Origin of the sequence: Chromohalobacter sarecensis, assembly GCF_023061135.1 — a bacterium.
Classification (GTDB): Bacteria; Pseudomonadota; Gammaproteobacteria; order Pseudomonadales; family Halomonadaceae; genus Chromohalobacter; species Chromohalobacter sarecensis.
The window spans coordinates 171,451-228,018 of the sequence record NZ_JAKGAN010000004.1 but is presented as its reverse complement, the minus strand read 5'-3'; the positions used below and the strand labels follow the sequence as shown (position 1 = coordinate 228,018).

The 56,568-nt window shown below is 61.3% G+C and carries 54 protein-coding genes and 1 tRNA gene (1 of these 55 only partly in view); 25 read left to right on the top strand and 30 right to left on the bottom strand.

The window, feature by feature from the left end:
- From L1071_RS08550 to L1071_RS08530, 5 genes are all read right to left on the bottom strand, one after another.
- Positions 1 to 24, bottom strand: the 5' portion of a protein-coding gene (locus L1071_RS08550; RefSeq protein ID WP_246972460.1) for a copper resistance protein B. 741 nt of this gene lie to the left of the window's left edge; only the first 24 of its 765 coding nucleotides appear in the window; its start codon is at positions 22 to 24; the stop codon falls past the left edge of the window.
- 9 nt (positions 25 to 33) lie between these two features.
- On the bottom strand, positions 34 to 1,839 hold the full coding sequence (locus tag L1071_RS08545; protein WP_246972457.1) for a copper resistance system multicopper oxidase: 1,806 nt from the start codon (positions 1,837 to 1,839) through the stop codon (positions 34 to 36).
- A gap of 70 nt (positions 1,840 to 1,909) precedes the next feature.
- Positions 1,910 to 3,163 (bottom strand): ATP-binding protein, encoded by a 1,254-nt coding sequence (locus L1071_RS08540; RefSeq protein ID WP_246972451.1) that lies wholly within the window; start codon positions 3,161 to 3,163, stop codon positions 1,910 to 1,912.
- Between the two features lie 64 nt (positions 3,164 to 3,227).
- A complete protein-coding gene (locus L1071_RS08535; protein ID WP_246972435.1) occupies positions 3,228 to 3,893 on the bottom strand; it encodes a response regulator transcription factor in 666 nt (221 codons plus the stop codon).
- Positions 3,894 to 3,902: 9 nt separating this feature from the next.
- Entirely contained in the window at positions 3,903 to 4,379 is a 477-nt protein-coding gene (locus tag L1071_RS08530) for a cupredoxin domain-containing protein (protein WP_246972432.1), read from the bottom strand.
- A 322-nt stretch (positions 4,380 to 4,701) separates the two neighbouring features.
- On the opposite strand from L1071_RS08530, the gene L1071_RS08525 reads away from it, so the two are divergent.
- On the top strand, positions 4,702 to 5,139 hold the full coding sequence (locus L1071_RS08525; protein WP_246972429.1) for a DUF411 domain-containing protein: 438 nt from the start codon (positions 4,702 to 4,704) through the stop codon (positions 5,137 to 5,139).
- An 81-nt stretch (positions 5,140 to 5,220) separates the two neighbouring features.
- Here the strand turns inward: L1071_RS08525 and L1071_RS08520 are convergent, their stop codons facing one another.
- From L1071_RS08520 to L1071_RS08510, 3 genes are all read right to left on the bottom strand, one after another.
- Positions 5,221 to 5,733 (bottom strand): cytochrome b, encoded by a 513-nt coding sequence (locus L1071_RS08520; protein ID WP_246972426.1) that lies wholly within the window; start codon positions 5,731 to 5,733, stop codon positions 5,221 to 5,223.
- An 89-nt stretch (positions 5,734 to 5,822) separates the two neighbouring features.
- Positions 5,823 to 6,239 carry a hypothetical protein gene (locus tag L1071_RS08515; protein WP_246972423.1) on the bottom strand — a complete coding sequence of 139 codons (417 nt, stop codon included), beginning with the start codon at positions 6,237 to 6,239 and terminating at the stop codon, positions 5,823 to 5,825.
- Between the two features lie 266 nt (positions 6,240 to 6,505).
- Positions 6,506 to 8,707 (bottom strand): malate synthase G, encoded by a 2,202-nt coding sequence (locus tag L1071_RS08510; protein ID WP_246972420.1) that lies wholly within the window; start codon positions 8,705 to 8,707, stop codon positions 6,506 to 6,508.
- Between the two features lie 231 nt (positions 8,708 to 8,938).
- Between L1071_RS08510 and L1071_RS08505 the strand changes: the two genes are divergently transcribed.
- The 4 genes from L1071_RS08505 to L1071_RS08490 all read left to right on the top strand — a co-directional run bounded on the left by L1071_RS08505 (position 8,939) and on the right by L1071_RS08490 (position 12,662).
- A complete protein-coding gene (locus tag L1071_RS08505; protein WP_246972417.1) occupies positions 8,939 to 9,940 on the top strand; it encodes an alpha/beta hydrolase in 1,002 nt (333 codons plus the stop codon).
- Positions 9,937 to 10,428: a hypothetical protein gene (locus L1071_RS08500; RefSeq protein WP_246972414.1), complete on the top strand. Its 492-nt coding sequence runs from the start codon at positions 9,937 to 9,939 to the stop codon at positions 10,426 to 10,428. The genes L1071_RS08505 and L1071_RS08500 overlap by 4 nt, the downstream gene beginning before the upstream one ends.
- A gap of 72 nt (positions 10,429 to 10,500) precedes the next feature.
- Positions 10,501 to 11,610: an aminotransferase class I/II-fold pyridoxal phosphate-dependent enzyme gene (locus tag L1071_RS08495; protein WP_246972411.1), complete on the top strand. Its 1,110-nt coding sequence runs from the start codon at positions 10,501 to 10,503 to the stop codon at positions 11,608 to 11,610.
- A 2-nt stretch (positions 11,611 to 11,612) separates the two neighbouring features.
- On the top strand, positions 11,613 to 12,662 hold the full coding sequence (locus L1071_RS08490; RefSeq protein ID WP_246972393.1) for an Lnb N-terminal periplasmic domain-containing protein: 1,050 nt from the start codon (positions 11,613 to 11,615) through the stop codon (positions 12,660 to 12,662).
- 69 nt (positions 12,663 to 12,731) lie between these two features.
- Here L1071_RS08490 and L1071_RS08485 read toward each other — a convergent pair whose 3' ends face one another.
- From L1071_RS08485 to L1071_RS08470, 4 genes are all read right to left on the bottom strand, one after another.
- Complete coding sequence (locus tag L1071_RS08485) at positions 12,732 to 13,037, bottom strand: helix-turn-helix domain-containing protein (protein WP_246972391.1); 306 nt, start codon at positions 13,035 to 13,037, stop codon at positions 12,732 to 12,734.
- Positions 13,018 to 13,179: a type II toxin-antitoxin system RelE/ParE family toxin gene (locus L1071_RS08480; RefSeq protein ID WP_246972388.1), complete on the bottom strand. Its 162-nt coding sequence runs from the start codon at positions 13,177 to 13,179 to the stop codon at positions 13,018 to 13,020. The genes L1071_RS08485 and L1071_RS08480 overlap by 20 nt, the downstream gene beginning before the upstream one ends.
- A gap of 60 nt (positions 13,180 to 13,239) precedes the next feature.
- A complete protein-coding gene (locus tag L1071_RS08475) occupies positions 13,240 to 14,754 on the bottom strand; it encodes a YifB family Mg chelatase-like AAA ATPase (protein WP_246972385.1) in 1,515 nt (504 codons plus the stop codon).
- Positions 14,755 to 14,913: 159 nt separating this feature from the next.
- Complete coding sequence (locus L1071_RS08470; protein WP_246897561.1) at positions 14,914 to 15,267, bottom strand: accessory factor UbiK family protein; 354 nt, start codon at positions 15,265 to 15,267, stop codon at positions 14,914 to 14,916.
- A gap of 256 nt (positions 15,268 to 15,523) precedes the next feature.
- Here L1071_RS08470 and L1071_RS08465 point away from each other — a divergent pair, with 256 nt between their 5' ends.
- The 3 genes from L1071_RS08465 (at position 15,524) to glnK (ending at position 17,638) form a co-directional block, all read left to right on the top strand.
- On the top strand, positions 15,524 to 15,862 hold the full coding sequence (locus L1071_RS08465; RefSeq protein ID WP_011508451.1) for a P-II family nitrogen regulator: 339 nt from the start codon (positions 15,524 to 15,526) through the stop codon (positions 15,860 to 15,862).
- A gap of 27 nt (positions 15,863 to 15,889) precedes the next feature.
- Entirely contained in the window at positions 15,890 to 17,140 is a 1,251-nt protein-coding gene (locus L1071_RS08460; RefSeq protein ID WP_246972371.1) for an ammonium transporter, read from the top strand.
- 159 nt (positions 17,141 to 17,299) lie between these two features.
- Complete coding sequence (glnK, locus tag L1071_RS08455; protein WP_011508453.1) at positions 17,300 to 17,638, top strand: P-II family nitrogen regulator; 339 nt, start codon at positions 17,300 to 17,302, stop codon at positions 17,636 to 17,638.
- 86 nt (positions 17,639 to 17,724) lie between these two features.
- Here the strand turns inward: glnK and L1071_RS08450 are convergent, their stop codons facing one another.
- The gene (locus L1071_RS08450; RefSeq protein WP_246972368.1) at positions 17,725 to 18,252 is read right to left on the bottom strand and encodes an ankyrin repeat domain-containing protein; all 528 of its coding nucleotides are present in this window, start codon (positions 18,250 to 18,252) and stop codon (positions 17,725 to 17,727) included.
- A 98-nt stretch (positions 18,253 to 18,350) separates the two neighbouring features.
- Here L1071_RS08450 and L1071_RS08445 point away from each other — a divergent pair, with 98 nt between their 5' ends.
- The 6 genes from L1071_RS08445 to L1071_RS08420 all read left to right on the top strand — a co-directional run bounded on the left by L1071_RS08445 (position 18,351) and on the right by L1071_RS08420 (position 25,062).
- Positions 18,351 to 19,235: a LysR family transcriptional regulator gene (locus tag L1071_RS08445; protein ID WP_246972366.1), complete on the top strand. Its 885-nt coding sequence runs from the start codon at positions 18,351 to 18,353 to the stop codon at positions 19,233 to 19,235.
- Between the two features lie 168 nt (positions 19,236 to 19,403).
- Positions 19,404 to 20,300, top strand: coding sequence for a HalD/BesD family halogenase (locus L1071_RS08440; RefSeq protein WP_246972364.1), 897 nt, complete (start codon positions 19,404 to 19,406; stop codon positions 20,298 to 20,300).
- Between the two features lie 61 nt (positions 20,301 to 20,361).
- Positions 20,362 to 21,630 (top strand): M24 family metallopeptidase, encoded by a 1,269-nt coding sequence (locus L1071_RS08435; RefSeq protein ID WP_246972362.1) that lies wholly within the window; start codon positions 20,362 to 20,364, stop codon positions 21,628 to 21,630.
- A 57-nt stretch (positions 21,631 to 21,687) separates the two neighbouring features.
- Positions 21,688 to 22,542 (top strand): glycine betaine ABC transporter substrate-binding protein, encoded by an 855-nt coding sequence (locus L1071_RS08430; protein ID WP_246972359.1) that lies wholly within the window; start codon positions 21,688 to 21,690, stop codon positions 22,540 to 22,542.
- Between the two features lie 175 nt (positions 22,543 to 22,717).
- Positions 22,718 to 23,698, top strand: coding sequence for a GlxA family transcriptional regulator (locus L1071_RS08425; RefSeq protein WP_246972357.1), 981 nt, complete (start codon positions 22,718 to 22,720; stop codon positions 23,696 to 23,698).
- A 92-nt stretch (positions 23,699 to 23,790) separates the two neighbouring features.
- Positions 23,791 to 25,062: a TauD/TfdA family dioxygenase gene (locus tag L1071_RS08420; protein ID WP_246972354.1), complete on the top strand. Its 1,272-nt coding sequence runs from the start codon at positions 23,791 to 23,793 to the stop codon at positions 25,060 to 25,062.
- 113 nt (positions 25,063 to 25,175) lie between these two features.
- Here the strand turns inward: L1071_RS08420 and L1071_RS08415 are convergent, their stop codons facing one another.
- The 6 genes from L1071_RS08415 to denD form a co-directional block, all read right to left on the bottom strand.
- On the bottom strand, positions 25,176 to 25,661 hold the full coding sequence (locus tag L1071_RS08415; protein WP_246972335.1) for a thioesterase family protein: 486 nt from the start codon (positions 25,659 to 25,661) through the stop codon (positions 25,176 to 25,178).
- Positions 25,661 to 26,662 carry a 3-hydroxyacyl-CoA dehydrogenase NAD-binding domain-containing protein gene (locus L1071_RS08410; protein ID WP_246972316.1) on the bottom strand — a complete coding sequence of 334 codons (1,002 nt, stop codon included), beginning with the start codon at positions 26,660 to 26,662 and terminating at the stop codon, positions 25,661 to 25,663. The genes L1071_RS08415 and L1071_RS08410 overlap by 1 nt, the downstream gene beginning before the upstream one ends.
- A 17-nt stretch (positions 26,663 to 26,679) precedes the next feature.
- Positions 26,680 to 27,561 (bottom strand): beta-keto acid cleavage family enzyme, encoded by an 882-nt coding sequence (locus L1071_RS08405; RefSeq protein WP_246972311.1) that lies wholly within the window; start codon positions 27,559 to 27,561, stop codon positions 26,680 to 26,682.
- 151 nt (positions 27,562 to 27,712) lie between these two features.
- Complete coding sequence (locus L1071_RS08400; RefSeq protein ID WP_246972300.1) at positions 27,713 to 28,885, bottom strand: L-rhamnonate dehydratase; 1,173 nt, start codon at positions 28,883 to 28,885, stop codon at positions 27,713 to 27,715.
- Between the two features lie 35 nt (positions 28,886 to 28,920).
- Positions 28,921 to 30,309, bottom strand: a complete 1,389-nt coding sequence (locus L1071_RS08395; protein ID WP_246972298.1) for a GntP family permease — start codon at positions 30,307 to 30,309, stop codon at positions 28,921 to 28,923.
- A 125-nt stretch (positions 30,310 to 30,434) separates the two neighbouring features.
- The gene (gene denD / locus L1071_RS08390) at positions 30,435 to 31,394 is read right to left on the bottom strand and encodes a D-erythronate dehydrogenase (RefSeq protein ID WP_246972296.1); all 960 of its coding nucleotides are present in this window, start codon (positions 31,392 to 31,394) and stop codon (positions 30,435 to 30,437) included.
- A gap of 218 nt (positions 31,395 to 31,612) precedes the next feature.
- Between denD and L1071_RS08385 the strand changes: the two genes are divergently transcribed.
- Genes L1071_RS08385 through otnI form a run of 5 tightly spaced genes read left to right on the top strand, consistent with a single transcriptional unit; the run spans position 31,613 to position 36,057 of the window.
- Positions 31,613 to 32,368, top strand: a complete 756-nt coding sequence (locus tag L1071_RS08385) for a FadR/GntR family transcriptional regulator (protein WP_246972293.1) — start codon at positions 31,613 to 31,615, stop codon at positions 32,366 to 32,368.
- Positions 32,289 to 33,323, top strand: coding sequence for an L-threonate dehydrogenase (ltnD, locus tag L1071_RS08380; protein WP_281504510.1), 1,035 nt, complete (start codon positions 32,289 to 32,291; stop codon positions 33,321 to 33,323). The genes L1071_RS08385 and ltnD overlap by 80 nt, the downstream gene beginning before the upstream one ends.
- Positions 33,320 to 34,591, top strand: a complete 1,272-nt coding sequence (gene otnK / locus L1071_RS08375) for a 3-oxo-tetronate kinase (RefSeq protein WP_246972287.1) — start codon at positions 33,320 to 33,322, stop codon at positions 34,589 to 34,591. Before ltnD ends, otnK begins: the two co-directional genes overlap by 4 nt.
- Complete coding sequence (gene otnC / locus L1071_RS08370) at positions 34,588 to 35,247, top strand: 3-oxo-tetronate 4-phosphate decarboxylase (RefSeq protein WP_246972282.1); 660 nt, start codon at positions 34,588 to 34,590, stop codon at positions 35,245 to 35,247. Before otnK ends, otnC begins: the two co-directional genes overlap by 4 nt.
- Before the next feature lie 24 nt (positions 35,248 to 35,271).
- Complete coding sequence (gene otnI, locus L1071_RS08365; RefSeq protein WP_246972279.1) at positions 35,272 to 36,057, top strand: 2-oxo-tetronate isomerase; 786 nt, start codon at positions 35,272 to 35,274, stop codon at positions 36,055 to 36,057.
- A 59-nt stretch (positions 36,058 to 36,116) separates the two neighbouring features.
- Here the strand turns inward: otnI and fhuE are convergent, their stop codons facing one another.
- The 3 genes from fhuE to dbpA form a co-directional block, all read right to left on the bottom strand.
- Positions 36,117 to 38,330, bottom strand: a complete 2,214-nt coding sequence (gene fhuE / locus L1071_RS08360) for a ferric-rhodotorulic acid/ferric-coprogen receptor FhuE (RefSeq protein WP_246972276.1) — start codon at positions 38,328 to 38,330, stop codon at positions 36,117 to 36,119.
- Positions 38,331 to 38,496: 166 nt separating this feature from the next.
- On the bottom strand, positions 38,497 to 39,357 hold the full coding sequence (locus L1071_RS08355; RefSeq protein WP_246972247.1) for a PA4780 family RIO1-like protein kinase: 861 nt from the start codon (positions 39,355 to 39,357) through the stop codon (positions 38,497 to 38,499).
- A 226-nt stretch (positions 39,358 to 39,583) separates the two neighbouring features.
- Positions 39,584 to 40,978, bottom strand: coding sequence for an ATP-dependent RNA helicase DbpA (gene dbpA / locus L1071_RS08350; protein ID WP_246972244.1), 1,395 nt, complete (start codon positions 40,976 to 40,978; stop codon positions 39,584 to 39,586).
- 326 nt (positions 40,979 to 41,304) lie between these two features.
- Here dbpA and L1071_RS08345 point away from each other — a divergent pair, with 326 nt between their 5' ends.
- Both L1071_RS08345 and arfA read left to right on the top strand, forming a co-directional pair.
- Complete coding sequence (locus tag L1071_RS08345; protein ID WP_246972233.1) at positions 41,305 to 42,711, top strand: MFS transporter; 1,407 nt, start codon at positions 41,305 to 41,307, stop codon at positions 42,709 to 42,711.
- Between the two features lie 37 nt (positions 42,712 to 42,748).
- A complete protein-coding gene (arfA, locus tag L1071_RS08340; protein WP_246972230.1) occupies positions 42,749 to 44,263 on the top strand; it encodes an arabinosylfuranosidase ArfA in 1,515 nt (504 codons plus the stop codon).
- Positions 44,264 to 44,342: 79 nt separating this feature from the next.
- Here the strand turns inward: arfA and L1071_RS08335 are convergent.
- The 3 genes from L1071_RS08335 to L1071_RS08325 form a co-directional block, all read right to left on the bottom strand.
- A tRNA-Arg gene (locus tag L1071_RS08335) sits at positions 44,343 to 44,419 on the bottom strand.
- Between the two features lie 21 nt (positions 44,420 to 44,440).
- Positions 44,441 to 45,286, bottom strand: coding sequence for an HpcH/HpaI aldolase/citrate lyase family protein (locus L1071_RS08330; protein ID WP_246972227.1), 846 nt, complete (start codon positions 45,284 to 45,286; stop codon positions 44,441 to 44,443).
- 11 nt (positions 45,287 to 45,297) lie between these two features.
- Positions 45,298 to 46,503, bottom strand: a complete 1,206-nt coding sequence (locus L1071_RS08325) for a CaiB/BaiF CoA transferase family protein (protein ID WP_246972224.1) — start codon at positions 46,501 to 46,503, stop codon at positions 45,298 to 45,300.
- Positions 46,504 to 46,659: 156 nt separating this feature from the next.
- On the opposite strand from L1071_RS08325, the gene L1071_RS08320 reads away from it, so the two are divergent.
- Positions 46,660 to 47,580, top strand: a complete 921-nt coding sequence (locus tag L1071_RS08320; protein ID WP_246972221.1) for a LysR substrate-binding domain-containing protein — start codon at positions 46,660 to 46,662, stop codon at positions 47,578 to 47,580.
- Positions 47,581 to 47,620: 40 nt separating this feature from the next.
- Here L1071_RS08320 and rep read toward each other — a convergent pair whose 3' ends face one another.
- The 4 genes from rep to pyrE form a co-directional block, all read right to left on the bottom strand.
- Positions 47,621 to 49,672 (bottom strand): DNA helicase Rep, encoded by a 2,052-nt coding sequence (gene rep / locus L1071_RS08315; RefSeq protein ID WP_378109803.1) that lies wholly within the window; start codon positions 49,670 to 49,672, stop codon positions 47,621 to 47,623.
- Positions 49,673 to 49,674: 2 nt separating this feature from the next.
- Positions 49,675 to 50,178 carry a tRNA (uridine(34)/cytosine(34)/5-carboxymethylaminomethyluridine(34)-2'-O)-methyltransferase TrmL gene (gene trmL, locus L1071_RS08310; RefSeq protein ID WP_246972205.1) on the bottom strand — a complete coding sequence of 168 codons (504 nt, stop codon included), beginning with the start codon at positions 50,176 to 50,178 and terminating at the stop codon, positions 49,675 to 49,677.
- A gap of 174 nt (positions 50,179 to 50,352) precedes the next feature.
- A complete protein-coding gene (locus L1071_RS08305) occupies positions 50,353 to 50,907 on the bottom strand; it encodes a YfaZ family outer membrane protein (RefSeq protein ID WP_246972193.1) in 555 nt (184 codons plus the stop codon).
- An 80-nt stretch (positions 50,908 to 50,987) separates the two neighbouring features.
- Positions 50,988 to 51,674, bottom strand: a complete 687-nt coding sequence (gene pyrE / locus L1071_RS08300; RefSeq protein ID WP_246972191.1) for an orotate phosphoribosyltransferase — start codon at positions 51,672 to 51,674, stop codon at positions 50,988 to 50,990.
- Between the two features lie 93 nt (positions 51,675 to 51,767).
- On the opposite strand from pyrE, the gene L1071_RS08295 reads away from it, so the two are divergent.
- Positions 51,768 to 52,535: an exodeoxyribonuclease III gene (locus tag L1071_RS08295; protein ID WP_246972174.1), complete on the top strand. Its 768-nt coding sequence runs from the start codon at positions 51,768 to 51,770 to the stop codon at positions 52,533 to 52,535.
- 78 nt (positions 52,536 to 52,613) lie between these two features.
- On the opposite strand, the gene rph is transcribed toward L1071_RS08295, so the two are convergent.
- Positions 52,614 to 53,336, bottom strand: a complete 723-nt coding sequence (gene rph / locus L1071_RS08290) for a ribonuclease PH (RefSeq protein WP_246972158.1) — start codon at positions 53,334 to 53,336, stop codon at positions 52,614 to 52,616.
- Positions 53,337 to 53,499: 163 nt separating this feature from the next.
- Here rph and L1071_RS08285 point away from each other — a divergent pair, with 163 nt between their 5' ends.
- Together L1071_RS08285 and L1071_RS08280 are read left to right on the top strand one after the other, a co-directional pair.
- On the top strand, positions 53,500 to 54,363 hold the full coding sequence (locus L1071_RS08285; protein WP_246972142.1) for a YicC/YloC family endoribonuclease: 864 nt from the start codon (positions 53,500 to 53,502) through the stop codon (positions 54,361 to 54,363).
- A gap of 235 nt (positions 54,364 to 54,598) precedes the next feature.
- A complete protein-coding gene (locus L1071_RS08280; RefSeq protein WP_246972140.1) occupies positions 54,599 to 56,152 on the top strand; it encodes a Na+/H+ antiporter NhaC family protein in 1,554 nt (517 codons plus the stop codon).
- The last annotated feature ends 416 nt before the right edge of the window (positions 56,153 to 56,568 follow it).

Here is a 56,568-nt window from a genome sequence, read left to right as displayed (position 1 = left end):
CACGAGGTAAAGTTTTATCTTCATACTGCCTCCTCAAGAAACCTGAACAACGCGGAACATGCCAGCTTCCATGTGGTAAAGAAGGTGACAGTGAAAAGCCCAGCTTCCTTCCGCATCTGCCGTGATAAGCGCGGAGACCCTCTCACCGGGCTTCACGTTCAGGGTATGCTTGCGTGGAATTAACTCACCCTGGCCGTTTTCCAGCTCCATCCACATACCGTGAAGATGAATGGGGTGCTCCATCATGGTGTCATTGATCAAGATCAGGCGCAGACGCTCATCCTTTTCAAAGTGGATAGGGCCGTTTACTTCACTGAATTTCTTGCCGTCGAACGACCACATGTAGCGTTCCATGTTGCCGGTCAAATGCAGCTCCAGCTCGCGGCCGGGGCCGCGCCGGTCAGGCCATGGAGTGAAGGCTTTCAGATCGCGGTAGACCAGCACACGGCGCTCGTCGGGGTCGATGCCAATGCCTGCCTCGCCATAGCGTGAGCCCGACTGGGCCTCACCGGCAACAAGCATGCCGTTCTCGCGCATCTTGGCTTTTTCTTTCGCCATGCCGTCGCCGCTGCCGTGGTCCATGCCCTCCATGTCTCCGCCGGACATATTGGAGTGGTCCATGCCCTCCATGTCATCTCTGGACATGCCGGAATGATCCATTCCTTTCATGCCCCCCATTGCGCCAGCTGCCATCCCTTCCATCCCGCGGTCGGCAATTTGGCGGCGCTTGGGGATTTCAGCCTGCATACCCTCACGCGGAGCCAGGGTGGCACGCGCGTAGCCGCTGCGATCCATTGATTCAGCAAAGATCGTATAAGCTTGATCGTCTTCGGGGGAGACCAGCACGTCGTAGGTCTCGGCCACACCAATGCGGAATTCGTCCACAGGCACGGGTTGCACTGGCTGGCCATCGGCGGCTACCACGGTCATTTTCAGGCCGGGAATGCGCACATCGAAATACGACATCGCCGAACCGTTAATCACTCGAAGGCGCACGCGCTCACCGGTCTTAAACAGTGCATTCCAGTTTTCTTCAGGCGAGTGGCCATTGAGCAGGTAGCTGTAAGTACTACCAGTGACATCGGCGATATCCCGCGAGCTCATGCGCATTTTTGACCACATGCTGCGCATTTCGGCGGTTTGTGAGAAGCCTTTATCGCGAACATCGGCAAAGAAATCGGCAACAGTGCGTTCCTGAAAGTTGTAAAACCCTTCCATGGTCTTCAGGTTGCGAAATACCGACGCAGGATTTTCGAAGGTCCAGTCAGTCAACAGCAGCACATGCTCGCGATCATAACGAAAGGGCTCTGGTTCGGCAGCGTCGATGATCAGAGGGCCAGCATGACCAAGCTGTTCCTGAAGCCCCGAATGACTGTGATACCAATAGGTGCCGTTTTGCTGAACCGGGAAGCGGTAGGTAAAGGTCTCACCAGGCGCAATGCCTGCAAAGCTGATGCCAGGTACACCATCCATGCCGGGAGGCAGGATCATGCCGTGCCAGTGTATGGACGTGGATTCCTCAAGCAGGTTAGTGACCCGTAGTACGGCGTCTTGACCTTCCTTCAAGCGAATCAAAGGCCCTGGGCTAGTGCCATTAATGGTAATAGGCCGTGCCTCTTGTCCAGCAACAGGCAGGGACTCACGGCGAATGGATAAGGAAACGTTAGGTCCTTCCTCGCTCTCATAGGAATATGTAGTACTCCTAGCACTTCTGCCCCATGGGTTAGCCCAGGCCGGACTCAACCCCAAGGCAGCGGCAGATCCCAATCCGAGGGCAGCTCCTCCTTTTAGCACCTGGCGGCGCGAAAAGGGGCGCGATACAGCAGGTGAGCGTGCCATGTGCAACTCCCGTTAGGTTTTACATGGCCCTATCCTGCCAGAACAAACTGAATCAAAACTGAACGGACTGTCACCTCGCCCCCTCTGCCAGGGTCAGCGTCACCTTAGCGCGCAACCCACCAAGTGAGCTATGAGAAAATTGTGCGTATCCAGCATAGCGAGCAGCTAGCTGAGTCAAGATGGACAACCCCAGGCCATACCCCGGATGGCGCTCGTCCAAACGCTTGCCACGCTCGCCCAACCTAGGCAAATCGCTTTCCACCACACCGGGGCCATCATCATCGACGGTTATCACCAGCATTTCTGTTAATAACTTTATATCACAGCAAATATAGTATTTCGCCCATTTACCTCCATTATCTAATAAGATACCGAGCATTTCCGAAAAGTCGTGAGGCTCTATGGGTATCTGATCCCGGTCAACATTAGAATACGTTATTTGGAACTCTTTTTCCGGATAAAGGCCACGAAACATATCTATAAGGCGAGGACTATCGTTCATTACATGAGTCACCCTCCCCATATTGGGACCCGCGATTCGAGAGCGGCGCAGCTCAGCGTCAAGTTGAGTATTAATGTTTTCTATCCTCGCGAGCAGCTTGAAGCGGCGATCATTATCAATTGGTCGATTCCCACGAAGCACCTGTGTCACAGCAGCCAGTGGTGTCTTTAACGCATGAGAAAGATTTGCCGCCGATTCACGCGAGTACTGTAAGCGTGAATCTATATCATCCATGAAACGGTTGAGCTGCTCGACGAGGGCATTCAATTCAGAAGGTGCCAATACTGAAAACCGTCGGCGCTGCCCCGCTTGTAGTGCACCAAGTTGTTCGCGTAGCTCCCTCAACGGCCTCAAGCCACGATTGACTGCCAACATGTTCAGCACTATCAATACTATTAACAAGGCTCCTGCGACCGCCCCAACCCACCAATGCAAGGTTGCAAGCCCAGCCTCCACTTGTGAAAAGTCTTCTCCAATAAGCAAAACACCGTTACTATCTTCCCAGCTAAAATGGCGACGATAGACCAGTAAGTGGCGCCCCCCTTCTTCTACTTCTACCAAGGAATCACGGTCACTTGCGAGCAGTGGAGAAAGTCTTGTCCGCCACTTCGGATCCGAGGCACTAACACTATCGCCAATAGACAGCACATACAGGTGGTGAAAAACCTGATAGCTTTTGCTCACAGACTGTAATGACTCAGGGACCAGGGAACGCTCTTCACCCAACTGAGAAACAGCATGATCGGCCTCTCTACGCAGACGCTCACCAAGAAAGTCCTTGGCGATATTTTCCAAAAAAAAGCCGTGCATCAACCATGTCACGACCACGACTATAAGCGCTACGCTGCCTAGCCAAGCTAGCAGGCGAAACCTTAGACTATGCCAATCAATGCGATACAAATAAGTACCCCTGGCCGCGACGTGTTTGTATCAATGCCTTACCTAAATACCGGCGCAGCCGAGCAATATACACTTCCACCAAATTAGACTCGGCTGCATCTTGTTCAAGCGCATAAAGTTGATCGAGCAAATGATCTTTAGAGTGCACACGATCGGGATGGTGCATCAGATAACGTAATAGCCGAAATTCAGTTGCTGTTAGCGAACACCAAGGAAGACTTTCTGTACAAACCGACTGACCAGCCTCATCTAAAGAAACCCCATTGACTGTCAATATTTGAGATACACTTCCAGAGCGCCGCCTAAGCAATGCTTTAAGTCTTGCCAACAACTCAGCCTCATGAAACGGCTTTGTCAAATAATCATCTGCACCAGTTTCTAAACCGGACACTTTATCTTCCCAAGTATCTCTTGCCGTAAGAATCAAAATAGGCATATCACGCTTTTGCTTACGCCAATGTGCAACCAAGTCAAGCCCAGAACCATCAGGCAGCCCAATATCGACAACAGCCAGTTCATAACATTCAGTTGCCGCAAGCGACGTGGCCGCTTTTATAGAGTCGGCCACGTCAACGAGGTAACCGTTGTCCTTCAAGCTTTCCGCCAAGCTCTCGGCAAGCAAATCATCATCTTCAAGAAGCAACAGTCTCATATATTCACATCATTTTACTGTAACGTTACCATACATGCCTGACTCATAATGCCCAGGGATGTTGCAGGCATACTCTAGACTTTTAGCACTATCAGGAACCGTCCAAACCAGCTCTTTGGTCTCACCGGGTTCGATGGTCACCGAAGCCATGCCATCACCACCTTCCGACATATGGTGCCCCCCATCGCCTTCACTCATTTCTTGCATCATATCACGATGCTCCTCTTGAGCGGACTCGTCTCCGATTGTAAACTCATGTTCGATACCACCCGTGTTAGTGATCTCAAATTTAATGGTTTCCCCGGTAGAGGCCTCGATGTCCTCAGGGTCAAACCACATGTCTCCCGCTTCCACCGTGATGGTGCGATCAACGTCAGCGTCACTCACCTTTTCGCTATTTCCATGCCCGGCCGAGGCCCAGGAAGCCGCCGCCATCGTACTCAACGAGATTGCCAAAAGGCTTGATACCAGATGCTTCTTATACATGAAAGGCTCTCCTAAAATTATGGGTGCATGTCCTTTATAGAGGCACAACCTGAAATGATCCTGAACACATCTACTTAGCTTACTAACAAACAAGCCGTGATCATTTCTACACTTGACCTTTGGGCAACACAAAGGTTGTACTCTTTATCACAGGATAGCACTTCCAAGAGGATTTTCATGATGAATTCAGAATGTTTCGCTTTAATGGGCTCAATGGGATGGATAGGGTGGTTTATGCCACTAACATTACTTTTGCTTATTGGGTTAAGCATTGCTTCTCTCATCAAGTACCTCTTCAGGCGCCCTCATTAAGGATACAGTCATGAAACGAATCCTGGCTCCACTACTGGCATGTAGCTTCTTGGCAACAGGGACCGTGTCGGCAAACGACCTACCTGCCGAGGCAACTCTTTACAAAGATCCAAGGTGCGACTGTTGCACGGCTTATGCACATTACCTTGAAACGCAAGGTGTCAAGATCACGATCGTGGATGATGTTGCTCTGGATAGTATCAAGAAGCAAGCAGGAGTGCCCAAGAGTGTGGCTTCATGCCATACCCTTAAATTGGGTAAATATTGGATCGAGGGGCACGTTCCTAAAAAAGCAATAGCAACGCTTTTCTCTAAACAACCGGATATAGATGGCATCGGCCTTGCCGACATGCCGAAAGGATCACCAGGCATGCCCGGGGCTCAAAAAATGCCTTTTGAAATATATGAATTTAACAACAACAACGACCATTCTTTCATGACTCTTTAGAAAACTTTTTCATCGCAGCCTGGCTTTTAGAGGGGAGCTACTCCCCTCCTTTTTTTACACACAATAAAAACTTAACCGGAGCTATTTTCTTTTCCCTATCATTTTCTCCCAAGTTCCATCGCGATGTACTAGGCGATGTAATATCGCCATAAACACATGCCCTGCAATCAACGCTGTTAATATATATGCAAGCGGACCATGCAGCTCCTGAAAAATCGCATCCCATTTTGTGTCAACGCCTTTTGTCAACAGAGTATCAAAAACTAAAACGGGATAACCTTGCAACAAGCCACTCAACGGGATAGCGATCAGAACAACGTATATACTAAAATGCCCAAACCTTGCCATTACACTTCTACTTCGTGGCCTATGCTTTCTCTGCACCAACAACCATACCAGGCGGAGCAGCATCACCCCCAAAACAGAAATCCCTATCGTCATATGCCACGGCTGTACATACTGACTAAAAATATTTTTAGGGTCCCAGCTACGCATATATATATCGACTAGCTGTATAATAACCAATATTGCAGTTATCCAATGCAAGACGCGACTAACAACACCATAGTATTTATATGAGTCCGTTGCCTTCATTATCCACACCCTATGCTATTTTAGGATTGCATCCTATAAGAAGAACCGGCCAACCACAGTCAGCCGGTTCTCTTCCTACCATGCTTCAGTTATTGATACTGGGTATGGAGTTGGTAGGTGTTTCGACTTTCATGAGCGCCTCCCATGGTAGTGCTTCCAGTAACCACAAGCTGATAATCTCCTGGCTCTAATGACCTGACAAGAGAGAAGTGCCCATCAGGATTTGACGCTGCGGCAACCATTTCTCCTGATGCGTCATAGAGCACTGCTTTCAGATAGTTTCCACGACTAGAGCTACCAGCATAGTGTTCACTTGTTACTGTTAAAGTAGTCGGCTTATCAACAGGCACGCTGTACCGGTTTTCGTTACCATTGCTAATCATCTGGCTCGATGAAACACCATCTTCTAGCACGGGAACGCCACCGTCATGACCAACGCTCGCAACAGCAGGAATTGCTAACACGCTGGATATAAAAGCTGTTAATGCAATCATTTTAACTTTCATGGCACACCTCATTTCATTGGGTACAAATACTTTATATCCCATAAAGCTGAAACGACGCTTAAAAGACAGCGCAGTGGCCAAGATAGCGCAACCGCCGGGGCACGGTGTTCCGCAGCTGGAAGCTGGAAGCTGGAAGCTGGAAGCTGGAAGCTGGAAGCTGGAAGCCAAGACGCTACCACCGCCCTCAGCCAAGGCAAACGGTTTTCGTTTTTGCCCTTTCTTCCAGCTTCCAGGCGCGAAGCGTCGCGCTTCAGACTTCCCTCTTTTTACCCCTTCGCCTTGTGTGCCGCACGCCACTGGTGCAGCAGCGGTTCAGTATAGCCGGCCGGCTGTTCGCGACCCTTGAAGATCAGGTCGGACGCCGCCTGGAAGGCGCTGGACTCGGCCAGGTGCGAGGTCATCGGCGTGTAATCGGGGTCGTGGGCGTTCTGCTCGTCGACGACCTTGGCCATGCGCTCCAGCGTCTCTCGCACCCGCGCTTCGCTGACGATGCCATGGTGCAGCCAATTGGCCAGCAACTGGCTGGCGATCCGCAAGGTGGCACGATCTTCCATCAGCCCCACGCCGTGGATGTCCGGCACCTTGGAGCAACCCACGCCATGCTCGACCCAGCGCACCACGTAGCCAAGGATGCCCTGGCAGTTGTTATCCAGCTCCTGCTGGATCTCGTCGTCGGCCCAGTTCGGGGTCTTGTTAGCGCCCGAAGCCGCGCTTTTGACCACCGGCACGGTGAGCAGATCGTCGAGCATGTCGTCGCTCGGCTTGGTTTCCAGTTCGCGCTGAATCGTCGCCACGTCGACCTGATGATAATGCAGCGCATGCAGCACCGCCGCCGTGGGCGAGGGCACCCAGGCCGTGGTCGCGCCGGCCTGGGGATGACCGATCTTCTGCTCGATCATTGCGGCCATCAGCTCCGGCATCGCCCACATGCCCTTGCCGATCTGCGCCCGACCACGCAGACCGCAGGCCAAACCGGTCTGCACATTATTCTTCTCGTAGGCACCGATCCAGGTGGCGCCCTTCATGTCGCCCTTGCGCAGCATGGGGCCGGCTTCCATGGCGGTATGCATTTCGTCGCCGGTGCGATCCAGAAAGCCGGTATTGATGAACGCCACGCGCGAGGCGGCTTCATTGATGCATGCCTTGAGGTTGACCGAGGTGCGGCGTTCCTCGTCCATGATGCCCATCTTGAGCGTATCGCGGGGTAGCCCCAGCATGTCCTCGATGCGCATGAACAGGCTGTTGGAGAAGGCGACTTCCTTGGGCCCGTGCATTTTCGGCTTAACGATATACACCGAGCCCGTCCTCGAGTTACTGGCATCACCTTCGCGCTTCTTGAGGTCGTGTATCGCCAGCAGGCTGGTGATCACGCCATCCAGTATGCCCTCGGGGATCTCGTTGCCCTCGCCGTCGAGCACCGCCGGCGTGGTCATCAGATGGCCGACATTGCGCACGAACAGCAGCGAGCGCCCAGGCAAGCGCACCTCGCCGCCCTGCGGTGCCGTGTAGTCGCGATCCGGATTGAGGCGCCGCGTCACGGTCTTGCCGCCCTTGTCGAACGACTCGGCGAGGTCTCCCTTCATCAGCCCCAGCCAGTTGCGATAGAGCAGCGTCTTGTCCTCGGCGTCCACCGCAGCCACGGAGTCCTCGCAGTCCATGATCGTACTCACCGCTGCCTCGACCAAGACATCCTTGACGCGCGCCGGGTCCGTCTTGCCGATAGGGTGCGTGGCGTCGAACTGCACTTCCAGATGCAAGCCGTGGTTGGCCAACAGCACCGCCGTGGGTTCGGCGGCTTCGCCCTGATAGCCCACCAGCTGGGCGGAACGCGCCAGTGTCGTTTCGCTGCCACCCTGCAACTGCACCACCAGCTTACCGTCGCGGATGCTGTAGCCGCTCGACTCGGCGTGCGAGCCCTCGGCCAGCGGCGCGGCCTGGTCGAGCACGCCACGCGCATAGGCGACGACCGCTTCACCACGCTTGGGGTTGTAGTCCTGTCCCTTCTCGGCGCCATCCGTCTCGGGGATCACATCGGTGCCGTAGAGCGCGTCGTACAGGCTACCCCAGCGCGCGTTGGCGGCATTGAGCGCGTAGCGCGCGTTACTCACCGGCACCACCAGCTGCGGCCCGGCCTGGATAGCGATCTCGTCGTCGACGTTGGTCGTCGTCGCCTGCACCTTCGCCGGCGCCTCGATCAGATAGCCGATGTCCTTCAAGAAGTCGCGATAGGCGTCCATGTCCCGCACTGGGCCGGGATGCGCCTTGTGCCACGCATCCAGCTCGACTTGCAGACGTTCGCGTTCGGCCAGCAGCTCTCGATTGGTGGGTGCAAGATCGTGAACCAGGGCGTCGAACCCGGCCCAGAAGGCTTCGGAATCGACACCCGTGCCGGGCAAGGCTTCGTCGTTGATGAAACGATCGAGCTGGCTGGCCACCTGCAAACGATGGCGTGTAATGCGGTCTGTCATGGGGCTCTCCTCAAGTCTCGCCTCAAACGTGGAAAATAATTCCACAAATTAGACGTAAATGCTCGCGCTGTCATCTCCACCATTGGTCTGAGCGTCGTTGTCCGGCATCGAAGAACGCCATGTACCTGCCGACGCATGGCGGGCGAGACCCGAAAAAAGGGCCTGGCGATCACTTCCCGGTAGCCTCGGGGACCGCGCGGGCGCTAGCATGGAACGCACTAGGAGAACTGAATGACCGACTTTACCCCGTTGAAGCGACTAGGTCCGCTGACGCCAATGGCACGTCCCGTGTCAGCGACGATGAGCGCCTATCTCGAGCACTACCGCCTGGCCTCGCTACTGACCGAGAACACCGATCTGCATGCCGGCTTCTTCGAGGCCCGGGGATTTCGGTTGTGGGCCCAAGTATGGAACCCGCCCAGCCCGCAAGGCACGGCCTTCGTCGTGCATGGCTACTTCGATCACCTGGGACTCTACCGCCATCTGCTCGAACTGCTGTTGGCGCGTGGCTGGCGCGTGGTGATGTGGGATCTTCCGGGGCATGGGCTTTCCAGTGGCGCACGCGCTTCCATCGACGACTTCGACGACTATGTCGGCTGCCTGAACGCGCTGACCGAGGAGGTCACACGTCTCGATCTGGCCGATGGCCCCTGGGTCGGCATCGGCCAAAGTACCGGCGCGTCGATTCTCGCCACCGACGCCCTGACCCACGGCCATCAGACACGCTGGGATGGCCTGGCGCTTCTGGCGCCACTGGTGCGTCCCTGGGGCTGGCAGCAATCCAGCTGGCTGCATCGCGTGGTCAGCCCCTTCGTGCGCTCGGTGCCGCGCCGATTCCGCGCCAACACCACCGATCTTGGCTTCGCCGATTTCCTGCGCCGCGGCGACCCCTTGCAGCCTGACCGCTTGGCCTTGACCTGGGTCACCGCCATGCGCAACTGGATTCCCCTGTTGCTCTCCATGCCGTCCAGCGAATTGCCGGTCTTGATCCTCCAGGGCGAACAAGACTTCACCGTAGACTGGCAGTGGAACCTGGCAACGCTGACGGGCAAATTTCCCAATGCCGATGTCCACCGTCACCCGGAGGCGCAGCATCACCTGGTCAATGAGGCCAAGCCGATTCGTACCCCTCTCTTCTATGAACTCGAAGGGTTCCTGGCGGGTTACGAGCGCCAGCTCGAGACGCATGATGCGCTACCCAGCGCCGCCGCTTGCCCGCAGGAAAAGCCATGAAGCCTACTCGCGTCGCTGGTGTCATCGCGCTATGCCTGCTGCTGGCAGGATGCGCTGGACTTGGCGACGCACCACCCGACGACATGCGTCAGGCGGTGTATGGCATGAGCAATCAGGCCGCCGAGGCACTGCTCGAATCGCCGCCATGGTCGGGTGACACACAGGATATGGTGGTGATGCTGGCACCGCCGACAGTCTCTCCCGCACTGGGCATCACATCGGGACGGCTCACCGAAACTCTGGGGCGCGCCCTGCTAGCACAGGAAGATGGCCCTCAGGTCCTCGATTGGACGCCGGGCATCCTGGCCGACGACGCACCGGACAACCACTGGGTGCTCGAGAGCGAGCTCGCAGGCAACGGCGTACTGCGGCTCTCCGATCGGGAGTTGCGTCCCTATCAGTGGGAAATCACTCTACGCCGCCCCGGCCAGGAGGCTCCCAGCTGGCGCGCCACGCTCTCCGGGGCACTGGACGCCAGCGCGCTGTAAACCAAGGCGTGTCACGTTGTGCCCAGCGCGTCTCGGTCGCACAATGAGCCTTTTGCGTTTCAGGAGTCTCGCATGTCGCGTCACGCTCGCCACCTCGATCGTTGCGGTCCGCACAATCCGTTCCCCGGTCTCAAGGCGCTGGAACGCAAGCGGGGCCGTGAGGTGCCGCATCGCCTGGGCTCCAACGAAGGACTGGACATGCCCCATCAGGCGCTCAAGGCGCGTTTCGGCGATGAGGTCGCTACGCTGGCCCGCGCCTACGGCGATGCCGAGGCCATGGACGTGCGCCAACGCCTGAACGCCCAGCTCGGCACGCCGCTGGAGGCGCTGGTCATCGACGCCGGTGCCGACAGCCTGATGGCACTTGCTCTGCGTACGCTGTGCGACCCCGGCAGCACGGTGATCGCCAGCGCGGGCACTTATCCCACGTTCAGTTACTTCGCCGAAGGCCAGGGCTGCCATCTGGTCGAGGTCGACTATCACGACGCCCCCGGCGTGCTGGCGCCGGACCTCAACGCTCTGGCCGCCCGCGCGGTACGCAATGACGCCCGCGTGGTGTATCTGGCCAATCCCGACAATCCCAGCGGCCACCTGCACCGTGATGCCGACGTGCTGGCGCTACGCGACGCCCTGCCCGAGGGCTGCACACTGGTGCTCGACGAGGCCTATCACGACTTCCGCGACGATGCCGACGCTCCCGCTGCAGGCGAGGTCTGGCCCGGCGTGGTGCGACTGCGCACCTTTTCCAAGGCACATGGCCTGGCGGGGCTGCGGATCGGCTACGCCATCGCCGAACCGGCGCTGATCGAGGTGATGCACAAGGTGCGCATCCATTACGCAGTCTCGTCACTGGCGCTGGCCGCCGCCGAAACCGTGCTCGATCATCCTCAGGAAACCGCACAGCACGTGCGCGACGTGATCGCTCGCCGCGAGGCCCTGGCCGAGCACCTTCGCGCGCGGGGCGCCGACATACCCCCCAGCGCCACCAACTTCATCGCCGTGCGCCTGCCGGAGGCCGAACTCGCCGCCCGGGTGCATCGCGAACTACTCGACGCCGGCACGCTCGTGCATCGTCCCGCGCATTCCGCGCTGGGCCATGTCCTGCGTATCAGCACGCTCGAGGACGCCCTCGCGCCCGGCCGGCTAGCCGCGCTGGAACACGCGCTCGAGGCACAGCACTGATCATGGCACGCAACGCTTGGCTTGCGTCGCTGTGGCACTGGCTCATCGCTGTTGTGCTGGCACTGCTGATCGTCGCCAGCAGCGGCTGGGCGGTGCTGGCGCTGTGGTATCGCCTACCCGGCCCCACCCTGCTGCGTTACGGCGTGGCGGGACTGTGGATCATCGCCGCGCTGGCGTGCTGCCTGGGGCTGTTCCTCAAGGGCTGGCCGGCGCGTGCCCTGCTCGGCTACCTGGCCATGTACCTCGTGCTCGGCATCTGGTGGTGGACGATCCAACCCGCCACCGAGCGCGACTGGGCACCGGACGTCGCGCATATCGTCAGCGGCACGCAGGAAGACGACAACCGAGTCACGCTAGATAACGTGCGCAACTTCCAATGGCGCACGCCGCAGGATTTCGATGAGCGCTGGGAAACCCGCCACTACGATCTGGACCAGCTGCGCTCGGTCGATTTGCTGGTGTCTTACTGGATGGGGCCGGCCATCGCCCATACGCTGGTCAGCTTCGGCTTCGAGGACGGGCGCTACCTGACGTTCTCGGTGGAAATCCGCAAGGAGCGCGGCGAAGCCTTCTCCACCCTGGGCGGCTTCTTCAAGGAATACGAAGTCAGCATCATCGCCGCCGACGAGCGCGATATCGTGCGCGTGCGCACCAATGTGCGCGGCGAAGACGTCTATCTGTATCGCGTGCAGATGCCCAAGCCGGTCATGCAAGACCTGTTTCGCGCCTACCTCGACGAGGCCCATGAGCTGCAACGCGAGCCGCGCTACTACAACACGCTGACCTCCAACTGCACCACGCTGGTCTACGCCATGATGAAACGCATCGTCCCCGGCCTGCCCTTCGACTACCGCCTGCTGCTATCCGGCTACCTGCCCGAATACGTGCACAGCGTCGGCGCGTTGGCCCCCGGCGCTCCCTTCGACGCGCTCAAGGCCCAGGGCCACATCAACGACCGCGCCCGACAAGCAGGCGACGCCGACGACTTCTCCGCGCGCATCCGCGAGAGCATCCCCGGTGCCGATGCACCTTCCTACAGCGCGGACGACTAAACACCGCCATTGCCGCCGATCAGCCGGTCCAGTTGCCGATGGCTTCCATCAGTTGCGGCTGGCGTAGTATTAGATAATGGCCGGCAACCCCTTGTCGGCGATGACGTTGAGCAGCTTGAGCGCCGGGCCAGCTGGGCGGGTTTCACCTTGCTCCCATTTGCGCACAGTCGATGCCGTAGTATGCAGGTGGTGTGCGAACACCGGCTGGCTGAAGTGCAGCGTTTCACGTAGACGCTTGATGTCGTCAGCACTGAACTCGCGCACTGGCGGCGGGCAGGTCGCGTCGAACTCGCGCATCGTCACCTTGCTGATCGCGCCAGCTTCGTGCAATGCGGCTAAGTCACCGCGCAGGGATTCAATGAGTTTGCTCGTCACAACACACCTCCAGTAAAACGCCAGCCTGCAACGCCTTCACCAAGTCCTTAGCCGCTAGCTCCAGAAATACCTTGCCGGCATATTGCAGCGCTTTCTTATCATCCTGCGTAATATTCGCCTTGTCGCTTTTCGAGCGACCCATGCAGGTATACCCGTAACGGGCATATTTATCCACCCCTTGCACGCGGCCGCACGCCAGCCTCTAAACACTCCCATTGCCGCCGATCAGTCGGTCCAGTTGCCGATAGCCGATGGCTTCCATCAGTTGCGGCTGGCGGGGACGGGGTTCCTCGGCGAGGTCGGCGAGGGTCAGGGCGACGCGCAGCACGCGGTGGTAGGCGCGGGCGGAGAGGTTGAGGCGGTTGAGCACGTCGGCCAGCCAGGTGCGTTCCTGGCCATCCAGCGCGCAGAGATCCTCCAGCGTGCTGCTGGGTAAGTAAGCGTTGAGCGCGCCGCGCTGGGCCTGGCGCTGGCGGGCGGCGAGCACACGCTGACGGACGACCTCGGAGCTTTCGCCGCTGCGTTGTTCGGTGAGTTGCGCGGCAGGCAACGCGGGAACTTCTACCTGCAGGTCGATACGGTCGAGCAGCGGGCCCGAGATGCGTGCCTGGTAGCGTTGCACCTGGGCCGGTGTGCACACACAGGCTTTGCGCGGGTCGCCGAGATGGCCGCACGGACACGGATTCATGGCCGCGACGAGTTGAAAGCGAGCAGGAAAGCAGCTCTGCATCAACGCTCGCGAGACGACGATCTGACCCGATTCCAGCGGTTCGCGTAGCACCTCCAGTACACGCCGATCGAACTCCGGCAGTTCATCCAGAAACAGCACCCCGTGATGCGCCAGGGAAATCTCTCCCGGACGCGGCTTGCCGCCACCCCCCACCAACGCCACGCCACTGGCGGTGTGGTGCGGGGTACGAAACGGGCGCTGCCCCCAGCGTTCGAGGATTGGCAGGCCGCATACCGACCGCACAGCGGCCACTTCCAGCGCTTCGTCGTCGCCGAGCGGTGGCAGAATCCCCGGCAATCGACTGGCGAGCATGGTCTTGCCGGTTCCCGGAGGCCCAGCGAAAAGGAGATTGTGACCACCGCTGGCGGCGACTTCCAACGCCCGCCGGGCCTGCTGCTGGCCACGCACTTCGGCGAGGTCGGGCTCGGCCAAGCGCGGTGCAGGCCGCTCACCAAGTTGGTGCGGCGTAATCGGCGATTGTTTGAGCAAGTGCGCGACGACCTGCGGCAGATCGGCGGCAGGGAGGACGTCCAGATCACCCGCCAACGCCGCTTCATCGGCGTTGCTCTCGGGCAGGAGCAGGGCACGCCCGGCACGACGCGCTTCCAGGGCCGCCGGCAAGACCCCGCGCACGGGGCGCAGCTTGCCATCCAGTGCCAACTCGCCCAAGCACTCAAGCCCCGCCACGGCTTCGCCGGGAATCTGCCCCGAGGCCACCAGGATGCCCAGCGCAATGGGCAGATCGAAACGTCCGCCCTCCTTGGGGAGATCCGCCGGGGCGAGATTGAGCGTGATGCGTCGCGTGGGGAAATCAAAACCAGCGTTGATCAGAGCACTGCGCACCCGCTCGCGACTTTCTTTGACCGCCGCCTCCGGCAGGCCGACGATCGCCAGCCCCGGCAAGCCGTTGGTGAGATGCACTTCGACCAGTACTTCCGGCGCCTCCAGCCCCAAGCCGGCACGCGTATTGATGATGGCAAGCGCCATGCAGCCTCCTGATCACATCAAAATATGCGTATACACTAATTGATTGGCTGAAGTAACGCACGTGATGCGGAAGACACCATCAAGGGGCACCGGTAAGCAAGAGACAAAGGCGCGATGCCACCTCGGCCAGCCGAGGCGGCATCCGTTGGTGAGGGGCGATCAGCTCTTGCGGGAGGTATCGGATGCATCCGACTCATCGGCGTCGCCCTTGGCGTCGTCACCGGTTGCCGGCTCGGCGCCTTCGGCGGCGGCCACCGGAGCACTCTGGCCCACCTCCAGCGCCGCTTCCAATGCCGCGACCTGGGCCTCGAGCGATTCGACACGCGAGCGCGTGCGCTGCAGCACTTCCATCAGGATGTCGAAGTCTTCACGCGAGACCAGTTCCATGCGATCGAAGGCGCCGCGCATCACCCCCTGAACGCTGCGCTGGATATCTTCCGGCGCGTGCGAGGCGTCCTGGAGCCGGTCGCCGACTTGCTGTGCGAGACGTGAGAAGAGGTCTTGTGTCGCCATGAGTGTTCCCTCGGATTGAACGTTTCCATCTCGGCACAGCATACGCAAGGCCGGCGAAATACGCATGCGCCATATTGGTGCAGACCCGTCAGCGCCACGCACCAAAATCTTACGAGGAGCGATCCATGTTTGGGCACCACACGCGGCGACGCTTCCACACCTTTTCGTAACCGACTGTTTTTAATGGCACATAGCCAATATGGCATGGCTTCTGCGTATGTCCCTAGAGGCGCAAGCCGACAACGGGAGAACTGGCATGAAGCTCATTACCGCCATCATAAAACCCTTCAAGCTGGACGATGTCCGCGAGGCGCTGGCCGACAACGGCGTCCAGGGAATCACCGTCACGGAAGTGAAGGGTTTTGGGCGCCAAAAGGGTCACACCGAACTCTACCGCGGCGCCGAATACGTCGTGGACTTCCTTCCCAAGGTAAAAATAGAAATCGCTGTGGAGGAAGACCGACTGGAAAGCGTGCTGGAGGCGATCAGCAATGCCGCGAACAGCGGCAAGATCGGCGACGGCAAACTATTCGTCACGCCGCTCGAAGACGTCATTCGTATCCGTACCGGTGAACGCGGAGCCGACGCCGTTTAAGGCAAGGGCTGAAGGGAGACACAATAAATGACTGAAGATATTACGCAGCTATCGTACGCGCTCGACACCTTCTACTTTCTGATCTGCGCCGTGCTGGTCATGTGGATGGCCGCTGGCTTCGCCATGCTCGAGGCGGGTCTGGTCCGCGCCAAGAACACGGCGGAAATTCTGACCAAGAACGTGGCGTTGTTCGCTATCTCTTGCACCATGTATCTGCTGTTCAGCTACCACTTGATGTATTCCAGTGGCGCTGGCGGCTTCCTGCCGAGTCTGGGTTTCCTGTTGGGCGGCGAGAACACCGTCGATCAGGTGATGGGCAGCAACGGCGATATCTATTATTCCAATCGTGCCGACTTCTTCTTCCAGGTGGTGTTCGTGGCGACTGCGATGTCGATCGTCTCGGGCGCCGTGGCGGAACGCATGAAGCTCTGGGCGTTCCTGGCCTTCGCCGTGGTGATGACCGCGATCATCTACCCGACGTCCGGCTACTGGACCTGGGGCGGCGGCTGGCTCGCCGAGCTGGGTTACTCCGACTATGCCGGTTCGGGCATCGTCCACATGGCAGGTGCGGCCGCAGCCTTGGCCGGGGTATTGGTACTTGGCCCGCGTAAAGGCAAATACGGCAAGAACGGCTCGATTTACGCCATTCCCGGGTCGAATCTGCCGCTGGCAACGCTGGGTACCTTCATCCTGTGGATGGGCTGGTTCGGGTTCAACGGTGGCTCCGAGCTGATGGTTTCCAACATCGATTCCGCCAACAACATGGCGCAGGTGCTGGTCAACACCAACGCTGCCGCCGCAGGCGGGGTGATCGCCGCGCTGATTCTTGCCAAGATCTGGTTCCGCAAGGCGGACCTGACCATGGCGCTTAACGGGGCCATCGCTGGCTTGGTGGCAATCACCGCCGATCCGCTGTCACCCACCGGCTTGGGTGCGATGCTCATCGGTGCCGTCGGTGGGTTGTTGGTCGTGGCCTCCATCGTGGTGCTGGATAAGCTCAAGATCGACGATCCGGTGGGGGCTATCTCCGCACACGGTGTGGCCGGTTTGTGGGGTGTTCTAGTCGTGCCCCTCACCAATGCCAGCGCTTCCTTCGGCGCGCAGATCATCGGCGCCCTCGCCATCTTCCTGTGGTGCTTCATCGCCAGCCTGATTGTGTGGCTGATCATCAAGGCCGTGATGGGCGTGCGAGTCAGTGAAGAAGAAGAGTATGAAGGGGTCGACCTGGCCGAATGTGGCCTGGAAGCCTACCCCGAGTTTTCCGCCAGCAAGAAGTAAGCCTTGCTGGCGTACCGAGTGAGCTGGCGTGCTCCCCTAGCCCCCTTCGGGGGGCTTTTTTTAATCCCGCGACCAGCGGTGTATGCTTGAAAGCATGATCGTTGGGCATAATCGAGGGTGGTATGCGCCACCCGCATATACGATGCGAGGAGAAAGACGATGAAACTGGTGACCGCCATCATCAAGCCGTTCAAGCTCGACGACGTTCGTGAGTCGTTGTCCGAGATCGGCGTGCAGGGGATTACCGTCACGGAAGTGAAGGGCTTCGGCCGTCAGAAAGGGCATACCGAGCTGTATCGCGGGGCCGAATACGTGGTCGACTTCCTGCCCAAGGTCAAGCTTGAGGTCGCCGTCGACGACGACATGATCGAGAAGGTGATCGATGCCATCACCCAGGTGGCCAATACCGGCAAGATCGGCGACGGCAAGATCTTCGTCTCGCCGCTCGAGCAGGTCATCCGTATCCGTACCGGCGAGACCGGCAAGGACGCGGTGTAAGTGCACTCAGCCAGCCGGCTGAAGCGATACTGATTCGCCCCATGCCCCTGCATGCCAGGGGCATTGTTGTGTCCAGGGTAGGAGCGTTATGTGTGAGCGCCAGGCAGCATCGCGGGCGCCTGCGTCGCGCCCATCGCCGAGGCGAGTTCGCTCGCCGTCATGCCACGGCTGTCGGTGGCATGGGGGTCGGCACCTTGCGCCAGCAGGAAGTCGACGACCTCGGCGTTGTCGAACATCGCCGCGAACATCAAGGCCGTCTTGTCGTCGGGCGAGCGGGCGTTGACCGAGGCGCCATGCGCGACCAGCAACTCGGCCATGGCCAGATCACCCTTGAAGGCCGCGCCGGAAAGCGGATGATGACCGTTGTCGTTGTACATCTCGGGATCGGCGCCCTGCTCGAGCAGCAGCCGCGTGGCATCAAGATATCCATGGTAGCTGGCCAGCATCAGCAAACTGTCGCCCTTGTCGTTGCACATGTTGGGCGGCAAGCCCTGGGCCAGCCAGCCGCGCAGCTTCTCCGTCTCGCCGTTGCGCGCGCTATTGAAGATCTCTGCGGCCAGACGAATCGTGGCCTCATCCAACTCGGCGTTGCCGGTATCGTGATCGTCCGACATCGTGTCGTGCTCCTTGTTGTGGCCCCTTGTCGCATCTAACAGCGAGCGTAGCATGTCGTTTCACGCGACGCGTCACTCTTCAAGAGCCCCTGAGTCCCATGCTGGATATCAAGTATTACGTATTGATCGACGCCATTGCCACCCACGGTACGGTGCACGATGCCGCCGCTGCCATCGGCATCACCCAGCCTGCGGCGACGCATCGCATTCGTGAAATGGAACGCCGCCTGGGTGTCGCCCTTTTCCACCGCGAAGGGCGCCGGCTGACGCTTTCTGCTTCGGGCGAGCGTCTACTCGAAACCGCCCACGATGTGCTGCCCCGACTGCGCAGCGCCGAGCTGGAAGCGTGGCAACTGGCACGTCGGGCCGAGCCCGCTTTGCGCCTGGGCATTGGCCCTTACGACACCTTCTCGCGGGCGATTCCACATCTCTATGACCAACATGCGCGCGACATCGATCTGGTACGCCTGCCCATGGCGGACATGACCACGGCACTACTCGCCAGTCGCGTCGACATGATCTGCATGATCGAGGTGCCCTCGCAGCGCGGCATCGCTCACCAGCTGTTGTTCGAGGAACCACTGGTGGCGGTGTTGCCGCCCGAGCATCCGTATGCAGAAAGCGACGCGGTACCCGCCGAGGTCTTCGATCAGGGGCGGCATTTCACCTACAGCATCACCCCCGAATCCGGCCATGAATTCGAGCATTTCTTCCAGCCGGCCGGTGTCTACCCCTCACACATGGTGCAGATCGAGTCGGTGGCCTTGATCCTGGAACTGGTCGCCGCCGGCAAGGGCGTGAGCATTCTTTCGCGCTGGGCCGCGCGCGACGCCCACCAGGCAGGGCGCGTCGTCATGCGTCCCCTGGCCGGCGAGCTGCCGCGCATCCCCTGGTATCTGGCTTATGCGCAGACACCTCACGTCACCGCCGCTGCGGAGTCGATGGCGGCCACGTTGCGTCATCTCTACTGCGCCGACGACTGAGACAAGACGCTATCCGCCACGGCGCACGCGACCGATAAGAATCTCGTCGCAGATGGCCGGACATTCTCATTAGTTTCACGCCCTCCCACCTTTTACTGTAACGCCACTCCTTATCAACGACGCCCGATCAAGGGCTTCCGCTCAACGACCGCACAGGAGGGCGATCTCATGTCACAGGCCACGCTCGCAACTCAAACCACCGCACAGGACGTCACCGCCAAGCATCATCCCCTGGCGCGTTTCATCGATCTCGAACGCTACCCGATCCTGCAGCGCGATAGCGACGCCTACCGGGCGGCGGTCGAGGGTGTCCGCCAACAGTTGCGCACCGACGGCTGCGCCCTGCTATCGAGCTTCATTCGCGAGGACCTCATCGAACCGCTGCGCGAGGAAAGCGAGGCCCTGGCACCGCAGGCGTTCTACTCGGACAACAACGTCAATCCCTACGTCACCCCGGACGATCCGTCGCTGCCCGAGGATCACCCCGCTCGCTTCTTCCAGCACTACACCAACGGCTTCGTGGCGCGCGATCTAATCCCCGAGGATGCCATCGTCCAGCAGCTTTACCGCGATCCGGATTTTCAGCGCTTTGTCGCCGACTGCCTCGAAGAGCCGGTGATCTACGAGTTCGCCGACCCCATCGCGGGGCTGGTGATCAACGTGATGCCCGACGACACCGAGCTGCCCTGGCACTTCGATACCAACGAATTCATCGTCAGCCTGATGACGCGGCGCCCCAATGAAGGCGGCGAATTCCAGTACGCGCCCAGCATCCGCCGTCCCGGCGAGGAAAACTTCACGGCCGTGCAGCGCGTACTCGAGGGCGATCACACCGACGTCGAATCGCTGACGCTCAACACCGGCGACCTGCAGCTCTTCAAGGGGCGCTACTCCATGCACCGCGTCGCCGCCGCCAAGGGCCAGCGCCTGTGCACGCTACTCGGCTACGCCAAGACGCCCGACATGATGGGCAGCCTGGAGCACACCCGGCGCATCTACGGCCGCGTCACCCAGCAGCACATCGATGCCGACAATCAGCGCCGTCACGACGCGCTCATGGGCTAGGTTCCGCTGAAAAGCATCAGCACGACCCTCATTTCTCCACTTCACAAAAGGATGCCTTGCCATGGGCGATATCGTGTCACTCGCCGGATCCGTCCCCACGGGCGGCCCCTATGTCGGCGGGAGCTTCCGCCAGGCCACGCTCGACGCCGCGCTGCTCTCGCGCGTCGAGCGCTACCGGCTGCAACGCCTGCGTGAGCAGATGAAGCATCACGAATTGGATGCGGTAATCCTGTTCGACCCCATCAACATTCGCTATGCCTGCGGCGTGCGTAACATGCAGGTTTACTCACAGCGTAACCCCGCGCGCTATCTCTACGTCGCGGCGGACGGCCCGGTGGTGCTTTTCGAGTTCAGCGCCTGCCTGCACTTGGCGGCCAACGCCGAGCTGCTCGACGAGGTGCATCCCGCCCGCGCAGTGATGCCGCAATACAGCGGCCCACGCTGCGCGGCGCATACTCAGGCCTTCGTCGATGACATCCGCGAGCTATTCGAGCGTTCGCATACCCAGGGCCAACGCCTGGGCATCGAATCCGCGCCCACCGGTGCCATCGAGGCGCTGGGCCAGGCCGGCTTCCAGTTGACCGATGCCGCCACCGTGGTCGAGGGCGCCAAGTCGATCAAGAGTCTCGACGAGCTGGCGCTCATCCACCGCTCGGTGACCCTGACCGAAACCGCCATGACGCGCATGGAAGCCGCCATTCGCCCCGGTATGAACGAAAACGAGCTGTGGTCGATCTTCAACCAGCACGTGCTGGCCACCGGCGGTGAATACGCCGAAACGCGGCTTCTGAGCTCCGGCGCACGCACCAATCCGTGGTTTCAGGAATGCTCGGACAAGGTCATCGCCCCGGGTGAGCTGGTGGCCTTCGATACCGACATCGTGGGATGCTTCGGCTACTACACGGATTTCTCGCGGACGTTCCACGTGCCCGGCGCGGGCGCGCCCAGCACCGAGCAGAAGGCGCTGTATCGTATGGCCGCTGACCAGCTCGAGCGCAACATCGCCCTGCTGCGTCCCGGCATGAGCTTCCGCGACTACTCGCAACAAGCCTGGCCGATACCCGACGGCTATCGCGAGAACCGCTACCTGGACATCGTCCACGGCTGCGGCATGACCGGCGAATGGCCGCTGATCGCCCACGATATGGATTGGGACGACGTCGGCTACGACGGCGCCATCGAGCCCGGCATGACGCTCTGCGTCGAGGCCTATATCGGCCACCGCGACGGCACCGAGGGCGTCAAGCTGGAAGAGCAGGTGCTGATCACCGAAGATGGCATCGAACGCCTCTCGACCTACGGCTATTCCGACACGCTGATGGCAGAATGACGTCGTAGCGCATCACGCTTTCTCATCCCTTCGATTCACGAACACAAAAGGACGCCTATGAAACCGTTGACTCCCCTTTTCCTCGCCTGCGGCCTGGCCGGCCTCTCGATGACCGCCTCGGCCAACGACACGCTGACCATCGGCACCAACAACTGGTCGGAAAACATCGCCGTATCACACATGTGGCAGCAACTGCTCGAAGAACAAGGCTATGACGTCGAGCTGACGACCACCGGCAAGAGCGTGCTCTTCAGTGGGCTCGCAAACGGCGATCTGGATATCTCGCTGGAAGTCTGGCTCCCGCATGGCGATGCTCAGTACATCGAGCCCTACAAGGACAAGATCGACGTTCACGACGCCTGGTTCGACGGCGCCCAGGACGAACTGGTGGTGCCCGCTTACATGGAGGACATCGACACCATCAGCGACCTCAAGGACAACGCCGAGCGCTTCAACTACCAGAATGAACCGACCATCATCGGCATCGAATCGGGCTCGGCCATCTCCGGCGAGACCGAAAACGCCATCGAGAGTTACGACCTGCCGTTTCGTCAGTTGAACAGTTCCGGGCCCGCCATGCTCGCGGCTCTCGAGGAAGCCTATGCCAACGAAGAGCCCATCGCCGTCACGCTCTGGCAGCCGCACTGGGCCTACGCGCAGTACGACCTCAAAGCGCTGAAAGACCCCAAGAAGAGCTATGGCGGCGGTGACGACATCATGTGGATGTCGCCCAAAGGCTTTGGCGAGGAACATCCCCAGGTCACCGAGATGCTCGACACCTGGCACATGAGCCACACCCAACTGGCCGATCTCATGCTGACCATCGAGAATGTCGGCGACCCCACGCAAGGCGCCAAGCAGTGGATCGAGGAACATCGCGATCTCATCGACGGCTGGCTCGCCAAGGACTAATCCCACCCCGGGCCGGTCGTCAGGACCGGCCCACCCCCAAGCCTTGCCTATTTTCCCTCCGCTCTCGCTGACGCGACCCGCAAGCCCTCGGCAATCGAATTTGCTATCGTGAGCGCAACGCGCGCCTCGGCGCGTCACCGTTCGCCGCCTGAGTCGCCACCGCCACGGGGGAGAGATGCGTCTACATTATGCCGGGGCGTCGCCCGAGCCCATCGGCTTTCTGCTGTTGCCGCGTTTCTCGATGATGGCGTTCTTCTCTGCCATCGAGCCACTGCGCATCGCCAACCGCATCGCCGGGGAGCGGCTGTTCACTTGGCGCGTAATCGGCCTGGACGGCGCCTCGGTCACCGCCAGTAACGACATGACGCTGCTCGCCGACGACACCCTCGCCTCGGCGCCAGCCCTGCCCAGCATCGCCATCTGTGCCAGCTTCGAGCCCGAAGAGCGTCTCACCCGCCACTTGCTGCATTGGCTGCATCAGCGCCATCAAAGCGACTGCGTGCTGGGCGGCATCGACACCGGCAGCCTGATCCTCGCCCGCGCCGGCCTGCTCGAGGGGCAGCGTGTCACCTTGCACTGGGAAAGCCTGCCGGCGTTTCGCGAGCGCTTTCCCGAAGTCGACGCCGTCGAGTCGCTGTTCGAAGTCGGCCCGCGCGGTTTCTCCTGCGCCGGTGGCACTGCCGCAATGGACATGACACTGGACCTGATCGCCCGCCGCCAGGGCGATGCGCTGGCCGCTGACGTTTCCGAGCAGTTGATTCACGCCCGTATGCGGCCCCGCCACGACCTCCAGCGGCGCGATCTGACCCAGCGCCTGGGCACCCACAAGCACAGCGTGATCGAAGCCGTCGCCTTGATGGAGCGTCACCTCGAGACACCGCTGACACTCATCCAACTCGCCGCACGCATCGGCATCTCGCTGCGCCAGCTACAGCGGCTCTTCGAACAGGAACTCGACGAGCGGCCCCGCGATCATTATCTGCGCCTGCGCCTGGAACACGCCCGCCAGCTATTGCGGGAAACCGACCGCGACATCCTCAGCATCGGCCTGGCCAGCGGCTTCACCTCGGCCTCCAGCTTCTCGCGGGCCTATAAGCAGCATTTCGGTACCAGCCCGCGTCAGGCACGCCATCCGCACCCAGACGACGCAACATGACGACTGGCGGCAAGAAGCCGTCGCTTGGGGTGTAAATACGGACGACGCATCAGGCCATGCTAGGGCTATCTTTCGCCACCAAGGATGCCGTCATGCCGAACAGCACGCCCGCCACCACGTCTGCCAATATGCCCAGCGACGCGCTCCCCGCGACGCCGGATTACGACGCCTGGCCGATCGAGGTCGCCATCGCCGAGGTGCGCCCGACCCCGCGCCAGGTGGAAGTGCGCTGGGAGGACGGCCGCATCAGCCAGTACCACAGCATCTGGCTGCGTGAGAACGCCGCCGATGCGAGCACCGTCAACCCGGATACCCGCGAGCGCATCCTCGATCTTTCACGCCTCGAAGACTGGCCCACCGTCGCCGAGACGTCTCTCGATAATGCGGGCGCGCTGGTGGTCGTCTTCGCGCCGGAGCAACGCCGCTTGCGCTTTCACCCTGGCTGGCTGCGCGCGCATGACTATACCCACCTGGCGGAACTCGACGCCCCGCTGCCTCCCGCAACACTGTGGAAAGGCAGCGAGCGCGACGCGCCCACGACCCTCGATGCGCACGGCTGGCTCGATACCGACGCCGATCCCCAGGCGTTGGACACCTGCCTCGAACAAGCGCTGGAAGCCGTCATCGGCGAAGGCCTGGTGCGGCTACGCAACCTGCCCACCGAACCCGGAAGTCTCGACGCCATCGCCCGTCGCATCGGACCGCCGCGCGCCACGAACTTCGGCACGCTGTTCGACGTGCGCGCCAAGCCGGATCCCGACTCCAATGCCTACACCTCGATCGCCCTGCCGCCACACGTCGATCTGCCCACCCGCGAATATCAGCCCGGCCTGCAGTTGCTGCACTGCCTGGAGAACGACACCGTCGGCGGCGATGCGGTGATGATGGACGGTTTCGCCGTCGCCGAGGCCCTGCGCGAGCGCCACCCCGAGCACTTCGCGACGCTCGTCCGCGTGCACTGGTGCTACGCCAACACCGCCCGGACCACCGATCATGTGTGGTACGCACCGATGATCAAGCTCGATGACAACGGCGATTTCGACGAAGTCCGCATCGCCGACTTCCTGCGCGGCCCCTTGATGGCGCCATTCGAGGACGTGGAGCCCGCCTACGCCGCCTTGATGGCCCTGCAGCACCTGCTGCGCGAGCCCGAATTCGCGCTGCGTTTCACCTACACACCCGGCGATTTGGTGATCTTCGACAACCGCCGCCTGCTGCACGCCCGTGACGCCTTCGATGTCGGCCAGGGCGGCCGGCGTTGGCTGCAAGGCTGCTATCTCGAGCGTGACGAAGCCCGCTCGCGGCTACGCATGCTACGCCGTGCCCACCGCCAACAACGCGTCGAGGCACTCAGCCAAGGCTGATTCAGCCTCGTGGCAACACCTGCCAACACGCAAGAACCCGCCCATGGCAGACCATGGGCGGGTTCTTTCAGCGAGGGAGAACGTAATGGAGCGCCTTGACGTTTAATTCAACGTCAGCGGCGGACGATCCCGATACGCCTTCCTGCAGCGCTCGGCCACTCGGCGCCGGCGGACGGTAATGTCTCGATAACCGCCGCCACCGGTTCGGGGAACGGTCCGGGCCTGCCGCTAGCGACATCGATGCCCATCAGCATCTGCTCGCTGGTCGCCAGCGAGTCGCCGTCGGCGTTGCGCAGGGTGAAGAAGACGTGCAACCGCTTGGCATCATTATCGAGCAGCGTCAGGTCGACCGCCAGCGCCTCGCCGCGATGCGCTTGTTGGCGGTAGCAGAGGTGGGTTTCCAGGGTATAGAGCGTGTAGCCATGCGCGGCGCGCCCCGCCACATCGAGGCCGATTCGCGCCATCAACGCCTCGACGGCCAGCGAGAACACGCGCGCGTACTCGGCATCGTTCATATGGCCGTTGTAGTCGACCCAGGTGTCGGCCACCCGGGTTTGAAAAAGTGGGTCGAACAGTGGACTGGCTGGCGTCTGGCTCATCAGATGCGTCCCTCGAGTCCTTCGGCTTCGGGCCAGTACTTGCGCGTCAACGCCAGCAGCTCGGTGAGGAATTCATCACGTCGTGTCTCCAGCTCGGCGACGCTGCGCCCGGCGGCCTGATGCTCGCAACCGTCGGCGACCTTCTCGATCAGCTCGTCGGTCAACTCCGGCGCTTCGAGCTTGGTCCACGGCAGCTTCAGCGCCGGCCCGAACTGGTGCAGCATGTGGCGCATGCCGCCCTCGCCGCCAGCCAGGTGGAAGGTCAGGAAGGTGCCCATCAGCGACCAGCGCAAACCGCAGCCATAGACCACGGCGGCATCGATCTCCTCGGTGGTGGCGACGCCGTCGTTGACCAGATGCAGCGCCTCGCGCCACAGCGCTTCCATCAAACGGTCGGCGACGTGCCCTTCGATCTCGCGGCGCACCACCAGCGGCCGCATGCCCAGCGCGGCGTACTGCGCCCGGGCGCGCTGGGTGACAACCGGCGCAGTATGTTCACCGCCCACCAGCTCAACCAACGGCAGCAGGTACACCGGATTGAACGGGTGCGCGACGATGACGCGACCGGGGTCGCGCGTGCAGGCCGTCTGCAGCTCACTGGGCTTGATGCCGGAGGTCGAGGAGCCGATGACCACGCCCGCGGGGGCATGCGCATCCAGTTCCGCCAGGACGCTATGCTTGATCTCGAGGCGCTCGGGCACGTTCTCCTGGATCAGCTCAGCACCCTCGACGGCTTCGGCGGGCGAGGCCGCGAAACGCAGCTTGGCCGGGTCCGCCGTGTCGGCGAGCCCCATCGTCGCCACTGAGTCCCAGACCCGCGCGACGAACGCGCGCGTCGTCGCCTCGGCGCCGGGGGCAGGGTCGAAGGCGACGACCTCGCAGCCCGCCGCCAACGCCCGCACGATCCAACCATTGCCGATCACGCCAGTACCGATAACGGCCACACGTGCCGGCGCGACGTTTTGTTCCGCCGAGCTTTGTTCAGCAGTCTGTTGAGACATCACGCTCTCCTTGTCGCTCACGGTTGACGCAGATGGAGCGTCTGGCGGGTTTCGGCCGGCGTCTGGACGCGCCCGCCCAGGTTTTCGGCAATCGTGGCGGCACGCTCCACCAACTGCGCGTTGGTGGCGAACACGCCCCGACTGAGATAGAGGTTGTCCTCGAGCCCCACGCGTACGTGGCCGCCGAGCAGCATCGACTGCGCGACCATCGGCATCTCGCTGCGGCCGATGCCGAACGCTGACCAATGGGCGTCGGCGGGCAGCTTGTTGCGCATCGCCAGCATGGTTTCGGTATCCGCCTCGGCGCCCCAGGGGATCCCCAGGCAGAGCTGAAACAGCGGGTCGCCTTCGATCAGGCCTTCCTCGATCAACTGCCGCGCGAACCACACATGCCCCAGGTCGAAGCATTCCAGCTCGGGTTTGACGCCGGCGTCCTTGACCAGCCGGGCATGCTCGCGCAGCCAGTCGGCGGTATTGAGATAGACCATGTCGCCGAAGTTGAGGCTACCGCAATCCAGGGTGCAGATTTCCGGCAACAGCTCACCCACCGGGGCGTGGCGCTCCGCCGGCGTCTGTAGGTCGGTGCCCTCCAGGCCATGGATGACGCCATCGCGTACCTCGGGGAAGAGATCGCCCCCGCCCCCGGCGGTGATATTGATGACCGCGTCGACATTCGCCTCGCGGATGCGCCCCACCGCCTCGCGAAAGTACTCGCTGGAATGGCTGACGCCGCCGGTTTCCGGATCGCGTACGTGCAAATGCACGATGCTCGCCCCGGCACGTGAGGCCTCGATGGCGCTATCGGCGATCTGCTTGGGTGTGATGGGGAGGTCGGGATGCTTGTCGGCCGTATCACCGGCGCCGGTGATGGCACAGGTGAGGATGACGTTTCGATTCATGGTGTCTTCCTGAGCGTCTAAATGGCGGCGCGATGCCGTCGAACGCCCTCATTGTCGAAAGTCCGGCAGAAAAGAGATTGGCATGACACGTCATGCGGTTGGCGTTTTACGTCACAGCACCGCCTTTGGCGTGAAAGGCGGTGCCACTCGGTCATTCGATGATATGGAAGCGGTCGAGATGGCGTGTATTGAGCGTCAAGCCCAGACCAGGCGTCGTTTCATCCAGGTCGAGGTAGCCATCGATGGGTTCCGGATCGCCCTCGAACAAGTAATAGAAGAGCTCATTGCCGATCTCGACGTCATGCACCGGGAAGAACTCGGACATCGGCGAGGCGAGCGATGCCATCGTCAGATGGTAGTTGTGCATCTGCCCCGCATGAGGAATCACCGGCACCTCGAACGCTTCCGCCATGGCGTTGATCTTGCGCGCCACGCTGATACCGCCGACGCGATTGGTATCGTACTGAATTACCGATACCGCCTTCTTCTCCAGGAGTTGCCGGAAACCATGCACGGTGAATTCGTGCTCGCCGCCGGAAATCGGCATCGGCGCCATGCGATTGAGCTCGGCGTAACCGTCGATGTCATCGGCGATCACCGGTTCCTCCAGCCAACGCAGCTCAAAGGGTTCCAGTTTCGGCAACATGCGTCGGGCATAATCGAGATTCCAGCCCATGTAGCAGTCGGCCATCAGGTCGATGTCCTCACCGATCACCTCGCGCACCGCCGCCACGCTCTTGAGGTTCTCGCGCATGCCCTTGGGCCCATCCTTGGGCCCGTAACCGAAACGCATCTTCATCGCCGTGAAACCCTGGTCGAGATAGGCTTGCGCTTCGCGCTGCATCGTCTCGCGATCGGTGTGGTAAAGCTTGGAGGCATAGCAGGGGATCTTCTCCTTGGTCCGCCCGCCCAGCAGCTTGAACACCGGCTTGCCGAGGGCTTTGCCCATCACATCCCAGATCGCGATATCGACGCCCGAGATCGCCGCCATGCCGATGCCGCGCCGACCCCACGCCAGCGTCGCGCGATACATGCGCTGCCATAGATATTCGTAGTCGAACGGGTCCTGGCCGATGACCAAGGGCGCGAGGTGCTGATCGATGATCGTCTTGGCGACACGCGGCGCCAAGGCCACGTTACCCAGCCCGACGACGCCTTCATCCGTTTCGACCTCGACCACCGTCCAGCCGTGGAACCGGAAACTGCCCATGGCATCGCCACGGTCCCACAATACGTCCATGGCATTGGTGCAGAAGTGTGGCTGCGGCGGCACCGTTTCGCCTTTCCATTCGAAGACGCGGGCCCTGACTCGTGTGATTTTCATAGCATCTTTCCTCTTCCATGCGGATCGGATGTCGCTCAACCCACGAAGGCATTGGCGATGAACAAGGCGACGAGCGCAGCCGCCCAACCCAGCGTCGTGGGCACCGAGAGCACCAGCAGTTGGTGCTTGGCGGTTCTCACGCCGAGCATGCGGTTGACGACCCAGAAATAGCTATCGTTGAAATAACTGAAGAATAGCCCGCCAAGACACGCCGCCTGAGCCGCCAGCACCAAGTTGACGTCCGGCATGGACGAGAGAATCGGCGCGGAAATCGAAGCCCCGGTGATCATCGACACGGTCCCGCTGCCCTGTACGAAACGCACCAGCGTGGCGATGATAAAGGGAATCAAGAAGGCGGGCATGGCCAGCGACGCAACACTTTCACCGATGTAGTCGCCCGCCCCACTGGCACGCAACACCGCCCCCAGGGCACCCCCGGCGCCGGTCACGAGGAGAATGATGCCGGCGCTTTCGACGCCTTTCTCGAGATGCGAAAGCACCTGATCGCGCGGCATCTTGGGCACGAGCCCATACACCGCCACCAGTACCCCGATGCCCACGGCAATCACCGGATGGCCGACGAACTGGATGATCTGCACCGCCAGAGACGGATCGTCGCTATCGCCCACCATCGCGGTAACCAGCGTATTGAAGAAGATCAAGGCAATCGGCAATGCGATGGGCAGGACCGACTTCAACAACGTGGGCAGCTCTTCCACGGGACGCTGGCCGGCGAGTGGATCTTCTTCGTCTTCATCGCGGCGCAAGGTTTCGGGCACGTCACGTTCGATCATCGCCTCGATACGCGGTCCCATGAACCGAGCGTAAAGCACCATGACGATCAAGGCTGGTATCGTGAAGACGACCCCCCAGGCGATCATCAGACCGACATCGACGCCGAAGATGCCGGCTACCCCGAGCGGCCCCGGTGTCGGGGGTACCGCACTGTGCGTAATGGCCAAGCCCGACGCCAGCGCAATACCCAACGTCAGGATCGAACGTCCGCTATTACGCGCCAGCGCCCTGACCAGCGGATTCAGGATCACGTAGGCGGAGTCGCAGAAAATCGGGATCGACACGATGTACCCGGTCAGCGCCATCGCCCAATCCTCACGTTCCTTGCCGAGCATCTTGAGGATGGAGTAGGCCATTCGCTGGCCGGCACCCGACACTTCGAGGATACGCCCCATCATCACCCCAAAGCCGATGACCAACCCGATGGTCGACAGCGTGCTGCCGAAGCCATCGGTGATCGCCCCGATCACCGCATTGGGGGGCATCCCGCCGATCAACCCGGCGATCGAAGCGGCGATGATGAGCGCCAGCAAGGCGTGCACGCGGGTTTTCAATACCAGCGCGATCATTACGAAGATAGCAATACCCAGGCCAATGATGACCTGCGGACCTGCGGCTGTTTCCGTCATGGTGGCGTACTCCTGTGCATTGTTGTGACTGTCTGAGCAGCGTTGTTGTATCCAAGGATGCAAGCGTGTGTGGAATGTCGCCGACGCCACGGACAGCCGTTAAAGCCGCCGGGCCTCGGCGGGCGTCAGGCGTTCAGGTAATCCTCGCGATAGGCGCGAATCACGGCGTCGACATCGTCATCGGCCTGGAAGCCCAGCGACAACGGACGTTCGATGTCCAGACCTCCCGGCCAGCTCGCGACGATCTTGTCGATGGCGGCGTCCGGCTCGAAACTCACCAGAGCCCGTGTCTCGGCGCCGGCTTGGCGCTCCAATGCGTCCAGCATCTGCGTCACCATGACGGTGATGCCCGGCAAGTTGAGCGTGCGCCACTCGCCCAGCGCGTCACCGTCGAGCTGCAAGGCATGGCGAAGATTGCCCACCACCGCACGCGGCGATGACAACCAAAGCGGCAGTTCGGGAGCCACTGGACACACGGCTCGTTGCCCCGCCAGCGGTTCGCGAATGATCGAGCTGGCGAATGAGGAAGCCGCCTGGTTAGGCTTGCCGGGCCGCGCCACGATAGTCGGTAGTCGGCAAACGCGACCATCGATAAAGCCCCGTCGGCTGTAGTCGTTGACCAGCAACTCGCCGATGGCCTTCTGCGCGCCATAGGAAGAGCGTGGCTGGGGGCCGACTTCTTCGGGTACTGGCTGTGCCAGCCCGGGTCCAAACACCGCCAGCGAACTGGCGAACAGAAAGCGCAGGCGACGCGGATGCGCACGACAGGCCTCGAGCAGGGCCTGCGTCGCCTCGAGGTTGACGCGCATTCCCAACTCGAAATCAGCCTCCGCCTGGGAGCTGACCACGGCAGCCAAATGACACACGGCGAGCGTATCCTCGCCCAGGGCGCGCTCGATCAACGCCTTGTCGGCGACGTCTCCCACCCATGACTCGACACGTGGATCGTCGAGTGGACAGGGCGCAAGGTCGATCGACGTCACCCGCGTGATTGTCTTCCCCTCGATATGCTGGTCTTCCTCGAGCAGCGTCTGAATCAAACGCGCGCCGAGAAAACCGGCCCCTCCGGTGACGATGACGTGCATGCCCTTCTCCTCGGTCGAGCGAAGCGGCGCTTCGCGTGACTCCCTACCGGCGACGCGACATTGGTCCAAAGACGTATTGTGTCGTCACCGCGCTATTTATAATGTTGTCTGACAAATTGATCAGGGCAATACCGCCATTAGTCGCAGACACCCCACCCACCATCGACGCAAGGCCCGCACCACGCCTGGCGACGACGAACGAAGGAGAAAAAAGAGCGGTGATCACGAACCATGAGACCCCACCGATCCGTGGCGTCCAACTCTCGGAGCAGGTCGCACGCCAACTGACGCACGCCATTCATACCGGCGAGATGCGCCCCGGCGAACGTCTGCCCACCGAGGCCGCGCTGGGCGAACGCTATGGCATCAGCCGTTCCGTGGTACGCGAGGCCATTTCCATGCTGCGCAACGCTGACCTGGTCACGTCACGTCGCGGCAGCGGCAGCTTCGTCGCCGAGGTGCCCACGGTAGCGTTGCGCCTGGCGATTCCCGATCCGTCGCTGCAATCGATCATCCGCCTGCTCGAACTGCGCCGGGCCCTGGAAGTCGAGGCAGCGCGTCTGGCGGCCCAACGCCGCACGTCGTCCCAGTTGCGGCGTATTCGTAATGCCATGGCCGATATCGATGAGGCCGTCGAAGTCGGTGCCGATGGCGTCGATCAGGACATGGCCTTTCACCGCGCCATCGCCGAGGCCTCGAACAACACGCACTTCACCGCCGTCATCGACTTCTACAACCGCTTCCTGCATCACGCCATCACCGTGACGCGGACCAACGAATCGCTACGCGAAACCTTCATGGCGCAGGTCATCGAGGAACACCAAGCAATCGCCGATGCCATCGCTCAAGGCGATGAAGAAGCTGCCGCCCAGGCCGCCGGGCGCCACCTGGAGCATGCCGAGTGGCGGCTGCGCCAAGCGCCGACGGATCTACTGGAACGTATCGAAGACACCGACACCGACACACCGATCTAACGCACGACACAGGAGATGCCAGATGACACAAGCAAAGCGTGCACGGGTGGGAATCATCGGCCTGGGGTCGATGGGGATGGGCATGGCGACGTCATTGGTCGATGCCGGCTTTACCACCTGGGGCTGCGACCTGCGCTCCGACGCCAGGCAAGCATTCGAGGCCCACGGTGGCCGTGCAATCGCCACGCCCGCCGAGATGGCCGCCCATGTCGATGTGGTCATCAGCGTGGTCGTCAACGCCGCGCAGACTCGCGAGGTACTGTTCGGACCGCACGGTATTGCCGACGGCCTGGCGCCCGGCAGTGTGGTCATTTCTTGCGCCACCTGCGCACCGGAGGCCGTGGCCGCCCTGGGCGACGAACTCGCCACCCGCGGTCTGCGCCTGCTCGACGCCCCGATTTCCGGCGGCGCCGCCAAGGCCGCACAAGGCGCGCTGACGATCATGGCCTCGGGGCCGAGCGATGTCTTCGACAGCGTCGAGGACGTCCTCGACGCCCTCGCCGCCAAGGTCTTCCGCCTCGGCGATTCGATGGGGCAAGGTTCGCAGGTCAAACTGGTCAACCAACTGCTGGCGGGGGTGCACATCGCCGCCGCTGCCGAAGCCATGGCCTACGGCATTCGCGGCGGCTGCGATCCGCAGGTGCTTTATGAGGTCATCACCCAGAGCGCCGGCAATTCATGGATGTTCGAAAACCGCGTGCCGCACATTCTCGATAACGATTACACGCCACGTTCGGCGGTGGACATCTTCGTCAAGGATCTGGGCCTGGTCCACGAGACCGCGCACCGCGACAAGTTTCCCCTGCCGCTGACCAGCCAGGCGCTCAGCATGTTTACCCATGCCTCGGCGCTCGGCCACGGTGGGGACGATGATGCCGCCGTGATCAAGACGTTTCCGGGGTTCGGGTTACCGTCTCACGCAGCCAACGATGCCAATACGGGGGAGGAGGAATGACGATGCCCATCATCGGTTGCATTGCCGACGACTTTACCGGCGCCACGGACGTGGCAAGCATGCTGGTCAGCGCCGGCATGCGCACGCTGCAGACCATCGGCGTTCCCTCGACGGCGCTGGATGACGACGTCGATGCCGTGGTCGTCGCCCTCAAGTCGCGCACCCTGCCCGCCGACGACGCCGTGACGCAGTCACTCGAAGCGCTGGCGTGGTTACAGGCTCAAGGCTGCGAGCAGTTCTACTTCAAGTACTGCTCGACCTTCGACTCCACGCCCGCAGGCAACATCGGCCCGGTGACCGACGCGCTGATGGCGGCGCTGGATACCGATTTCACCGTGGCCTGTCCGGCACTGCCCGCCAACCAGCGCAGCGTCTACAACGGCTACCTGTTCGCGGGTAGCGTGCCGCTCAATGAAAGCGGCATGCAGGATCACCCGCTGACCCCCATGACGGATGCCAACCTGGTGCGCGTCCTCGGCGCTCAGACGCGCCAGCGGGTCGATCTGATCGACTACGCCACGCTCAGCGAGGGCATCGAGGCCGTCGAGGCCCGCATCCAGGCACTGCGCTCGGCGGGCGTGGGCATCGCCATTTGCGACGCCATCGACACCCAGCATTTGCATACGCTGGCACGCGCCTGTCGCGATCTGCCTTTGGTTACCGCCGGCTCCGGCCTGGCATTGGGGCTACCCGCCAACCTGGCCAACCGATTGCCTGCGGCGGGACAAGCCGATGCGTTACCCGTCATCACCGGACGAAAAGCGATCCTCAGCGGGAGTTGTTCGCGCGCCACCCTGGCGCAGCTCGAACACGCCCGCGAGCACTACCCCAGCTATCACCTCGACGCCTTGGCCTTGGCTCGCGATTACGATGGCGTCATCGCAAAAGCGCTCCATTTGGCCGAGCAGCATCTCGATAGCGGCCCGGTATTGCTATACGCCAGCGCTTCGCCGGAAGACGTCCGGAAGGCTCAAGATATCCTCGGCGTCGCGGAGGCGGGCGCCCTGGTCGAGCGCGCCATGGCCGAGATCGCCCATTCGCTCGTCGAGGTCCATGGCGTACGACGCTTGATCGTAGCCGGCGGCGAAACCTCCGGCGCCGTGGTCAACGCACTGGACGTGCAGGGCTTGCGCATCGGCCCGAGCATCGACCCCGGCGTGCCCTGGACCACCACCTTTGGTACACCGACATCGCTGGCGTTGACCCTCAAGTCGGGCAACTTCGGCGCCCAGGACTTTATGACCAAAGCATGGGGACTGTTGCCATGAGCCACATCAGCACCTCGACCACCGAAAATCGCCTGCGCGAGGAAATCGCCGAAATCGGCCGTTCCTTCCGCCTGCTGGGCATGGCGCCGGGCACTTCCGGCAATATCAGCGCCAAGCTCGATGACGGCTGGTTGATGACGCCGACCAACGCCAGCCTCGGCGCTCTCGATCCCGCCGCGATTTCCAAGCTGGACTGGGACGGCAATCTGCTCGCCGGCGAGCCGCCCACCAAGGAGTCGTTCCTGCACCGCGCCTTCTACGACCAGCGTCCCGACACCGGCGGCATCATTCACCTGCATGCCACGCACTCGGCGGCGGTCTCGTGCCTCAACGGGCTCGATGAACATTCCTGCCTGCCGCCCATCACGCCGTATTTCGTCATGCGCGTGGGGCGTTTGCCGCTGATTCCATACTATCGGCCCGGCGATCCCGCCCTCGGCGATGCGATCCGCGAGCATGCCAAGACCCATGGCGCGGTGTTGCTGGCCAATCATGGCCCCGTGGTGGCAGGCAAGACACTGGAGGCGGCCCGTAACGCCATCGAGGAACTGGAAGAGACCGCCAAGCTGTACCTCCTGCTACGTCAGCACGACGTGCGCACCTTGGGCGAGGCGGAGATCGACGAGCTTCGTCAGGCCTTCGGCGCCCACTGGTAAGCATTTTCTGAAAGGAGCTCCTACATGCCCCGTTTTGCCGCCAACCTGTCCATGATGTTCAACGAGGTGCCCTTCATGGAGCGCTTCGCCGAGGCCGCTGCCTGCGGCTTCGAAGGGGTCGAGTTCCTGTTCCCCTATGCGTTCGAAGCCGACGCCATCGCCGCCGAGCTCAAGCGTCATGGCTTGCAGCAGGTGCTATTCAACCTGCCGCCGGGCGATTGGGATGCCGGCGAGCGCGGGATCGCCGCCCTGCCGGGACGCGAGGCGGAGTTCCGCGACAGCGTCGAAACCGCGTTGCACTACGCGAGAGCGCTTGGCTGTCCTCGCGTCCATGCCATGGCAGGGCTGGCCCCCGAGGATGTTTCACGGGAAACATTGCGTGAGGTGTATTTGGAAAACCTGCGCCATGCCGCACGTCGCCTCGCCGAACACGACATCGAGCTATTGATCGAACCCATCAATACCCGCGACATGCCGGGGTATTTCCTCAATCATCAAGCCGAAGGCCATGCGATTGTGGCTGAGCTGAATGAGCCGAACGTCAAGGTGCAGATGGACTTCTACCACACCCAAATCATGGACGGAGATATCTGGACCACCTACCAGCGAAATCGCACGGGCGTCGGCCACATCCAGATCGCCGGCGTGCCCGAGCGCCACGAACCCGATACCGGTGAGGTAAATTATCCGTGGCTATTCGAGCAGTTGGATGCAGACGGTTTCAAGGGTTGGGTCGGCTGCGAGTACAAGCCGCGCGCCGGAACGCGGGCGGGACTGGGATGGTTCGAGGTGTGGAAGCGGCAAGTGTAAATACCGAGACGCTCGCAACGCCCCGGCGCTCATAAGCACCGGGGCATATATCAAGACACTTAGAACGAATAAGTCAGCGTGGAGGTCACCCGTCGTGGTTCACCATAGACGCCATAGGTGTCGAAATAGCTATAGTACGTCTCGTCGAACAGGTTCTGCACGTTGACCTGCAACGCCAACTGCGGTGTGAACTGATAACGACCGAAGACATTCGCGACCGCGTAGCTGCTCTGTTCGTAGTCGCGCGTTCCGCCACCGGGCGCCGCCTGATCGTCGATGAAGGTATCGCTTTGCCACCGGGCCCCGCCGCCAATCGTCAACTGACGCCACTGTGGCACGCGATAGCTGGCAAACAGGTTGGCCTGGGTGCGCGGACGGTCGGTGTTGAACGATCCTTCGGCGGAGGTCGCCGTGTAGTGGGTGAAGCCGACCGTCATCTCGAGATCGTCAGTCACCGCGCCGGTGACCTCCGCCTCGAAGCCTTCGCTGACCACATCGCTGACCGGAGTCGCAGTCGTAATAGCTGAGCCAGGCGTGCTGACGATATCGGCCACATTGTCTTGCTCAAGCCTGAATACCGAGAACGAGGCGTTGAGCAATCCATCGAGCCAGGCGGCTTTGACGCCGGTCTCGTAGTTCTTGCCCACGAGAGGGTCCAAGTAACCGTTGCCGCCTGCCAAACGATAACTCTGCGGCTGGAAGATCTCGCTATAGCTTAAGTAGGCGGACCAGACATCGTTGATGTCATAGACCAGGCCGCCATACGGGGTGATGTCGTCTTCGTCCTGCGAATGGTTGCCCAAGCTGCTCGACCAGGTACTGCCATGCCAGTCGGTGTAGCGTGCGCCGACGATCAGCGTCAGCGGCTCGGCCAGCGAGAAGCGCGCAACGCCATAGAGGGCCTTCTGGCGCACACTGGCGCTCTCCGACGGCGAGAAACCCGGCCAATCCAGATCCGCTGTCGAGCCATCCCAGTTGTTGAAGTCACCGACTTCGATAGCCCCCGACGTGAAGTTACTTTCGTAATCGTTGCTCTGATCGCTATAGCTACCACCCACGACGAGCTCATGTTCACGACCGAACAGCGCGAACGGACCTTTCACATAGGCGTCGGCAGAATCCACATCACGATCACCGCGATTCCAGCCGGTATAGAAAACGGGGCCTTCACCAGTGACCGGGTCAGGCGATGAGGAAAAGGCAGTATCGAAGTAGGGCGACATCAGACGCGAATCTAGATCCGACTCTTCGTGCGTCGCCGTTCCGTGCAACTCCCAGCCATTGCCGAAGCGGTGATCAATCTGCGCGAATACTTTCTTCGATTCGTGATCGCTGTAAGACCAGTCCGGGGCCACGCTAAAGGAGCGAGAGTAATCCGTCTCGCTGCCATCGCTGTACCAGAGTGGTAGCCCGCCCCAAGTTGGAGACGACGCGTGCGTGTCCTGATAGTCGTACCCGAGCGAGAGGGTGGTACTGTCGGTGACGTCGGCGTCGATCACCAAGTAGCCGAACTTTTCGCGATCAGAGGAACGATCCAGATAGGAGTCGCTGTCGTCGTAACCGCCGACGAAGCGCGCCCGCACATCGCCGGACTCGGTCAGCGGCGTGGTGACATCGACCACGCCGCGGCGCTGGTCCCAGCTCCCCAGCGTGCCGGATACCGAGCCCGTCAGCTCACGACTGTCGGCGTGCTTGCGCACGAAATTGACCGAGGCTCCGGGGTTCCCGGCCCCCGTCATCAGGCCGTTGGCGCCGCGCACCACCTCGACCCGATCATAGATCGCCGTGTTCTGGGATCCCTCGCCGAAGTACCAGCGGCTGTCCGTGTTGAGCGTGGGAATCCCGTCATACTGGTAGGAATTAATGCGGAAGCCACGCGAATAGAAGCTCACGCGGCGGCTATCGATCTTGCTGGCCGATACGCCCGTCGTGTTGGTCAGGACGTCTTCGATGTCCTGCAGGTTCTGATCCTTGATCCGCTGCTCGGTAACGATACTGAGCGCCTGAGGAACTTCTTTGGGGCTCAGCTCGAAACGTGTCCCGGCTGTCGTGCTACGGCGGGTATAGCCGACGTTCTCATAGAGATTTTGCGCGGTAATAGTGACCGTCTCCAGCTCATCAGAATCGCTGGACTGGGCCAGGGCCGACGGGGAGAGCAATACGCTGGTCGAGGAAAAAAGCACCAGCGACACGACATGGCGGGGGCATACGCGGACCTGTGCCCTTCCGCACTCACGGGCCGGCTCTGCCAGCCACCAGGACGTCTTTTTCATTGTGTTCCCTTGATGGCGCGTCATAGGCACCAAATTTATAGATCGTTTCCAAACGACGAAGTATGGAAACCCCTATCTCAAGAGTCAATGATTATGATAAATATTCGTATTTACCACCCATCCTGGAACGTACCTCCACGGAGTCACCGCCACGCAAGCCGATGATTCAGTCGTCTTCCTCGAGGTCGTCACGCTCACGTTCGCGGCGCTCCTCGGCCTCTTCGCGAGCATCGTCGATCACCGCCATCAGCTCCATCACGTCGACATCGAGGGTGTCGGGCTCGAAGTGCCCGGTGAGTCGGCTATCCGGATGCAGCTCGCCGGCTTCATAAAGCGCCCAGATTTCCTTGCCATAGTCGGTATTCAGCAGCGCCGGCTCGAAGCGCCCGAACCAGGCACGCATGTTATCGACGTCGCGCACCAGCAGCATCGGCGCGCTGTTGTTGCCCGCCGCGTCGACCGCCTGGGGCAGGTCGATGATCACCGGCCCGTCTTGATCGACCAGCACGTTGAACTCGGAAAGATCGCCGTGTACCAATCCGGCACATAGCATGCGCACCACGTCGGTGATGATCCGATCATGATACTCGCGCGCCTTTTCCGGGCTCAGCGCCACCTCGCCAAGCTGGGGCGCGACGCCGTCTTCGCCGTCGCTGATCAGATCCATCAGCAGCACGCCGTCGACGAAGCCATGCGGGCGCGGCACACGCACATCCGCTGCTGCCAGCCGGTACAGCGCATCGACCTCGGAGGTAAGCCAGGCCGCTTCCTGCTCCTTCTGGCCATAGCGGGTCTTCTTGGCCATCGCTCGGGCACGCCGTGTGTTGCGCGCCTTGCGACCCTCCTGATACTGAACGGCCTGCTTGAAGCTACGCTGGCTGGCTTCCTTGAAAACCTTGGCACAACGCAGCTCGTCACCGCAGCGCACGACGTAAACCTGGGCTTCCTTGCCGCTCATCAACTGGCTGACGACCTCATCGATCAACCCGTCGTCGATCAGGGGCTGGAGTCTCTTGGGTACTTTCATATCACCTTATGTATAGTATGGGCCAATAATCGGCAAAGCATCGCATGGTCGTCCATCAATGCAAGCGCCAGAAAAGCAGTCTAGGGAGGAAGCGCTGACAAATAGTCGAGCGGGATAAAGCGCAAGGCGCACGGAGCACAGGAACCGGAGCCTATGGGGTATAGGTGAGGATTCCGCGCACCGCGCAACGTAGCGATTTGCCCGCGCAGACATTTGTCAGGGTTTCCTAGCGGGTGACACGGCGCGCCCGGAACGACCGCCCCTTGATCCGTCCATTGGCGAGTTGATCGAGTGCAGCGCGGACGACCTCGCGCTCGACGGCGACAAAAGCGCTGCGATCGGTGACCTGGATCTTGCCGACCTGCTCGCCGGCGATCCCGCCCTCGCCTGTCAACGCGCCGAGGATATCGCCGGGGCGCACCTTTTGCTTCTTGCCGGCGCCGAGTTGCAGCGTTGCCATGCGCGGCGTAAACGGCCGTGCGTCGCCACGCAGCGGCGGCAACGGCTCGCAGGCCAGCGCCTCGCCGAGGAAATCGCCAAGCTTGTCGAGCCGATAATATTCGCTCTCGGCGACCAGCGTGCAGGCGACGCCACTTCCGCCTGCTCGACCGGTGCGTCCGATGCGGTGCACGTGGACCTCGAGTTCGCGGGCGATCTGATAATTGAACACCGCGTCCAGGGCGTCGATATCCAACCCGCGCGCCGCCACATCGGTGGCGACTAGGATCGACACACTCTTGTTGGCGAACATCGCCAGGATACGATCGCGATCGGGCTGCTCCAGGTCCCCATTGAGCGCCAGCGCGGAAAAACCCGCCGCGTTCAGGGCGTCGGCGACCTGCAGGGTCTCGCGCTTGGTATTGCAGAACACCACGCTGGATTCGGGGCGGATATCGAGCAACAGCCGTTCCAGTGCCGGCACGCGGGCATCTTCGCCCGCGACGCGGTAGAAATGCTGACGGATGCTGGTGTCGTCATGGGTCGAGGCAACCTCGACGTTCAGCGGCTCACGCATCATGCGCTCGGCGATAGGCCGGATACCCGGACCGTAAGTAGCGCTGAACAACAGCGTCTGGCGTGAAGTCGGCGCCTGGCCGACAATCGCCTCGATGGCCGCCTGAAAGCCCATATCGAGCATGCGGTCGGCTTCATCCAGCACCAGCGTGTTCAGCGCGTCGAGTGCCAGCGAGCCCTTGCGCAGATGCTCCTCGATGCGTCCCGGCGTGCCCACTACCACATGCGCGCCATGTTCCAGCGAGTCCCGCTGCGGCTTGAGCGGCGCCCCGCCGCACAGCGTCAGCACCTTGACGTTGCTGAGCCCACGCGCCAGCCGGCGCAACTCGCCGGCGACCTGGTCCGCCAGTTCACGGGTTGGGCACAGCACCAATCCCTGCACACGAAACGCCTTGGTCTCGAGCCTTGAGAGCACCCCCAGACCGAACGCGGCGGTCTTGCCCGAACCGGTCTGACCCTGGCCGATCACGTCGCGTCCGGCGAGGATCGCCGGCAGGCTCTCGGCCTGGATCGGCGTCATGGCGTGATAGCCCAGCGACTCCAGGTTGATAAGCAGCTCTGGCGCCAGCGGCAAGGTAGCGAAATCGGATGATGGTGAATCGGACACAGCGGCAAATCCTGTCGTGAAGCTGGCCACGCCATGCGCGCGAATCAGGTGACGCGTGATAGCGAGTGAGTGACCAAAGATGGAATGGCGGCAGGATAACAGAATCGCGCCAGCAGCGTGCGCGCAAGCAATCATGCATTACCTAGCCCCACTTTCGTCGCGCATCTTTGGTCGCATTACATACAGAAGTGTTTGTAATAGGCCGCTCTCTCTTCATCAATAACTATTTAAGTATCAAAAACAAGAAATACATATATTAGATAGAATATCAAGCAAGCACCTAAGCTTCGCAGGCTCAATAAAGAACAAGCCTTCGGGAGCCTGCGATGCGTAACGCCAAGCTCAGCGTGATGGAGAAGATCGGTTTCGGCATGGGTGACGCCGGCAACAACATGACCTTTGCCGCCGTGGTCATGTATCTCTCCTATTTCTATACCGATGTCTACGGCATCTCGCCGGCCATCGTGGGTACCATCTTCATTTCCATGCGCTTCGTGGATGCCATCACCGACCCCCTCATGGGGGCGCTGGCGGATCGAACGCGTAGCCGCTGGGGGCGTTTCCGTCCCTACATACTGTTTGTGCCCGTGCCCTTGGCCGCTTCCTGTGTGCTGATGTTCACTACCCCCGACTGGTCGGAGTCGGCCAAGATTGGCTACGCCTTCGCCACCTATTTCGCAATGTCGCTCCTCTACACGGCGGTGAACATTCCCTACTGCGCGCTGGGCGGTGTGATCACCGACGATCACCGCGAGCGGGTATCGTTTCAGTCCTGGCGCTTTATCCTCGTCGGCGTGGCCTACCTGATTCTCAACAGCAGCCTGATGCCACTGGTCGAATTACTCGGCAGCGGCGACGAGACCCAAGGCTTTCAGTACACCATGGCCATCATGTCCGTGATCGCACTCGCCATGTTCGGCTTCTGCTTCGCCACGGTGCGCGAGCGTGTTCACCCACCCCTACAAAAACAGGAAAAGCTGACGGCCACGCTCAAGTCCCTGGCCATGAATATCAAATGGCGGATCATCCTGGGCGTTACCTTCCTGCAAGCGCTGCAGTTCTTCCTCCGTCAGGGCGCGGCGATCTATTTCGCAACCTACGTGCTGGGCTTCGGCACCACCGGCATCTCTGTCTTCATTACCGCCGGTGCACTAGCCAGCATCGCCGGGACCGCTCTCTCGCCCCGGCTCAGTCAGCGCATCAGCAAACGCAAGGTGTTTCAAGTCAGTACCGTGGCCTTGATTGGGACATCGTGCCTGCTGTTCTTCGTGCCTGGGCAGTGGGGCATCGTGGCGACGGTGTTGTTCGTGCTGGTCAGTTTCATGCACGGCATCGGCGCACCGATTTCATGGGCACTGATGGCCGACGCCGAGGATTATGGCGAATGGAAGACCGGACAGCGTAATACCGGGGTCTCCTTCGCGGGCAATCTATTCTTTCTCAAAATGGGGCTCGCCGTTTCCGGCGGCATGATCGGCTTTCTGCTGTCCTGGGGCGGCTACCAGGCCAATGTCGATCAGCAGAGCAGCACGGCGCTGCTGGTCATCACGCTGCTATTGACCCTGATTCCGGCGCTGGTCTCCCTGCTGATGTTCTGGACCACGTACCTGTTCGGTCTGAATGACGATGACATGGACCAGGTTCGAGGCGCTCTCCAGGCCCGCCGGCCCGAACAGGATTCCTCATCCGCATCTCCGAACGCGCCGTCTGCCGATGACCCGGCCTATACCTGATTTCAACCCTATCTTTCCCCGTTACAAGGAGCCTGACATGCATACTCGCGTCACCCTGCACCGCGATTTCATCATCAGCGAGATCGACGAGCGCCTCTACGGCGCCTTCCTCGAGCACATGGGCCGAGCCATTTATAGCGGCATCTACGAACCCGGCCACCCCGAGGCGGACGAAGATGGCTTCCGTCGCGACGTGCTGGGCATGGTCAAGGAACTCGCGCCGCCCATCGTGCGCTACCCGGGTGGCAACTTCGTCTCCGCCTACAACTGGGAAGACGGTATCGGCCCCCGCGAGGAGCGCCCGGTACGCCTCGACCTGGCCTGGCACAGTCGCGAGTCCAACCAGATCGGCATTCACGAATTCGCCGACTGGTGCGAACTGGCCGGCATCGACATGATGCTGGCGGTCAACCTCGGCTCACGCGGTATCGACGCCGCCCGCAACTTTCTCGAGTACGTCAACCATCCCGAGGGCAGCGCCTGGAGCGACCTGCGGATCCGCAACGGCCGCCAGCAACCCTGGGACGTCAAGCTGTGGTGCCTGGGCAACGAGATGGACGGCCCCTGGCAGGTCGGTCACAAGAACGCCGACGAATACGGCCATCTCGCCAACGAGACCGGCAAGGCGCTGAAGGCCTACGATAGCAGCCTCGAGCTGGTCGCCTGCGGCTCCTCCAACCCCGACATGGCCAGCTACCCCGAGTGGGAAGCCACCGTGCTCGATCACTGCTACGAGACGGTCGACTACATATCGCTGCACATGTACTTCACCAACTACGCCGACGACCTGGGCAGCTACCTGGCGCTCAGCGAGAAACTCGACCGCTACATCGGCTCGATCGCCGGCGTGATCGACTACATCAAGGCCAAGAAGCGTTCCCAAAAGGACGTGCACATCTGCTTCGACGAGTGGAACGTCTGGTATCACAGCACCGAGCGCGACAAGCGCATCCTGCAGGGCAACGACTGGCCCTTTGCGCCGGCAATCCTCGAAGACGCCTATAATGTCGAGGACGCGCTGCTGATTGGCTGCGTGCTCAATACCTTCATCCGACGTTCCGACCGCGTGCGCATCGCCTGTATCGCTCAACTGGTCAACGTCATCGCCCCGATCATGACCGAAAGCGAGGGTGGCGCCTGGCGTCAGACGATCTTCTACCCGCTGTATTTCGCTTCCTGCTTCGGCCGTGGCAAGGCCCTGCAACTGGCCGTCGACAGTCCGACCTACCCGGTGGATGAGCTCGGGGACGTCCCCTATCTGGACGTTTCCGCCGTGCACGACGAAGCCCAGGGAACCATCGCCCTGTTCATCGTCAATCGCCGTCCCAGCGATTCACTTGAGTTCGATGTCGATCTGGGCGGTTTCACGTCCTGTCAGCTCAAGGAGCACCAAACCATCGACTATCCCGACATGAAAGCGGCCAATACCGCCGAGCGCCCCGAGCATATTCGGCCCACGCCCGGTCAGGGGCTCACCGTCGATGGCACAGTACTCGAGGGCAAACTCGCACCGCTGAGTTATCACATGGTGCGTCTGGACGTGGCGGAGTGAAGCGTCACTCAAAAGCGTAAAGGCGAGAAATGAAGACGAAAAAAGCCCGCGAGATGACTCGCGGGCTTTTATAGATTCGTGGCCCGCCCTGAAGGATTCGAACCTTCGACCTTTGCCTCCGGAGGGCAACGCTCTATCCAGCTGAGCTAAGGGCGGAACGCGGCATATCCTACTGCGTCAGGACAGGGGTTGTCCACCGCGAACGCCCGCTTCGTGCTTGGCGAGGATGCCTTGGGCGCGGCGAATGACCGGCGCGTCGACCATCTGGCCTTCGACGCTGAACGCGCCTGCCTGGTGGCTGGCGCCGTCGACCACTTGCCTGGCCCAGGCGACGTCGGCCTCGCTGGGGGAAAACGCGTGGTTGACAGCGGGCAACTGCCGGGGATGAATGCATAGCATGCCGGCGAAGCCCATCTCCTTGGCGTGAACGGCCGTGCGCGCCACGGCATCCGTGTCATCGATGGCGGGATGGGGGCTTTCAAGCGGCGCGGCCAGGCCCGCCGCGCGCGAATGGACGACGAGTTGATAGCGTCCCTGATCGAGCATTTGCCGAGCGCCCGGCGTCTCGGGTGTCAGCCCCAGCTCGGTGATCATATCCAGCGCCCCGAAACTTAGCCGTTCGACGCCAGCAACGCCGGTCAGGCTAGGCAGCGCCAGCAGGCCTTGCGCCGTTTCGATCAGTGGCCACAACGGCTTGCCGCAGGCAGCGGCTTTTTCCAGTGCCTGGCAGGACTCGGCCTTGGGCACGATCACATGCGTGATCGCCGCCTGGCGCGTGCACATCGCCAGATCGGGTTCATAGTGCGGGGTAGCGTGGGCATTGATGCGCACCATGAGAGAGGCCTGTGGATTGTCCGCCAGGAAGGCCTCGAGCGTGTCCCGGGCGTGGGCCTTGTCGCCGTCGTCGACGGCGTCTTCCAGATCGACGATGACGGCATCCGCCGGGCTGGCCAGAGCCTTGGCGATACGATCCGGCCGGGTGGCCGGCACGAATAGAAGAGAGCGCAGGGCGTGTGGATTCATCAGAAGCTCCGTCAGATGATGCGGTTATCTTTCAAGCGCTGGATATCGTCGCGACCATAATCCAGCTCGGCAAGGATCATCTCGCTGTGCTCACCCAGCGCGGGTACCGGCTGCATCCGAGGAGCATAAGCACTGCTTTGTCCCGGCGGCAGCAGGGCCGGAATCTCGCCCGCCGGGCTGTCGATACGCGTCCAGCGCTGACGCGCCTTGAGTTGCGGATGCGCCCAGACGCCATGCATGTCGTTGACGTTGGCATTGGCGATCTGCGTCTCATCGAGGCGTGCAAGCACTTCTTCCGCCGTCATCCCGCCAAATACGCGCACGATAAGAGCGCGCAACTCGTCACGATGCTCGGAGCGCCTGGCATTGGTGGAGAAACGCGTGTCTCCAGCCAGCTCAGGCTGCTGCAGCACCTTTTCACAGAAAGCCTGCCACTCGCGCTCGTTCTGTAGGCCCAGCATCACAGTCTTGTCGTCGCCGGTCGGAAACGGTCCGTACGGGTAGATAGTGGAATGCGAGGCGCCGGCTCGAGGCGGCGGTTCGGCGCCGTCGAACGCATAGTACATGGGATAGCCCATCCACTCGACGAGACTCTCCAGCATCGACACGTCGATATGGCTACCCACACCGGTGCGTCCGCGCAGCAACAAGGCAGAAAGAATATTGCTGAAGGCATACATGCCGGCAGCGATATCGGCGACCGAACAGCCCGCCTTGGCCATGCCTTGCGGGTCCGGCGTGCCCGTCGTCGACAGAAAGCCTCCCTCGCTCTGAATCAAAAGGTCGTAGGCCTTCTTGTCATGATAGGGGCCGTCTTCGCCATAGCCCGAGATGTCACACACGATCAGTCCTGGAAAGTCGGCGTGCAGTGTGTCGAAGGACAGTCCCAGACGCGTCGCGGCACCCGGCGCCAGATTTTGTACCAATACGTCGGCTTGACCCAGCAAACTGTCCAGAATCGTCCTGGCCTCGTCATTCTTGACGTCGAGTGTCAGGCTTTCCTTGGAGCGATTGGTCCAAACGAAATGAGAAGACAAACCGTTGACCCGCGCATCGTAGCCACGCGCAAAATCGCCGACGCCAGGGCGCTCGACCTTGATGACGCGCGCGCCCATGTCCGCCAACTGCCGGGTGCAGAAAGGTGCGGCGATCGCGTGTTCCAGGCTCACGACGGTCACGCCGTCCAGGGGACGTTGAAAAGTCGATAATGCTGTCATGCATATGTTCCTTGGCTGTCGCCTATGGGGCTGGTGCTTTCAGCATGCACTGAGAAAATGCGTATGGTGAATTTGCATTTACGCAAGGCAGGGTTTGGCCAAGCCGAACACCAAAGACTGTGATTAAACCTTCACTTAATGCTCGGGAAACACATCATGCATTTCGATTTGCCGGATTTGCGCTTGTTCGTTCACGTTGCCGAGGCCCATAGCATGACGGGCGGAGCTCAGCGCGCCCACCTTTCAACGGCATCCGCCAGCACCCGCATGAAAACCCTCGAGGGCCAATTAGGCAGTCGGCTTTTCTATCGCAGCAGTCAAGGAGTGGAGACGACCCCGGCGGGTGAGCGGCTGCTCCGGCATGCGCGGACGATCCTGCGGCAGGTCGAGCATGTGAAAACCGATTTCTCGGGCTATGCCGAAGGGGCGGCCGGTCATCTACGCATCTTTGCCAACACGACGGCCGTGAGCGACTTCATGCCGGACGTATTGGCTCAATTCCTTGCCTCCCGGCCCGGCGTTACCATCGATCTCAAGGAACGCTTGACCCATGACATCATGCGCGGCGTGCTCGATGGGGCAGCCGATATGGGCATCGTGGCGGGTGACGTCACATCACAGGGACTGCAATGCGTGCCTTTCAGCCGGGACCGACTGGTCCTTGTCGTCCCGCAAGGGCATGATCTCGCGGCAAAACATCAGGTCGCCTTCCACGAAAGCCTGAATTATCGCCATATCGGTCTGCACGACGGCAGCACGCTGATGCAGTTCCTGAAAGAGCAGGTTCAGGATCTGGGACAACCCCTCCCCCTGAGAATCCAGGTTCTCGGCTTCGAGTCCGCCTGTCGGATGATCGAGGCCGGCGTTGGCATCGGCATTCTACCGGCCTCTTGTGCTCAGCGTTATCGGCAAACGATGGACATCAGGCTCATTGCATTGCAGGACACATGGGCCCACCGCGAACGTAGCATCGTCGTCCGCGAAGTGGATGCCTTGCCGAGTTGTGGCCAACAGTTGCTGGATGCCATCGTCAACTATCCGGGGTTTGTCGAACCTGGCCAGCTAAAAGCAGAGTGACCCCGAGAAAGCCCCACATGTACCGGCGCCGAGATCCACACTACCCCAACAGCGAGCGCAGCCCGGCGATGGCGTCCTTGCCGCGCGCCTGTTTTTTCTCCGGGTCTTCCTTGTCGGCGCGGCCTTCCCATTCCAGGTCGTCCGGCGGGAGCTCCTCGAGGAAGCGGCTAGGAGTGCAGTCGAGCAGCTCGCCGTAGGTCTTGCGCTGACGGGCCAGCGTCAGTGTCAGCGTGCGCCGCGCGCGGGTGATGCCGACATAGGCGAGGCGGCGTTCTTCTTCGATGGTGCCGGCCTCGATCGCGTTACGGTGCGGCAGCAGTTCTTCCTCCAGCCCCATCAGATAGACGTGGGGGAACTCCAACCCCTTGGAGGCGTGCATGGTGAGCAACTGCACCCGGTCGGAGTCGTCTTCCTCGGCCTGCTGCTCGAGGATGTCGCGCAATACCAGGCGCGATATCGCCGACTGCACGTCGTCGGTTTCCTCGGAGGCTTCGCCGTCTTCATCGTCACGATGCATCGACTTCTCGAGCTGGTCGACCAGCGTCCACACATTGGCCATGCGCCGCTCAGCGACGGTCGGGGCGCTGGCATTCTGGAATAGCCAGGCCTCGTAATCCATGTCCCGCAGCATTTCGCGAATCGCCGCGATGGCGTCGCCTTGGTCCATTCGCTTGCGCACCCCATCGATGAAGTGCGTGAAGCGCGACAGGCGCTCCACGGCACGCGTCGGCAGGACCTGTTCGAGGCCGATTTCGTGGCAGGCGGCGAACAGCGAGACATGCCGCTCGGTGGCGTAGTTGGCAAGCTTTTCCAGGGTCCCGGGACCTACCTCGCGGCGCGGCACGTTGACGATACGCAGGAAGGCGTTGTCGTCGCCGGGATTGATCAGCAAGCGCAGGTACGCCATGGCGTCCTTGATCTCGTTGCGCGAGAAGAAGGACGTGCCACCGGAGAGCTTGTAGGGAATCTGGTAATGCTGGAGCTTGAGTTCCAGCAGTCGTGCCTGGAAATTGCCGCGATACAGCACCGCGAAGTCGCGCCACTCGGCACGCTCCTTGATGCGGCGGGTGAGGATCTCGCTGGCCACACGCTCGGCCTCGGCTTCCTCGTGGCGATTGACGATGACGCGAATGGCGTGGCCCTGGCCCATCTCCGACCACAGCGTCTTTTCGTAGACGTGAGGGTTGTGGCCGATCAGCGTATTCGCCGCGCGCAGGATGATCCCGGTGGAGCGATAGTTCTGCTCCAGCTTGATCACGTTGAGACGCGTGAAATCCTCGCCCAGCGTCACCAAATTCTCGGGCCGCGCACCGCGCCAGGCATAGATCGACTGGTCGTCGTCGCCGACCACGGTGAAGGTGGCGCGCTCGGCCATCAGCAACTTGACCAGCTGATACTGGCTGACGTTGGTATCCTGGTACTCGTCGACCAGCATGTAATGGATCTTGCGTTGCCAACGGGCCAAGGCCTCGGGGTTGTCGCGCAGCAGCACCACCGGCAGCAGAATCAGGTCGTCGAAATCGACCGCGTTGTAGGCCTTGAGATGGCGATTGTAGGCTTCATACACCCGCGCGGCGTATTGTTCGTCTTCGTCTGCCGCATGCGAGATCGCCTGCCCCGGCAGCACCAGATCGTTCTTCCACTGCGAGATCTGATGCTGCACGGCGTTGATCTGCTCGGCATCGGTATCCGCTTCCTTCTGCATCAGGTCGCGCAGCAACGCCTTGGCATCCTCGGGATCGAACAGCGAAAACCCCGGCTTGTAGCCCAGCGTCTTCAATTCACCACGAATGATGTTGAGTCCCAGGGTATGGAAGGTCGATACCGTCAGGCCGTGGCCCTCGCGACCCTTGAGCATCTGCCCCACGCGCTCCTTCATCTCGCGCGCCGCCTTGTTGGTAAAGGTCACCGCCGCGATCTTGCGCGCGCTCATCCCGCATTCCTGCACCAGGTAAGCGATCTTGGTAGTGATCACGCTGGTCTTGCCGGACCCGGCGCCCGCCAGCACCAGGCACGGGCCGTCGATATAACGCACCGCTTCCTGCTGACGCGGATTGAGGCCGGCAATGCGCTGTTGAATAGAGCTGGGCATGCTCATGTGTGAACCGTGTCCATCGCGGCCACGCCCGACACGGGGGCGGCCCCGGCGAACTCGAGCTGGCGCCAGGCTTCGAAGACCAGGATCGCGCAGGCATTGGAGAGATTCAGGCTGCGGCTATCCGGCAGCATGGGGATGCGCAGGCGTTGCGCTTCCGGCAGCGCCTCCAGCATCGTCTGCGGGAGACCGCGGGTTTCGGGGCCGAAGACCAGCGCATCGCCTTGCCGATAGGCGACGTCGTGATACCCGGTGCGACCACGCGTGGAGACCGCCAGCACGCGCGCCGGTTGCACGCTTTCCACAAAGGCATCCCAGTCGGCATGCACCTTGACCCGCGCCCACTCGTGGTAGTCGAGCCCGGCGCGACGCAGGCGTTTGTCGTCGAGCGCGAAGCCCAGCGGCTCGATGAGATGAAGACGAAAGCCGGTGTTGGCGCACAAACGGATGAGATTGCCCGTGTTGGGCGGAATTTCGGGCTCAAAGAGTACGATATCGAGCATGTGGATCACTCTGCCAATGGCGGCGATGTGTCTGCATGATACGCAATCGGCGCCCCGAATGGGACGCCGATGTTGCTTTCTACAGCGCCCCGAAGCTGGCGCCACCGCTCGTAGCCCGCAGCTCGTAGCTCGTAGCTCGTAGCTCGTAGCTCGTAGCTCGTAGCTCAGGATATGCTAGAAGCCGACGCTGACGCCCAGCACCGGGCCGCTATCGAGCGTATGCTCACCGCTCTCGTCGAAGTCGGTGCGGTAATAGCGATAGCCGCCATAGAGATAAGTCTGCGAGACGACATTGACCCGTGCCTGGGCGCCATACTCGTAGCTCTTCTCGATGTCGCCGTGGCTCAGGCCGTCCGGCGTATAAAAGCCGTAACCGCCCACTGAGGTCAGCGGAATCGGCGTGTCGACATAGGCCGAACCGCCGAGCCCGACGCCACCACCGTCACCGTAGTGCGTGTCCTGGTATTGATAGCGCGCGCCCACCGAGAGATCGACCAGCGGCAGATATGGCGAGAACATCAACGACCCGGAATAGGCATCGGCGTCATGGCCGCTATCGTCGGAGGTGAAGTAACCGACACTGGCACGCAGGGTGGGAAAGATGCTCTGGCTCGCTTCGATCCCCTGCGAGTCGGCGCCGGCATTGGCGGAAACGCTGAGCGCCATGGCCTGCTGGCTGGCTAGCAGGAGACCGGCGGAGGTGAGTGCGAAACCGAGTGACTTGATCATGGGAGACTCTCGCAAAAGATGGTGAACACCATCATCACTATGGCATAATCGCTTCAGTTTAGAAACGCCGTTTTAAAACCTTAGCCGTCGAGCTGCACGCCGTAACGATCACGATACGCGCGAATGGCCTCGGCATGGGGCTTGAGGCCCTCACCGGCATGCGTTTCGAGGTAAGTCAGCACCTGGTCGAGCGTGACGATACTCACCACCGGCATGGCGTAGCGCGCCTCGACCTCCTGGATGGCACTGCGGCGCTGGGCGCCCTCTTCGGCCTGGCCGCACTCCTGACGATCGAGAGCGATGACCACGCCCGCCGCCTGGGCATCGGCGGCATCGATCAGCTCCATGACCTCGCGGATCGCGGTACCCGCAGTGATGACGTCGTCGATGATCAGCACCCGCCCGGCGAGCGCGGCGCCAACGATATTGCCGCCTTCGCCGTGGTCCTTGGCTTCCTTACGGTTGAACGCGAACGGCAAGTCGCGGTCATGATGATCGGCCAGTGCCACGGCCGTGGTGGTGGCAAGCGGGATACCCTTGTAGGCCGGGCCGAAGAGCACATCCGCCTCGAGACCGCTATGCGCGATAGCCTGCGCATAGAAGCGGCCCAGACGCGCCAGGGCACGGCCGCTCTTGAACAGACCGGCGTTGAAGAAATAGGGGCTGACCCGCCCGGACTTGAGAGTGAATTCACCGAAGGTGAGCACGCCTTCTTCGATGGCGAACTCGATGAATTCCTGCTGATATGGTTGCAGTTGCGCGGTCACGCCGGACTCCCTATCACCCTGATCGCTATTACACATTTACCTAAACGTCGAAAGCTCAGGTATCATACACGCGCGACGAAAAAGGGACCATGTATGAAAATCGCCAGCATCAATGTCAACGGAATCCGCGAAGCGGTCGGGAGGGGGTTTCTCGACTGGCTGGCCAACCAGGACGCAGACGTCATCTGCGTTCAGAACCTCAAGGCCAAAAGCTTCGAACTCGACGACAGCATTCTTTTCCCCGAGGGGTACGAAGGCTATTTCCTGGACGCCGAGGAAGACGGTTTCTCGGGTGTAGGGCTCTATTGCCGCAAGATTCCCAAGGCCATCATGTACGGGCTGGGCTTTCCCCAGTGCGATAACGAAGCGCGCTTTTTGCAGGCCGATTACGACCGCTTCAGCATCGCCAGCTTCCTGATGCCCGACGGTAGCGACATGGAGGCCAAGCAGTCCTTCATGAATCAGTACCAGGAATATCTCAGCAAGATGGTCAAAAAGCGCCGCGAGTACATCATCTGCGGCACTTGGCACATCGCGCACAAGACCATCGATCTTGCCAACTGGGCCGATAACCAGACCACCCCCGGGTTTCGTCCCGAAGAGCGCGCGTGGATGGATCAGGTCTTCGGGCCGATGGGCTATATCGATACTTTCCGCGAGATCAGTCGCGACGCCAGCCAGTATACCTGGTGGCCCAAGCTCGATCAGGACGTGCCCCGCACACGTCAGGAAGGCTGGCGCCTCGACTATCAGATCGTCGGCCCCGACTTCCGCCGCCACGTGGTGGATGCCTGGATCGACCGCGACGCGACCTTTTCCGAATTCGCGCCGCTCATCGTCGAGTACGATCTCGACCTGTAACATCGATGGTCCCGCGCAAATGACGACGCCGGCCCCAGGCCGGCGTCGTGCGTTCTTGCCGCATGCTAGCGTCCGCGATCAGTCGCGAAAGCCCAGCGCCTCGCGCTGATGGGCGAATAGCTGACTTCCGGCACCTTCGGCCAGGTCGAGCATCGCGTTGAGCTCCTGGCGGGTGAACGTCGCCGTTTCGGCCGTGCCCTGCACCTCGATCAAGCCGCCATCCTCGGCCATGACCACGTTCATGTCGGTGCCCGCCGTGCTGTCCTCGGGATAGTCGAGATCGACCACCGGCTGGCCCTTGAAGATGCCCACCGACACCGAACTCACCAGCTGCTTGAAGGGGTCCTTCTTGATCAACTTCTCGCGCTGCAGATGATGGATCGCATCCACCAGCGCTACGCAGCCACCGGTGATCGACGCCGTGCGCGTGCCGCCATCGGCCTGGATCACGTCGCAATCCACGGTAATGGTGAATTCGCCGAGCTTCTTGAGATCCACCACCGTGCGCAGCGAACGGCCGATCAAGCGCTGAATCTCCAGCGTACGACCGCCTTGCTTGCCCCGCGTGGCCTCGCGTCCACCGCGCGTATGCGTGGCACGTGGCAGCATGCCGTATTCTGCGGTGACCCATCCCTGATGCTTGCCACGCAGCCAGCGCGGCACGCCGGCTTCGACACTGGCATTGCACAGTACCTTGGTGTCACCGAAGCTCACCAATACGGAGCCCTCCGCATGGCGCGTATAGCCCCGTTCGAGCGTGATCTCGCGGGGTTGATCGGGCTGTCGTCCACTCGGGCGCATACCACCTCTCTGCATCGTCAATCGAAAAAACCAAGTTCGAAACAATCAAGTCGCGCTCATGCCGCGACGATCCACGCATTCTACACTCAAGCGGGCCTCAAGCGGACCGGGAATCGGTTAGACTGCAGGATTAAAGAATGGCTTCGCAGCGCAGGAGAATCGCATGGCTTACAGCATGACCGCCTTCACCCGGCAGACTCAGGACGCCGACTGGGGCAGCTTGCAGCTCGAATTGCGCTCGGTAAATCAGCGCTACCTGGAACCGCATTTCCGCCTGCCGGACAACCTGCGCGATCTTGAACCGCATTATCGCGATGCGCTGCGCAAGCGCCTCTCACGCGGCAAGGTCGAATGCACGCTGCGCTTCGAGCCGGCCCATGACAACACCACGCTCAGTGTCAACGAGACACGCCTGGCCTCGCTGGCCCAGGCACTGGGCACAGTACGCGCCCAGGTACCCGACGCCGCCATGCCCGATGCTCTGGCGCTGCTCGATCATCCCGGCGTGCTGGAAAGCGACGGGCTCGACCTCGAACGTGTCCAGCACGCCGCGCACGCGCTTTTCGATACCGCCCTGGACGACCTGATCGCCGGCCGTGCCCGCGAAGGTGAGCGCCTCGCGCAGTTGATCCGCGACCGGCTCGAGGGCATTCGCGCCGTGGTTGCCGAGGTCCGCGCCCACCTGCCCGAGATTCAGGAACGCCAGCGCGAACAACTGGTCGAGCGCCTGACCGCCTTCAAGGCCGAACTCGACCCCCAGCGCATCGAGACCGAAATCGCCCTGCTCGCCCAGAAAGCCGACGTCGCCGAGGAACTCGACCGCCTCGAGACCCACGTGGCCGAGGTCGAACGTCAGCTCACGCAAAAAGGTCCCGTCGGCCGCCGCCTCGACTTCCTGATGCAGGAACTCAACCGCGAAGCCAACACCCTCTCCTCGAAATCCGTCGTCGCCGACACCACCCGCTGCGCGGTGGAGCTGAAGGTGTTGATCGAACAGATGCGGGAACAGATTCAGAATTTGGAGTGACGGCCACGCGGAACCACGCAAACCGACCAGCCCATGTCTGGGAAGATAATTCCTGATGGCTTGTCTTCACGGATGTCTCTCAAAGCGTTGGACATGTCTGGGTTCGCCGAAAAACAATTGCTGGGCGTGGCCACGGCGATCGAACGCGGACTGGGGCCCCCTTCCAGCGGTTGGGCCTACCGCCCCATCCTTGATACGAATACGACGTACAACAATTACATGATGGAGACGCCTTATGTCCTTTGGCCTGTTTTCCCTGTTCCCTCCGTTGCTCGCGATCGGGCTAGCGCTGGTAACCCGCAACGTGATCCCCGCGTTATTCTGTGGGGTGTGGCTGGGGGCGACAATGCTCAGTGGTGGCAACCCGGCGACCGGGCTCTACGATAGCTTCGCGGATTTCATCATCCCCAGCGTGGGGGATGAGTGGAGCGCCACCGTGCTTATCTACTGCGGCCTGTTCGGGGTGCTGATCACCGTGCTGCAGCGAACCGGCGGCGCTCATGCCATCGCCCGCGCCATTGCCTCCAAAGTGGCCTCTCCGCGCGGAGCCCAAGGCGCCACACTGGGCTTCGGGGTGCTGATCTTCTTCGAGGATTATTTCAATGCATTGACGGTGGGAAGTGTCATGCGCCCCATCACTGATCGCATGCGTGTCTCACGAGAAAAGCTTGCCTACATTGTCGATTCGACCTCGGCGCCAATGTGCCTTTTGGGGCCCGTATCCACCTGGGTAGTGTTCGTGATGGGACTGATCGGCACCCAGCTTGGCGAGATGGGCATGACGGGATCCGAGTATCTGATATACCTGTCGTCGATTCCGCTCAATTTCTATGCCTGGCTAGCGCTGCTGTTGATTCTGGTGATCGTCGTCACCCAATCGGATTTCGGCCCCATGGCACAGGCCGAGAAGCGCGCACGGATTAGTGGCAAGTTGTTGGCGGATGGCGCCCAGCCACCTTCGGATCGCGAAGCGACCGAGATGATGGGCGTCGCCGAAGAGAGCTCACGCAAGCGCAACATGCTCGTGCCGATCGTAGTGCTGGTGGGAATGATCCCACCACTGTTCTTGTGGACCGGCAACTTCCCCGAGAACGACCTGATCACGGCAATGGGAGAGGCCGAGGGTGGCCTGTCGATCCTGATCGCAACCTTCGTGGCGGTCAGCGTCGCGTTGGGGATGGGACTGCAACAGCGGCTGTTCGATTTTCGCGAAGCGATGGACTTGGTAGTCACCGGCATCAAGAGCATGACGCTGGTTTACATCATTCTCACCCTGGCCTGGTCGATCGGTAGCGTGACCTCGCAACTGGGCACCGCGGATTACCTCGTCACGCTGGCCCAGGCTGGCATCGCGCCGAGCCTGATTCCGGTACTGCTGTTCTTGATCGGCTCGCTCGTCGCCTTCACCACCGGCACCTCCTATGGCACCTTCGCGATCATGATCCCCATCGCCATGCCGGTGGCTGCTGCCATGGACATGTCGTTGTCACTGGCTATCGCCGCAGTGCTCAGCGGCGGTATCTTCGGCGATCATTGCTCGCCGATTTCGGATACCACCATCCTCTCCTCAGCCGGCTCTTCATGTGACCACATCGACCACGTCCGGACCCAATTACCCTATGCACTGAGCGCAGGAACATCCGGCATCATCGCCTTCTTCGTCGCCGGGCTGACAGATTCAGCCTGGATAGGAGGGCTCAGCGGGGTGGCCGCACTGTTTACGGTGGTGCTTGTATTGCGTTGGGCATGGGGCCCAAAAGCATCTGCACAGTACGACTCGGCTAGCTGACCATGGCCCCGCAGGTGGGGGCCTTTTCCCCGCCTCGCATACCATTGAACACCGGAGCGCCGGTACGGATCCGCGTACCGTCGTTTCCTGCCCTATATGGCAGCAATCTTCACACTGGGGCTAGTTGGATGCTGGCTAGCCAGCCCGAGTATCGCAAAAATGGTTAGCGGTAGTTTCAAAATTGGCGCGATTCGCTGAAATCTCTGTATGAGATTCGATATCAAACCACGAAGTGCCAGTACACGCTTTGTGATTTCCATCCACTCTACAATAGACTCCGCAACGCCTATAAGCAGAATAGTAATGGTGGCGCAGAGCGCCGCCGTGGGGCTGAAGGTGCTGATCGAACAAATGTGGGAACAGATCCAGAATTTAAAGTGATGGCGGGTTATTGGCTATCTACGACAAGCATCGTA

Excerpts from the sequence above, each read along its gene's own strand:
- otnK (WP_246972287.1), top strand. The coding sequence starts at position 33,320 with ATGACGATGCCCATCATCGGTTGCATTGCCGACGACTTTACCGGCGCC.
- L1071_RS08430 (WP_246972359.1), top strand. The coding sequence starts at position 21,688 with ATGAAACCGTTGACTCCCCTTTTCCTCGCCTGCGGCCTGGCCGGCCTC.
- L1071_RS08395 (WP_246972298.1), bottom strand. The coding sequence starts at position 30,309 with ATGACGGAAACAGCCGCAGGTCCGCAGGTCATCATTGGCCTGGGTATT.
- L1071_RS08355 (WP_246972247.1), bottom strand. The coding sequence starts at position 39,357 with ATGAAAGTACCCAAGAGACTCCAGCCCCTGATCGACGACGGGTTGATC.
- L1071_RS08425 (WP_246972357.1), top strand. The coding sequence starts at position 22,718 with ATGCGTCTACATTATGCCGGGGCGTCGCCCGAGCCCATCGGCTTTCTG.
- L1071_RS08410 (WP_246972316.1), bottom strand. The coding sequence starts at position 26,662 with ATGTCTCAACAGACTGCTGAACAAAGCTCGGCGGAACAAAACGTCGCG.
- L1071_RS08470 (WP_246897561.1), bottom strand. The coding sequence starts at position 15,267 with ATGGCGACACAAGACCTCTTCTCACGTCTCGCACAGCAAGTCGGCGAC.
- L1071_RS08435 (WP_246972362.1), top strand. The coding sequence starts at position 20,362 with ATGGGCGATATCGTGTCACTCGCCGGATCCGTCCCCACGGGCGGCCCC.
- arfA (WP_246972230.1), top strand. The coding sequence starts at position 42,749 with ATGCATACTCGCGTCACCCTGCACCGCGATTTCATCATCAGCGAGATC.
- L1071_RS08445 (WP_246972366.1), top strand. The coding sequence starts at position 18,351 with ATGCTGGATATCAAGTATTACGTATTGATCGACGCCATTGCCACCCAC.
- L1071_RS08420 (WP_246972354.1), top strand. The coding sequence starts at position 23,791 with ATGCCGAACAGCACGCCCGCCACCACGTCTGCCAATATGCCCAGCGAC.
- L1071_RS08305 (WP_246972193.1), bottom strand. The coding sequence starts at position 50,907 with ATGATCAAGTCACTCGGTTTCGCACTCACCTCCGCCGGTCTCCTGCTA.
- L1071_RS08320 (WP_246972221.1), top strand. The coding sequence starts at position 46,660 with ATGCATTTCGATTTGCCGGATTTGCGCTTGTTCGTTCACGTTGCCGAG.
- L1071_RS08405 (WP_246972311.1), bottom strand. The coding sequence starts at position 27,561 with ATGAATCGAAACGTCATCCTCACCTGTGCCATCACCGGCGCCGGTGAT.
- L1071_RS08415 (WP_246972335.1), bottom strand. The coding sequence starts at position 25,661 with ATGAGCCAGACGCCAGCCAGTCCACTGTTCGACCCACTTTTTCAAACC.
- trmL (WP_246972205.1), bottom strand. The coding sequence starts at position 50,178 with ATGCTCGATATCGTACTCTTTGAGCCCGAAATTCCGCCCAACACGGGC.
- L1071_RS08325 (WP_246972224.1), bottom strand. The coding sequence starts at position 46,503 with ATGACAGCATTATCGACTTTTCAACGTCCCCTGGACGGCGTGACCGTC.
- otnC (WP_246972282.1), top strand. The coding sequence starts at position 34,588 with ATGAGCCACATCAGCACCTCGACCACCGAAAATCGCCTGCGCGAGGAA.
- L1071_RS08475 (WP_246972385.1), bottom strand. The coding sequence starts at position 14,754 with ATGGCGCTTGCCATCATCAATACGCGTGCCGGCTTGGGGCTGGAGGCG.
- L1071_RS08545 (WP_246972457.1), bottom strand. The coding sequence starts at position 1,839 with ATGGCACGCTCACCTGCTGTATCGCGCCCCTTTTCGCGCCGCCAGGTG.
- L1071_RS08285 (WP_246972142.1), top strand. The coding sequence starts at position 53,500 with ATGGCTTACAGCATGACCGCCTTCACCCGGCAGACTCAGGACGCCGAC.
- L1071_RS08400 (WP_246972300.1), bottom strand. The coding sequence starts at position 28,885 with ATGAAAATCACACGAGTCAGGGCCCGCGTCTTCGAATGGAAAGGCGAA.
- otnI (WP_246972279.1), top strand. The coding sequence starts at position 35,272 with ATGCCCCGTTTTGCCGCCAACCTGTCCATGATGTTCAACGAGGTGCCC.
- rep (WP_378109803.1), bottom strand. The coding sequence starts at position 49,672 with ATGCCCAGCTCTATTCAACAGCGCATTGCCGGCCTCAATCCGCGTCAG.
- L1071_RS08295 (WP_246972174.1), top strand. The coding sequence starts at position 51,768 with ATGAAAATCGCCAGCATCAATGTCAACGGAATCCGCGAAGCGGTCGGG.
- ltnD (WP_281504510.1), top strand. The coding sequence starts at position 32,289 with ATGCCGAGTGGCGGCTGCGCCAAGCGCCGACGGATCTACTGGAACGTA.
- L1071_RS08465 (WP_011508451.1), top strand. The coding sequence starts at position 15,524 with ATGAAGCTCATTACCGCCATCATAAAACCCTTCAAGCTGGACGATGTC.
- L1071_RS08500 (WP_246972414.1), top strand. The coding sequence starts at position 9,937 with ATGAAGCCTACTCGCGTCGCTGGTGTCATCGCGCTATGCCTGCTGCTG.
- L1071_RS08495 (WP_246972411.1), top strand. The coding sequence starts at position 10,501 with ATGTCGCGTCACGCTCGCCACCTCGATCGTTGCGGTCCGCACAATCCG.
- L1071_RS08515 (WP_246972423.1), bottom strand. The coding sequence starts at position 6,239 with ATGAAAGTTAAAATGATTGCATTAACAGCTTTTATATCCAGCGTGTTA.
- L1071_RS08530 (WP_246972432.1), bottom strand. The coding sequence starts at position 4,379 with ATGTATAAGAAGCATCTGGTATCAAGCCTTTTGGCAATCTCGTTGAGT.
- L1071_RS08510 (WP_246972420.1), bottom strand. The coding sequence starts at position 8,707 with ATGACAGACCGCATTACACGCCATCGTTTGCAGGTGGCCAGCCAGCTC.
- L1071_RS08450 (WP_246972368.1), bottom strand. The coding sequence starts at position 18,252 with ATGTCGGACGATCACGATACCGGCAACGCCGAGTTGGATGAGGCCACG.
- L1071_RS08330 (WP_246972227.1), bottom strand. The coding sequence starts at position 45,286 with ATGAATCCACACGCCCTGCGCTCTCTTCTATTCGTGCCGGCCACCCGG.
- L1071_RS08345 (WP_246972233.1), top strand. The coding sequence starts at position 41,305 with ATGCGTAACGCCAAGCTCAGCGTGATGGAGAAGATCGGTTTCGGCATG.
- L1071_RS08505 (WP_246972417.1), top strand. The coding sequence starts at position 8,939 with ATGACCGACTTTACCCCGTTGAAGCGACTAGGTCCGCTGACGCCAATG.
- glnK (WP_011508453.1), top strand. The coding sequence starts at position 17,300 with ATGAAACTGGTGACCGCCATCATCAAGCCGTTCAAGCTCGACGACGTT.
- fhuE (WP_246972276.1), bottom strand. The coding sequence starts at position 38,330 with ATGAAAAAGACGTCCTGGTGGCTGGCAGAGCCGGCCCGTGAGTGCGGA.
- L1071_RS08280 (WP_246972140.1), top strand. The coding sequence starts at position 54,599 with ATGTCCTTTGGCCTGTTTTCCCTGTTCCCTCCGTTGCTCGCGATCGGG.
- rph (WP_246972158.1), bottom strand. The coding sequence starts at position 53,336 with ATGCGCCCGAGTGGACGACAGCCCGATCAACCCCGCGAGATCACGCTC.
- L1071_RS08440 (WP_246972364.1), top strand. The coding sequence starts at position 19,404 with ATGTCACAGGCCACGCTCGCAACTCAAACCACCGCACAGGACGTCACC.
- L1071_RS08525 (WP_246972429.1), top strand. The coding sequence starts at position 4,702 with ATGAAACGAATCCTGGCTCCACTACTGGCATGTAGCTTCTTGGCAACA.
- L1071_RS08490 (WP_246972393.1), top strand. The coding sequence starts at position 11,613 with ATGGCACGCAACGCTTGGCTTGCGTCGCTGTGGCACTGGCTCATCGCT.
- L1071_RS08480 (WP_246972388.1), bottom strand. The coding sequence starts at position 13,179 with ATGGGTCGCTCGAAAAGCGACAAGGCGAATATTACGCAGGATGATAAG.
- denD (WP_246972296.1), bottom strand. The coding sequence starts at position 31,394 with ATGCACGTCATCGTCACCGGAGGGGCCGGTTTTCTCGGCGCGCGTTTG.
- L1071_RS08535 (WP_246972435.1), bottom strand. The coding sequence starts at position 3,893 with ATGAGACTGTTGCTTCTTGAAGATGATGATTTGCTTGCCGAGAGCTTG.
- L1071_RS08520 (WP_246972426.1), bottom strand. The coding sequence starts at position 5,733 with ATGAAGGCAACGGACTCATATAAATACTATGGTGTTGTTAGTCGCGTC.
- L1071_RS08460 (WP_246972371.1), top strand. The coding sequence starts at position 15,890 with ATGACTGAAGATATTACGCAGCTATCGTACGCGCTCGACACCTTCTAC.